Below are 56,163 nucleotides of genomic sequence, written 5' to 3' on the forward strand. Positions count from 1 at the left end.
CTGGGCCGCCACGGTGCCCGTTTCCGGCTCGGCATTCTGGAAGGCGACGCCGCTGCCGTCGCGGCGCTGGCTGGTCGACAGCGTGACGTCGGTGCCCCGGCTCAGAGCCCGGCTCAGCCCGGCGGCGTCGACCCGGTTCGTGTCGACGGCGGTGGCGCCTGCGACATAGGCGGTGGTGCCCGAGGCGACCAGCAGCCGCGGGTCGTTCACGGCCAGCGTGAGGCGGCCGTTGGCCCCGCCGCTTGCGCCGCCGCCGGCGTCGATGCCGGCCAGGCTGGCGGTCATGGCGTTGGCCGTGGCGCTGATGCTGCCGCCCGCGCCGCTGCCCGCGCCGCGCGCATTGAAGGTGCCGGCCAGCTGGACGCTGCTGCGGACGGTGGTGCCGGGCGGCGCGGTTTCGCCCGCCATCGTCACCGCGGCGCCATCGTTGAAGGCCAGGCTGCCGCCGTTGCCGGCACCGGTGGCACTGGCATCGAGCGTGGCCGAGGGCGCCACGTTGATGACCGGGCCGGCCACCACGACGGTGCCGCCACCCGCGACGCCGCGCACGTCGATCAGCGTGGCCGGCGCCGCCGCCACCGAGGGCACGGCCGGGGCAGGCGCATCAGCCAGCTCCACCTGGCCGCCAGAGAGCGTCACGCTGCCGCCGCTGCGGCCGGCCGTCGTGCCGCTCGCATCGACGGTGCCGCCGGCCACCTGCAGCGTGTTGCTGCGGCCGGCGCCCAGCACGATCTGGCCGTTGCGCGCCTCCACGCTGCGCGCCTGCACGACGCCGGTGTTGTTGACCACCAGCTGGCCGGCGCGGCTGGAGGCGCCGAGCATCAGCGCCCGACCGCCGTCGGCCTGCACCAGGCCCGCGTTGGCGGCCGAGGCCGAGGTCGCGAGCGCATCGGCATTGATGACCACGTTGGTCAGGCCGTCGCCCGCGAAGTCCAGCGACACCTTGCGGCCCGACACCAGGCCCGCCGTGCCGCCGGGCGCATTGATCGTGCCGCCGGCCTCGTTGCCCACGCCCGCGCCGATCAGCAGCACGGTGCCGCCCGCAGTCGCGACGATGCGTCCGCGGTTGACCACCGTGGCGGCATTGCCGTCGCCCCGCTCGAAGACCAGCACCTCGCCCGGGCCCAGCGGCGTGTTCTCGCGCCCGCTCGGCATGAAGCTGGCGTCGGGGATGTCCAGCGTGGTGGCCACCAGGCCGCCCACGTTGACCTGCGCGGTGCCCGAGAACAGCACGCCCGAGGGGTTGACCAGGAACACGCGGCCGTTGGCGCTGAGCTGGCCGGCGATCTCCGACGGATTGCCGCCGGTCACGCGGTTGAGCAGCACCGACGCGGCCGAAGGCTGCACGATGTTGACGGCCGCGCCCGAGCCGATGGAAAAGCTCGTCCACTGCGCGATGGCGCGCGCCTGGCTCTGCGTCAGCGTCATCGTGCCGGCGGCGGGGTTCTGCGCCGTGATGGCGACGCCGCGCAGCGCGCCCGCGCCCGGGGCGATCACCGGCAGCGTCAGCGGCGCCAGCTGGGCGATGGCCGAGCCGGCGCCCATGCACAAGAGCGACAGCGCCAGGGGCCGCAGGCGCCAGTGGCGGGCCGCGGCGGCGGAGGAGGAAGGGGGTCGGGTGCTCATCGCGAGGCCTCGTGAGAGAAAGCGCCGGGTGCCGCGGCCGGTCAGAAGGATTTCTGCAGCTGCACGTACAGCCGCGGATTGCGACCGCCGCCATCGGTGACGCCCGCCGGCGTGCCGGCACGCCAGGCCAGCGAGGCATTGATCGAGAAGTTGCCGGCGCGCACCCACTGCAGGCCGATGCCGGCGCCGCGCAGGCTGCGGCTTTCGGGCGTGGTGTCGAACAGGCCGGGGTTCTTCTGCGGCCGTCCGCGCGCGGCGTCGTAGAAGACGAAGGGCGTCAGCTCCGAGGTGGCCGACCAGCGCCATTCGACGGTGCCGATCAGACCCTGGTCCACCAGCACCTCGCCCGAGGCATAGGCCCGCACGGCGCGCGCGCCGCCCAGGCTGAGCTTCTCGGAGGCATCGAGGTTCTTGCTGGCCCACTGGCCACCCAGCGCCAGGTAGAGCGAGTGCTCCGGCAGCACCGACTGCAGGCGCGAGGCCTGGAAGGTGAGTTTGGAGAAGCTGCCCTCGGTGCGTGGCCCGCCCAACGCCTGGTCGGCCGCCAACAGGCCCGCCTCGCGGATCGACAGGCTGCCCCGGTAGGCCGTGCCCGAGCTGGCCCAGTAGCCGCCGCCCAGCCAGTCGTCGCGCAGCTCCCAGGTCCAGCCCAGGCCGGTGCCGCGCACGCGCTTGCGGCCTTCGAAGGCCACGGTGGTGTATTCGTCGGTGAGGCGCTTGGTGTCCACCGACAGGCGCAGGAAGAGGTTCTGCCGCCGCTGGCGGATGACCGGGTAGAAGAGCGAGAGGTCGGCCACGTCGGCCTTGCCCTGCGCGCCCAGCACGGCGAACTGGCCGCCCAGCTGGTAGTCGATGCGCGCGAGCCCGGCGCCCAGGCGCAGGCCGCTGGTGCCCAGCGGCACTTCGTAGGCGATGCGGCCCAGCTGCAGCGCATCGTTGTTCGACACCATGGCCCGCAGGTCCAGGTTGTCGCCGATGCCCAGCGGGCTGTTCCAGCGCAGCGAGCCGCCCACGCGGTAGCGGCCCGATTCCTTGGTGCCGTGGTTGTCGGCGTCGGCGCTGAAGGACAGGCGCGAGCCGGGGTTGACCTCGACCGTCAGGTCGGTGGTGCCGGGCTGGCTGCCTTCCTGCAGGCCGGAGCCGACGGCGATGCCGGGCTGGTCGGACAGCAGCAGCATGGCGCGCTCGTAGGCCGGCGCGCTCACCGCCGCGCCGGGCTGCAGCGCCGCCAGGAAGCCGCGCACCCGCGCCTCGCTCGTGGGCGCCTCGGGCGCCACCTGCACGTCGACCTTGCCGATGCGGCCTTCGGCCACGCTGATCTCGACCACGCCGTTCTGCACCGTCTGCACCGGCACCACGGCCTGGGCCAGGAAGTAGCCGCGCGCGTGGTAGCGGTCGGTGATGGCCTGGGCCAGCTTCTCCAGGTCGGCCAGCGTGACGTCGCGGCCGACGTAAGGGCCGGTGGTCTCGCGCAGCTCCTCGGCCGTCAACGCATCGGCGCCGGTGAGGCGCAGGTCGTTGAGGCGGAAGGACACGGCCGGCGTGGCCGGGGCCGCGGGCAGGGCCTGGGCGCCGGGTGCGGCGCAGCTGGTGCACGGCGGCTGCACGGGCACCAGCTGCTGCTGGGCCAGCGCGGGCACCATGGCCGTCAACGCAGCGGCCAGTGCCGTTGCACGGATCGCGAAGGATGTGGGCACGTTGGGCTTCATGGCGGGCTTCATTGGACGGTCAGGCGCCAGTTGCCGATCAGGTTGAACGGGGCCCAGAAGAAGGGGTGCGCCATCTTGGGATCGCGCAGCACCGCCAGCTGGCCGGCCTGCATGGCCTGCTGCAGGTCGCGGCCCTTGGCGAGCTCGCCGTAGAGCGTGCTCATGAGCACCGCGGTGGCGTCGTCCGATACCGGCCACAGCGAGGCGATCAGGCTGCTGCTGCCGGCCGACAGGAAGGAGCGAGTGAAGCCCAGCACCTCGTCGCCCGAGGCGATGCGGCCCAGGCCCGATTCGCAGGCCGAGAGCGTGACCAGCGCGGTGCCCTGCATGGGCAGCTCCAGGATCTCGTGCGCCTCCAGGAAGTTCTGGCGCCCGTTCTCGTTGGCCAGGAGGATGCGCGAATAGAGCGGGTCGACCTGGTCGGCCTCGGCATGGGCGGCCACGTGCACCAGCGGCGAGCCGCCTGCCGCCTGGCGGAACTGCGTCTTGGTGGCCTGCGCGCCCATGTAGACGGTGTGGCGCGGAAAGAGCTGCTCCAGCCGCTGGACCTCGGCCACCGAGCCCGGCAGGTCGTACTTGTCCTCGATGCGCGGATTGCCGAAGGCCGTCAGGCGGCCGTCCACGCGCGGCGTGCGGCGCGCCAGCTGCACCGCGATGCTCATGGAGGGCGCGACCGACACCGGGTTGGTCTCGATCAGGTAGCGGCCGTTGGTGCGCAGCGCCTGGAAGGGCAAATAGTGCAGCGGGCCGTGCGGCACCACCACGATGCGCTGGCCGGGCTGCAGGCCCAGCGGACCGATGAGCGCCGCGCCCATCTTGTCGGCATTGCCGATGGCGGTGCGCCGGCCGCGCACCACAGAGTTGCGGAAGGTGTCGACCAGCTCCACCAGCTCGTCGCGGCGGATCGGCAGGCTCTGGCTGCGCACCTCGGTGCTGCTCACCACCCACACCTGCAGCCGGTCCGGCAGTGCGTGGTACTGCACCAGGCGCTCGTCGGGCGCCAGCGTGGCCTGCAGGCTGGGGAGGTCGACCACGGTGGTGGCCTGCGTGGCCAGCTGGGCACGGCCGCGCACGGCGTCGAGCAGCGCGCGCGAGCGGCTGTGCTCGCTCACCTCGAAGGCCCGGCGCGGCTCACCCATGTCGGCATACAGGCCTACGGCGCGCTCGAAGAGCTGCTGCAGGTCGGAGAACACGCCCATCTTGAATTCGTCGCTGCGAAAGCGCGCGCGCACGCCGTCCACGCCCGAGAGGGCCCGGTCCAGCGCCTGTGCGGCCTCGGCCTTGCGGCCCAGCGCCAGTTCGCTGCGGGCCACGCCGTCCCAGGCCCAGAGCTGGAAGTAGCCGGCGTCGGTGCCGGCGCGGCGCGTGGTGAGCTGCTGGAACAGCGCGCGCGCCTCGGCCGGCTTGCCTTCGGCCAGCAGCAGGTTGGCGCGGGTGCGGTCCACCTGCGCCGTCAGCGAGGCGTCGCGCTGCGGCGGCAGGCTGTCGAGCAGCTGGCGCGCGCGGGTCAGGTCCTCGGGCTTGCCGCTGTCGATGAGGGCATTGGCCAGCGAGGCCTGCACCAGCGGCGCATAACGCGGCGAGCTGGCGGCCAGCGCCTGGTCGTAGTTGCGGATGGCGCCGGCCAGGTCGCCGCGGCGCGCGTCCACGTCGCCCAGCACCTTGAGCGCGGGCCCGCGGATGAGCTGCGGCTCGCGCGTGGGCAACTGCAGGGCCTCGCGGGCGAACTGCTCGGCCTTCTCCAGCTGGCCGGCATAGCTGTAGACGATGGCCAGGTCGCGCTTGGCGGCGGCCAGCAGGGCCGGGTCCTGCGTGGCGCCAGCCAGGTGCAGCGCCTTGCTGGCGGCGCGCACGCTCTGGCGGAAGTCGCCCGCCTCGGCCAGCGACACGGCTTGGCTGCAGTACTGGTAGGCGCTGAGCTTGACCTTGTCCTGCGAGTACAGGATGGCGCCCTCCTGCGTGAGGGCCAGCAGTGTGTCCGAGTCGGCCAGCCGGGCCTGCTCCTGCTGGCTGGCGGCGGCCTCGGCATCGGGCGCGGCGGCCTGCGCCCAGGCGCCCGTGGCCGGCCAGGCACAGGCCAGGGCCACGGCCCAGGCGCCCCATGCGGTGCGGCGGCGGCCGGCGCCCCCGGCCGGCTTCTGCATCTTGCGTTCCATTCGACCCCCAGGCGTCCGGCCGTGGGGCACGCCAGGGCGGCGGGCCCCGCAGGCGCAGGATGCGGCCTGTCCGTCGGACGTCGTCGGGGCAGTCTAGGAACGGGCCCGCGCGGGGCCTATTTGCAGGAAGGTCTAGGGCGAACGGCGTAGGGGCGGGCCGCGCCTGGGCCGCTCAGGCCGCCACGCGGTGGCGCACCGGGCCGGCGCGCTGCTCGACCGCCTGGCGCAGCGGCTGGCACAGGCCGAGCATGAAGGCCGCCTCGGCCACCACGAACAGAGGCCCGATCAACAGGCCTACCAGGTCGTCCACGAAGGCGGGCTTGCGGCCCTCGTACCAATGGCCGACGAACTGGATGGCCCAGCCGACCACGAAGCCGCCGATCCCGACGGCCATCCATTGCGCCGTGGGCAGCGCCGCGGCCCAGTCGCCAAACCACAGCGCCAGGGCGAGCAACGCGGCCATGACGGCGCCGAAGCGCAGGTCCAGCCGCAGGTAGTACGCCATCGCCAGCAGGCTGGCGATGACCGCGGGCGTGAGCGACAGTCCGGCCAGCATGAAGCCGGGCCGCGACAGCAGCACGACGACCGCCAGGACGATCAGGGGAACGCCGACGAAATGCGTGGCGATGTTGCGCGGGTCCCTGTGGTAGCCCGCATAGGTGGCCAGTTGCTCGGTCAGTGTCTTCATCGTTGTCTCCGTGGCGCAATGCAGCGATGCTAGGGCGAGCCTCCCGCGCGCCACTGTCGGCTGCCGGACACAAGGCGCCCGACGCCCTCCCGATCCATGAACGACGACACCTGGCACCGCATCGCCGCCAGCGGCGGCTGGTTCAAGGCCGCCCCCGCGCCCCTGCAGCAGGCGCTGCTGGGCCTGGCCGTGGCGCGTCGCCATGCGGACGGTGCCTGCCTGTTCCGGCGCGGCGACCCGCCCGACGGCCTGTACGGCGTCGCCGAGGGCGCGGTGCGCATCACCGGCCTGGCGGCCGACGGCCGGGAAGCCCTGCTGGCCATCGCCGAGCCGTCGCAGTGGATCGGCGAGATCGGCCTGCTCGACGGCCTGCCGCGCACGCACGACGCCCATGCGCAGGGCGCGGCCGTCACGCTGCATGTGCCGCAGGCGGCGCTGCTGGCCGTGCTGCAGGCGCAGCCCGCGCTGTGGCAGTGGATCGGCCTGCTGGCCACCGGCAAGCTGCGCGCGGCCTTCCAGGCGCTGGAGGACATGGCGCTGCTGCCGGCCGAGAACCGCATCGCCGCGCGCCTGCTGGCCATGTCGCAGGGCTACGGCGAGTGGACGCACCAGACGCGCCGCGTGGTCCGGCTGTCGCAGGAGCAGCTGGCCTCGATGCTGGCCCTGTCGCGCCAAACGGTGAACCAGGTGCTGCAGGGCCTGGCGCATCAGGGCATCGTACGGCCGGGGCGCGGCACGGTGGAGATCCTGGATGCGGCGCGGCTGCGCGCCCGGGCCGGCCGCGTCGGCTGATCTGCACGCCGGCACCGCGCGTACAGCAGGCGCTGGCAGCGCCATGCAGACCGGCGGCGTTGCTGCTTTGTTATTTGACATGAGGCATGTAACATAGAAAACGACACGTCACGCCCCCATGCCCACCGACCCGACCGACACCGACGCACGCACCATCGAGGCCCTGGCTTCGGGCTCGGGCGTGACGGTGCGCAACATCCGCGCCTACACCACGGCCGGCCTGCTGCCGCCGCCACGGCTGCGCGGGCGGCTGGGGCTCTATGGCGAGGAGCATGCGCAGCGGCTCGAGCTGATCCGCGCGCTGCGCGAGCAGGGCTTCGGCATCGAGGCCATCCGCCGCGTGTTCGAGCAGGCGCCGGCCAGCTCCTGGCGCAGCCTGGCGGCGGTGGCGCAGTCCATCTCGGACAACCTCTTCGCGGCCGAGGCGCCGCTGGTGGTGCCGGCCGAACAGGTCAAGGCGAAGTGGCAGGGCCGCATGACGCCCGCCCTGCTCGACCGCGCCCTGCGCGCCGGCCTCGCGCGCCGACTGCCCGACGGCAGCGTGCAGCACCTGAGTCCGGCCCTGGCCCGCATCGCCGAGCAGCTGGCCGCGCTGGGCCTCGCCCCCGAGCAGGCCATCGACATGCAGGAGGCGCTGGTGCGCACCCTGCGCAGCGTGGCGCGGCGCTGGCTGCGCACGCTGGTCGATGCGGTGCTGGCCCAGCCCGAGCGCGCATCCGCGCTGCTGCAGCAGGCCGGCCCGCTGGCCACGGGGGCGGTGCAGGCAGCCTTTCCGCTCATCCTCCAGCAGGAGCTGGATGCTTTCGTCGCCCGCCAGAAATGACCTTCACGCCATGACCCACCTGCGACGCCTCTTCCCGCTTGCGGCCTTCGCGCTGGCCGCGGGCCTGGCCGCTTCGGCGGCGCATGCACAGGCGCAACAACCCGACGGCCTGGCGCTGAGCTTCGAGGCCGCGCGCCTGCGCATGCTGGAGCGCTCGGACAAGCTGGCCGCCGCGCGTGCCGGTGTCGAGTCCAAGTCGCTGCGCGCCGAGGCGCTGCGCCACCTGGGCGGTCCGGTGGTCAGCGTGACGGGCGTGGGCTATGCCTACGACGCGCGGCTGAAGGTCGACCTGTCTTCCTTCGATTCGGGCCTCACGCAGATCGGCCAGTTGCTGCCCGCCAGCCTGCAGAGCAGCCTGGCCCGCCTGCCGGTGCGGCTGCCCGACAGCTACACGCTGCAGCGCGACGGCCATGGCTTCACGTCGTCGGTGTCGGCCATCTGGCCGCTCTACACCGGCGGCGCCACCGACGCGGTGCGCGGCTTTGCCGGTGCCCAGACGCGCGAGGCCCGCGCCGACGCCGACCAGACCGGCGGCGAGGTGGACCAGACGCTGGTCGAGCGCTACTTCGGCGCGCAGCTCGCGCAGCGCGCCGCCACGCTGCGCGCCCAGGCCGAGCGCACCATCGCCGGCCACGACGAAGCGGCGCAGAAGATGCTGGCAGCCGGCGTCATCTCGCGCGTGGAGCGGCTGCAGGCCCGCAGCGCCTACGAGGAGGCGCGCCGCAATGCCGAGAAGGCGAAGGACGATGCCGAGCTGGCCGCCGTCGCGCTCGCCCGCACCGTGCGTGCCGACCAGCCGGTGCTGCCGCGCACGCCGCTCTTCGTCCTCAGCCAGCCGGTGGAGCCGCTGGGCTATTTCCTCGATGCGGCGCAGCTGCACCACCCGGGCCTGGCCAAGGTCGCGGCCAAGAAGCTGCAGGCCGAGGAGCTGCATGCCGGCGAGGAAGCGTTGCGCCGCCCGCAGGTGCTGGCCTTCGGCACGCGCGACATCAAGCGCCGCGACGAGGCGAGCTGGGTGGCCGGCGTGGGCGTGTACTGGACGCTCTACGACAGCGTCGACCGCGACCAGCTGGCCGCCGCCAGCCTGAAGCAGGTGGAGCAGGCCGAGCGCACCGATGCGCAGGCGCGCAGCGACATCTCGCTGCTGGTGGAGCGCAACTGGCGCGCGCTGGAGAACGCGCGCCGGCAGTTCGCGTCGATGCAGGCCGGCATCGACCTGGCGCAGGAGGTGGTGCGCCTGCGCAGCGCCGGCCTGCGCGAAGGCACCAGCACCACGCAGGACCTGATCGACGCCGAGACCAACCTGGCCAAGGTGCAGACCGAACGCGCCCAGGCCGCCAACGACTATGTGCAGGCCCTGGCCCGCCTGCTGCAGAGCGCCGGCATCTCCGAGCGCTTCAACGACTACATCGCCCGCGCCGATGTGAGGATCGAATGACCATGACCCAACGTCGCAAGACCCTGCCCCTGCTGGCCATCGTGGCCGGCCTCGTCGTCGTCGGCCTGATCGGCTGGGGGTTCTGGCGCGCCAGCCGGCCGGCACCCGAGGTGTTCCAGGGCCAGATGGAGGCGAAGGAGACCGACATCGCCGCCAAGATCCCCGGCCGCATCGCCGAGGTCATGGTGCGCGAGGGCGAAAGCATCGAGGCCGGCGCGCCGATCCTGCGCATGGCCTCGCCCGAGGTCGATGCCAAGCTGGCCCAGGCCACGGCCGCCCAGCAAGCGGCGGAGGCGGTGGCGAAGAAGGCCGAGAACGGCGCCCGCCCGCAGGAGATCGAGATGGCCCGCATGCAGTGGCAGCGCGCCGAGACGGGCGCCGAGCTGGCCCGCAAGTCCTTCGACCGCGTGGACGGCCTCGCGCGCGACGGCCTGGTGCCGGCGCAAAAGCGCGACGAGGCCGAGGCCAACTGGAAGGCCTCGCGCGATGCCGCCATTGCCGCCCGCGCGCAGTACGACCTGGCCCGCCAGGGTGCCCGCGGCGAGGACAAGGCCGCCGCCGAGGCCCAGGCCCGGCAGGTGGCCGGCGTGGTGGCCGAGGCCCAGGCCGCCAAGGCCGAGACCGAGCTGCGCAGCCCGGTCGCCGGCGAGGTGGCCAAGGTGCTGGCCCGTGCCGGCGAGCTGGTGCCGCAGGGCGTGGCCGCCGTCACCGTAGTCGACCTGGCCGACCAGTGGGTGGTGCTGAACGTGCGCGAGGACCGGCTGTCGCGCTTTGCCGTGGGCCAGGAGTTCGACGCCCGCCTGCCCGCGCTGGGCCCGCAGGCGGCCACGGCCCGCTTCAAGGTGACGTACAGCGCGCCGCTGCCCGACTTCGCGACCTGGCGTGCCACGCGCGCCGGTGCGGGCTTCGACGTGCGCACCTTCGAGGTCCGCGCCAGGCCGCTGCAGCCCATTGCCGGCGCGCGGCCGGGCATGAGCGTGCTGGTCGACTGAGACGTGGCCGCCATGCGTCTGCGCCGCCTGCCCGATGTTGCCGCGTCCGCGCACGGTGCCTGAGCCGATGAACCCCTTCGCCCGCAGCCTGCGCCGCGAGGCCCGGCGCCTGGTGGGCCAGCCCTGGGAGCTGGCCATGGTGAGCTGGGTGCCGGCGCTGGCCGCCGCGCTGATGTGGTGGATCTTCTCGGCCGGGCTTCCGAACCGGCTGTCCATCGGCGTGCTGGACGAGGACCATTCGGCCATCTCGCGCCAGATCGAGCGCTTCCTGGAAGCCTCGCCGGGCCTGCAGGTGGCCGAGCGCTATGCCGATGCCGCCGAGATGGACCGCGCCCTGGTGGCCGGCCGCGTGCATGCGGCGGTGTGGCTGCCGCGCGAACTCTCGCGCGACCTCAAGCAGGGCCGCGCCGGCCAGGTGGTGCTGCTGCACAACGCGCAGCGTGGCACCCATTCGAGCCTGATCCAGCGCGACGTGCGCACGGCCGTGGGCACGGTGTCGGCCGGCATCGAGCTGACGGCGCGCGCCAAGCGCGGCGAGTCGGCCCCGGCGGCGCGGGCGCACCTGGACCCGGTGCGGGCCAACACGGTGGCGCTGTTCAATACGTCGAGCAACTACGAGCAGTTCCTGGGCGCGGCGCTGATCCCGGCGCTGCTGCACATCTTTGCCATGACCGCCGGCGCCTGGACCCTGGGCCGCGAGCTGCGCGACCGCAGCCTGGGCGAATGGCTGGCGCCGGGTGTGGGTGCGAATGCGGGCACGGCGGCCGGCGCGAACTGGGGCGAAGCGGCCGCGGCGCTGGCCGGCAAGCTGCTGCTGCCGTGGCTGTCGCTGTCGACGGTCGGGCTGCTGGCGCTGCTGGGCCTCACGCTCGGGCGGGGCTGGCACCCGGCCGGCTCGCTGGTGTGGGTGGGCGTGGCGCTGGTGCTCTTCCTGGGGCTGTCGGTGGCGATGGGGGCCTTCCTGGCCGCGCTCACACGCTCGCTGCGCACGGCGCTCTCGGGCACGGGCTTCATCACCGCGCCGGCCTTCGCCTTCGGTGGCGTAGGCTTTCCCTTGGTGGCCATGCCCGCCGCGGCCCGCGCGTGGGCGCTGGCGCTGCCGTACACGCATTACGCCCGCGTGCAGATCGAGCAGCTGCAGATGGGCGCGCCGCTGGCCTATTCGATGGCCACGCCGCTGTGGATGGCGGTGGCCGCGCTGGCCCTGCTGGCCGCCAGCGCCGGCCTGGTCGGCCGCGCGGCGACGGCGCCTGAGAGCTGGGGCAAGCGCTGATGACGAACGAGAACGCACCCGTCGCCGACCGCACCCGGCAGCGCTTTGCCGACGCGTGGCGCGCCACGGCCCTGGCCGTGCTGCGCGACCCCGGCGTGCTGCTGATCCTGCTGCTCGCGCCGGTGATCTACGGCTTCTTCTATCCCTGGCCCTACGGCACCGAGGCCGTCACGCGCGTGCCCGTCGCGGTGGTGGACCAGGACGGCAGCAACCTCTCGCGCCAGATCGTCCGCTTTGCGCAGGCCAGCCCGCGCATCGACGTGCGGCTGGTGACCGGCGACGAGCAGGCCGCGCGGCAGGCGCTGTGGCGTGGCGAGATCGAGGGCTACGCCCTGCTGCCGCGCGACCTCAAGCGCGACGTGGTGCGCGGCGCGGCGGCGGGCGTGACCATCGAGGGCAACGGCGCCTATGCGCTGCTCAACAAGTCGGTGCTCTATGGCTTCTCGGAAGCGGTGGGCACGGTATCGGCCGGCGTCGAGATCCGCCGCCTGCAGGCCGCCGGCCAGAGCGCGCCGCAGGCCCGGGCCAGCCGCAGTCCGCTCAACACGCAGCTGGTGCCGCTCTTCAACCCGACCGAGGGCTACGGCAGCTATGTGGTGCCGGCGGTGGCGCTGCTGATCCTGCACCAGACGCTGCTGATGGGCTGCGCCATGCTGGCCGGCACCTGGGCCGAGGCCGACCAGCTGCGCGCCCGGCCCGCGGCCTGGCTGGGGCGACTGGCGGCGCTGTCGGGCTTCGGGCTCATGACGGGACTGTTCTTCTTCGGCTGGATCTTCGTGCTGCAGGACTATCCGCGCGGCGGCAACCCGCCGGCGGCCGCACTGCTGCTGGCCTTCTACGTGCCAACGGTCTGCGCGCTGGGCCTGCTGCTGGGCTGCTGGCTGCGCGACCGCGAGCGCGCGCTGCAGGTGATCCTGTTCACCTCGCTGCCGCTGGCCTTCCTCTCGGGCTTCTCTTGGCCCAGCGAGGCATTGCCGGTGCCGCTGCAATGGCTGGGCGGCTGGCTGCCGAGCACGGCGGGCATCCAGGCGTCGCTGCGGCTCAACCAGATGGGCGCGCCACTGGCGGACGTGCTGCCCTGGCTGGGCAGGCTGGCCGGGGTGTTCGGCGTGGCGCTGGCCGGTCTGCTGTGGGCAGGAAGGCTGCGAGCCGCCGCCGGGCCAAACCCACGCCAGTGAGAATTTTTCTCATCGCGGGGATACTGCCGGACTTTCCTTCCACCCCTCCGACACTCGCGCCATGAGCACCACCACCCGCATCGAGAAAGACACCTTCGGTCCCATCGAGGTCCCTGCCGACCACCTGTGGGGCGCACAGACGCAGCGCTCGCTGCAGAACTTCGACATCTCGGGCGAGCGCCAGCCGCTGGAGATCATCCAGGCGCTGGCCCTGGTGAAGCGGGCCTCGGCCGTGGTCAACCAGCAGCTGGGCCTGCAGGACGCGAAGAAGACCGATGCCATCGTCGCCGCCGCCGACGAGGTGCTGGCCGGCAAGCATCCCAACGAATTCCCGCTCGTCGTGTGGCAGACCGGCTCGGGCACGCAGACCAACATGAACGTCAACGAGGTGCTGGCCAACCGCGCGAGCGAGCTGCTCGGCGGCCAGCGTGGCGAAGGCCGCCTGGTGCACCCCAACGACGACGTCAACCGCAGCCAGTCGAGCAACGACGTCTTTCCCACCGCCATGCACGTGGCGGCCGTGCAGGCGCTCACGCACAAGCTGCTGCCGGCCATCGCCAAGCTGCGCGCCACGCTGGCGAAGAAGTCCGAGGACTTCATGGACATCGTGAAGATCGGCCGCACCCACCTGCAGGACGCCACGCCCCTGACGCTGGGCCAGGAGGTCTCGGGCTGGGTCGCGCAGCTGGACCAGAACGAGCGCCACGTGCGCGCCGCCCTGCCCCACCTGTGCGAGCTGGCCCTGGGCGGCACCGCGGTGGGCACCGGCCTGAACGCGCCCAAGGGCTATGCCGAAGGCGTCGCCGCCGAACTGGCCCGCCTGACCGGCCTGCCCTTCGTCACCGCGCCGAGCAAGTTCGAGGTGATGGCCGCCTGCGACGCCTTCGTGCATGCGCACGGCGCGCTCAAGACCCTGGCCGCCAGCATGAACAAGATCGCCAATGACGTGCGCTGGCTGGCGAGCGGCCCGCGCAGCGGCATCGGCGAGCTGAGCATTCCCGAGAACGAGCCCGGCTCGTCGATCATGCCCGGCAAGGTCAACCCGACCCAGAGCGAGGCCGTGACCATGCTGGCCGCGCAGGTGATGGGCAACGACGTGGCCATCAACATCGGCGGCATGTCGGGCAACTTCGAGCTGAACGTGTTCCGCCCCATGGTGGCCCACAACTTCCTGCAGAGCGTGCGCCTGCTGGCCGACGGCATCGTGAGCTTCAACGACCACTGCGCCGTGGGCATCGAGCCCAACCGCGACCGCATCGCCGAACTGGTGAGCCGCTCGCTGATGCTGGTGACCGCGCTGAACACGCACATCGGCTACGACAAGGCGGCCTACATCGCCAAGAAGGCGCACAAGGAAGGCACCAGCCTGCGCGAGGCGGCCATCGCCTCGGGGCACCTGACGGGCGAGCAGTTCGATCAGTGGGTGATTCCCGAGCACATGACCGGCAAAGTGTGAAGCCTGCACTGCGCCGCCCCAAGGCCTGGCCGCTGCTGGCCCTGGCCGCCATCGCCACCGGCTTCGTGGTGCTGGGCCACGACGGGCGCCGCGTGGCGCAGATGCTGGTGCTGCTGCTGCCCGCGCTGGCCTGGATGGCCTGGCCGGTGCGCAGCGTGGCGGTGCACCGCGCCCGGCGCGTGGCGGTATTGGCGGCGGTGATGGCCTTCGCGGCCGACGGCGTGGTGCGAGCCTATCTGCTAGACACCTACCAGTCCGCGCCCGACGGCGCCGTGGTGCTGGGGGCGCTGGCCAACACCAATGCGCGGGAGAGCGGCGAGTACCTGCAGATGCACTGGCGCACCGCCGCGCTGTGGTGCGCGGTGCTGGGAGCGGCCGGCTATGCGGTGTGGCGGCTGACGGCCCATGGACTGCGCCGCAGGAGCGCCGCAGCCGCCGGAGCGGCAAACGACGCCGCAGATGGCGGCGCAGCAGCCACGCGGGTCGAGGTCGCGCCCCGCCGCGCCTGGCTGGCGCTGCTGGTGGTGGCCTTCGCCTTCGGCGCGCTGGCCCATGCCAGCAAGCCCTGGCGGCGGCTGCATCCGGTGGTCTTCTGGACGCAGTGGGTCGACGATGCGGGCGACCTGCGCACCGCCTGGGCCGACCAGCAGCGCATGCGCGACGCCGCCCTGCAGCATGCCCATGCCGCGGCGCCCCAGGTGACGCGCGCAGGGCCGTCGACGGTGGTGCTGGTCATCACCGACAGCATCAACCGCGACAACCTGGGCCTGTACGGCTACGGCCGCAACACCACGCCGCGCCTGGCGGCCGCCCAGCGGCGCGAACCGCAGCAGATGACGGTGCTGCGCCATGCCTGGTCGGTGGACGCGAGCACGCTGCCGGCCATGGCCAACATGATGCGATTCGGCCAGCCCACGGCCGCCGACGCGCAGCACCTGCTGCCGCTGGCGCGCGCGGCCGGCTACAAGGTCTGGTGGATGAGCAACCACGACGACGTGGCCATCGAGCAGCAGCATGCGCGCCTTGCCGACGAGGTCGAGATCGTCAACCGCGTGCCGGGCCGCGCCAGTGCCTCGCTCGATGGCGAACTGCTCGACTGCGTGCAGGAGGCGCTGGAAGACCCGGCCGAGCGCAAGCTCATCGTGGTGCACCTGCTGGGCGCCCATCCGCACTACCGGTTGCGCTTTCCCGGCACGCAGGAGAACCCCTTCGACGACGCGGTGGACGCCGTGGAGTCGGAGCTGATCGCCAAGGCCCGGCCCGCGTGGGTACGGCGCTTCCGACAGGACTACGACAACGCCCTGCTGTACCACGACTTCGTGGTGGCCGAGACGCTGCAGCTCACGCGCACCGTGGGCCGCCTGGCCGAGTACCGGGCCTGGGTCTACGTCTCGGACCACGGCCAGGAGGTGGGGCATGGCAGTGACCATGTGGGCCACAGCCCCAGCACGGCCTCCGGGTACCGCATCCCGGCCATCGTGTGGCGCAACCAGGTGCCGGCCGATGCACCATCGGTGGCCGAACGCCCCTTCCGCGCGGACTGGCTCGGCTGGACAGTCTCGGACCTGCTGGCGCTGCAATGGAAGGGCCAGGTAGCGGGGCGCGACGTGCTGGCAGACGACTACCGGTGGGAGGCGCCGGTGCTGCCGGTGAAGGTGCGGTCGTATCTGGATTGAGGCGACGGCTGGGCTTCCAGCTTGTCTCGCGCTGCCGGTGCTGCTGTTTGTTGGGGGCGGGTGCGGGCGAGAAGTCCGGGGTACGCGCGCCGGGGCCGGGGCCTGGGGGCCGCGGGCTCATACTTTTTCAGAAATCGCCCGCGGCCCCCAGGCCCCGGCCCCGACGCGCGGGACACGGTGGTGGTTCACTGGGGAGGCCAGTGCTGGATTGAACGCACCGACGAAGCAATGGTCTCGAGCGTCGGCGCAGCACCCATGCCGGCCGATCAACCCTCCCGCAGGCCCTGGTGCCGGTGAGGGCGTGGCGGCGCGCCTGTGGGGCGCCGAGGAGCGCAGGGCGGACGGGCTGCGGGCCTGCCGAAGGACAGGCCCGCTTCGTAAACTGACTCGCGGCAGTTGTTTGAGCGCAGCGCGAAGCGCGTAGCGAGTTCTGCCGCGGCCCGTCCGTCCGAGCACCGGAGGGAAGTCGGCGCGCAGCGCCGACCGCCCCACTAGAAGCGCCGACACGCCCTCACCGGCGCCAGGGCCGGACCACAGACCACAGGCCAAGAACCACCAACCACCACCCGACGCAAAAGCAAAAAGAGCCGACACGGCATCACCGCGTCGGCTCTTTTCAGCGAAAGACCAGAGAGGACCAGGCTCAGGCCGGCACCGCCTCGACCCCTGCCCGATCCCAGTGCCGGTGCTTGGCGATCGCGGCCACGAAGGTCTGTGCGATGCCTTGCGCCTCTTCGTTCTCGCCCAGCTGCTGGGCCGGCGTCGCGGCCACCACCACGCCGGCAGGCGCGTCGGTCTTGCCTTCTTCCACGCCGACCGAGGCCAGCAGCTGCGCCCCCTCGCCCACCACGCAGATGGACTTGAGGTGCTTGAAGGCTTCCAGCACGAAGTGCTGCGCCTCGCCGTTGGCCATCAGCGTCTTGGCGTTCTCGGCACCCGCCGGCACCAGCACCGCGTCGAACATCACCGACGGCATGTTGGTGAAGGTGGCATCCACCTCGACCTGACGCTTCGATGCGCTCGTCACGCTGCCCAGACGCGGACCCACGACCTTGCACATCGCACCGGCCGACTCCAGGGCTTCGCGGATCGGCTTGAGCGACGCCGAATCGACGCCATCGCTCACCAGGATCGCGATCTTGCGCGTCTTGATGCTGCCGTCGCCGGTGCCGATCATGCTCAGCGCGGGCGACTCCTCGATGGGCAGGTTGATGCGCGCCTCGCGGTAGCCCGCCTGGCCTGCGGCGGCCTTGGCGTCGGGCGACTCGATGCCCAGCGGCTCGGCCACGCGGCGGGCGAGCTTCTCGTCCACATGCGCCAGGTTGTCCACCATGCGTTGGCGCACCGCAGGCACCTCGACCTTCGACAGCTCGAAGCGGAAGGCCGCAATGATGTGCTCCTTCTCCACGGCCGTCTGGCTGTTGAAGAACAGGCGCGCCTGCGTGAAGTGATCGTCGAAGCTCTCGCTGCGGCGGCGCACCTTGGGCGACTCAACCGTCTCGGGATAGGTCTGGAAGCCCTCGCTGTCGCCGTCGACGCGGAACTCCGAGCCGTTGCCCAGCGAGTTGGGCTCGTACGCCACCTGACCGCGCGAGATGGTCTGGCGATGCATGCCGTCGCGCTGGAAGTTGTGGAAGGGGCACACGCCGCGGTTGATCGGCAGCTCGTGGAAGTTGGGCCCGCCCAGGCGCGACAGCTGCGTGTCCGTGTAGCTGAACAACCGGCCCTGCAGCAGCGGGTCGTTGCTGAAGTCGATGCCCGGCACCACATGGCCCGGGTGGAACGCGACCTGCTCGGTCTCGGCAAAGAAGTTGTCGGGATTGCGGTTGAGCACCAGCTTGCCCACGGGCGTGACCGGCACCATCTCTTCGGGGATCAGCTTGGTGGGGTCCAGCAGGTCGAAGCCGAGCGAATGCTCCTTGTCCTGCGGAATCAGCTGCATGCCGAGCTCCCACTCCGGGAAGTCGCCGTTCTCGATCGATTCCCACAGGTCGCGGCGGTGGAAGTCCGGGTCCTTGCCGGCGATCTTTTGCGCCTCGTCCCAGACCAGCGCATGGCTGCCCAGCTTGGGCTTCCAGTGGAACTTGACGAAGTGCGCATCGCCCCGGCTGTTGACCAGGCGGAAGGTGTGCACGCCGAAGCCCTGCATCATGCGCAGGCTGCGCGGGATGGCGCGGTCGCTCATGGCCCACATCAGCATGTGAGTCGTCTCGGGCATCAGCGAAGCGAAGTCCCAGAAGGTGTCGTGCGCACTGGCCGCCTGCGGCATGCCGTGGTGCGGCTCCTGCTTGACGGCATGGACCAGGTCCGGGAACTTCATCGCGTCCTGGATGAAGAACACCGGGATGTTGTTGCCCACCAGGTCCCAGATGCCTTCCTGCGTGTAGAACTTGACCGAGAAGCCGCGCACGTCGCGCACCGTGTCGGCCGAACTGGAGCCGCCCGCCACGGTGGAGAAGCGCACGAACACCGGCGTCTTCAGCGACGGGTCGTTCAGCAGGCCGGCGCGCGTGAACTGCGACATCGACTTGTAGACCTGGAAGTAGCCGTGCGCCGCACTGCCGCGCGCATGCACCACGCGCTCGGGAATGCGCTCGTGGTCGAAGTGCGTGATCTTCTCGCGCAGGATGAAGTCTTCGAGCAGCGTCGGGCCGCGCACGCCCGCCTTCAGCGAATTGTGGTTGTCCGCGATCCGCGTGCCCTGGTTGGTGCTCAGGTGCGGCAGCGGCAGCTCAGCCGTGGAGGCGGCCAATTGCTCGATCTTGGCGCTGGGGGTCTCGGCACTGCGGCCGCGACGCGGCGCGGGGGACTTGCTCTTGGTGGGCATTGGATGGGTGTGAAAGGAATGAGCCCGTTCAGCCGGGTTCGTTGTCGAGGAAGACGTCGACGGCGTTGACCAGGGCGACCAGGGCGATGACGGCCGTCATGCCGGCGACGCCCCAGACCAGGAATTCGTCCAGCCAGGCACTGTTGAGGGCGCTGACGAGGGCAGAGGTCATTTCCATGGGAAACCTGCTTCGGAAGGAAAGAGGGATGGGTCAGCGGCGGGCCGTCGATCGATGTAAGGACCATGACGGGAGCGCTGCGAATGTGACAAAGCGTAGGTGCAGGCTGTGGCGGCAGGCGTAGTGACCGCACGACGGGCACTGTGGGAGTGCCGAGCCCGCCCAGGTAGGACATGGCCGACGCGCGGCGCACGCCTACACGGCCCGTCGGGAAGGCCTGTGGCACGAAGGGTGCATGCCGCCCTACGCTCGCGCACCCGCTCCGCGACAGTCCACTCCGGACGAAGGCCCGGCTTCTTTCTCATGCTCATCCGCATCGGCTACGACATCGAACTGGCCCTGACCGGCCCCACGGCCGTGGTCTACCTGCTCCAGGTGCATCCCGATCGTGCCCACGACCTGCTCGCGCCCGAGCATCCCGTGGCGGATCCGCCCTTCTGGACCGACCACTACACCGACGGCTTCGGCAACCGGTGCGCGCGCGTGCGGGTGCCGGCCGGCCCCCAGCGCCTGCGCCTGCACGGCCAGGCCACCATCCACGACAGCGGGCTGCCCGACCCGCAGGACTGGTACGCCATCCAGCACCCGGTGGAGGAACTGCCCACCGATGCCCTGACCTTCCTGCTGCCCAGTCGCTACTGCGAGGTCGACAGCGAACTGCTGGCCTTCGCCTGGCGCCAGTTCGGCAACGCGCCCCTGGGCTGGGGACGGGTGCAGGCCATCTGCGACTGGGTGCACGGGCACATCCGCTTCGATTACGGCTGCGCCAATGCCGGCCGCACCGCCCTGGGCGGCTACCGCGAAGGCGTGGGCGTGTGCCGCGACTATGCGCACCTGGCCGTGGCGCTGTGCCGGTGCATGAACATCCCGGCGCGCTATGTCACCGGCTACCTGGGCGACATCGGCGTGCCGATCGCACCCTACCCCATGGATTTCAGCGCCTGGTTCGAGGTCTACCTGGGCGGACGCTGGCACACCTTCGACGCCCGCCACAACGTGCCGCGCATCGGCCGCGTGGTGATCGCCCGCGGCCGCGACGCGGCCGATGTGCCGATCACCATGGTGTTCGGCCAGCACCAGCTGAACCGCTTCGATGTGATCACCGAAGAAGTCAGGGGCTGAAGCCCAGCACCTGCATCGCGCGTGCCAAGCCCTGGCTGGGCACGCCGGCCTCGTCCCACGGGGTGTTGCCGGTCGCCAGCCGCTCGCCGATGCTGGCGAGCGTCCAGTGCGCGCCGCTGGTGAGGTTGGGCAACTCGTCCCACGCCACCGGCACGGACACGCCCAACCCAGGCCGCGACCGCACCGACCAAGCACTCACCGTGGTGGCGCCAAAGCCGTTGCGCAGGTAGTCGACAAAGATCCGGCCCACGCGGTTCTTCGGCCCGCTCTTGGCCACGAAGCGCTCGGGCAGCGTGCGGGCCAGGTGCTGCACGACGGCGCGCGAGAAGTCCTTGACCGTGTCCCAGCCGTGCTGGCGGCGGATCGGCACCACCACGTGCAGGCCCTTGCCGCCGCTGGTCTTGAGCAGCGCCTGCAGGCCCAACTCATCGAGCAGCGTGCGCATGAGCAGCGCCCCTTCCTGCACATGGGCCCAGGCCACGCCTTCACCCGGGTCCAGGTCGAAGGTCATGCGGTCGGGCTTGTCCAGCCCGCGCGAATGGCCGTTCCAGGTGTGGAATTCGAGCGTGTTCATCTGCGCCGCCGAGAGCAGGCCCTTGGCACTGTCGATCTGCAGCAGCGGCTCGTGGCCGGGGTCCAGCGCGGGGTCGAGCAGGCGCACGCCGGGCAGCGGCGCGTTCTGCACGTGCTTCTGGAAGAACAGCTCGCCGCCCACGCCGTCGGGCGCGCGCACCAGCGAGACGGGCCGTCCGCGCAGGTGCGGCAGCATCAGCGGCGCGACCTGGGCGTAATAGGCGATGACCTCGCCCTTGGTGGCGCCGCTGGCGCGGTCGATCACGCGGTCGGCATGGGTCACGCGCAGATCGCCAGGCAGCGCGTCGTCGTGGGACTCCTTCGATGGGGTGGCGGGCTTGCGGCCGCGCTGCCTGCCTGCAGCATGGGCGGCGGTCGATGAATCCATGGCGTGCTCCCGAACGATCTGCCGCGCGGGCTTGTCGCTGCGCAGGCCCTGGAATACGGCCTGCCGCACCTTGCCCTCTCGCGTCCACTGGCCAAAGGCCACTTCCGCGACCAGCTCGGGCCGCACCCATTGCGCCTTCTCGCCCGCCGGCCGCGGCGTGAAGGGGCAATCGTCCTGCTCGAGCGCCTGCAGCTGGGCATGCATCTCGGCCAGGCGCCGCTGGTCGAAGCCGGTGCCGACATTGCCGGCGTGCTTCAACTCGCCTTGCTCGTCGTACACGCCCAGCAGCAACGCGCCGAAGCCGCTGCGGCTGCCGCGCGGCGCGGTGTAGCCGCCGATGACGAACTCCTGCCGCAACTGGTGCTTGAGCTTGATCCATGCCGGCGAGCGGCCGCTGAGATAGGGGCTGTCCAGCCGCTTGCCGACGACGCCCTCGAAGCCCAGCCCGGCTGCGGAGGCCAGAAGGTCGCGCGGCGCGGCGTCGAAGGCCTCGCTGAAGCGCAGCGACGGCGGCAGCTCGCCGGCGTCGAAGATGGCGCGCAGGGCCTCGCGCCGCAACGAGAGTGGCTCGTCCCGCAGGTCGCGGCCACCCACGAAGGGCGCGTCGAACAGCCAGTAGACGATGGGCGCCGTGGCCTGCAGGTCGAAGGCGTTCTGCAGGGCCTGGAAGTCCGGCGCGTCGTTGGCACCCAGCACCCCGATCTCGCCGTCGAGCCAAGCATTGCGCACGGGCAGTTTCGCCAGGGCTCGCGCCAGCTCGGGCAGGCGATCGGTCCAGTCGTGGCCGTTGCGGGTGAAGCAGCGCACGCGCCCGCGGCCGTCGATTCGGGTGAGCAGGCGGTAGCCGTCGAACTTGAGCTCCCAGGCCCATTGCGCAGGCTCGGGCGGCGGGCCGTCGGCCAGCACGGCGAGCTGGGGGGCAAGGGTGTCGGGCAGCGCGGCGGCCACGCCCGGGAGGGAAGCGTTTTCGGCGCCCTTCGGCTTTCCCTTCCGGGCTGCGCCGTCGGGGCGTTGGGTCGCGGCTTTGCTCCGGCCGCGGACTGCAGGCTCGCTGGCGGCCGGGGGATCGGGTTCTGCCGGCGCGTCGGCGGTGTCGGCCTCGGGCTGGCCGATGTGACGCACGCTGTCCGGCTCGGCCTCGGTCACGTCGTAATCGGCCAGTGGCCGGGCGGCGGCGTCCTCGTCCTTGATGATCAGCCAGCTGGGCTTCTTCTCGTCCCTGCCGTGCATGCGCACCAGCGTCCAGCGGCCCTGCAGCTTGTGGCCCTGCAGCGTGAAGCTGAGCTTGCCGGCGCGCAGGCCGGCGCGTGCGTCGCCCTCGGGCACCCAGGTGCCGCGGTCCCACACGATCACCGTGCCGGCGCCGTACTGACCCTCGGGGATGCGGCCCTCGAAGTCGCCGTAGGCGATGGGGTGGTCCTCCACCTCCACCGCCATGCGCTTGACGGCGGGATCGAGGCAGGGGCCCTTGGGCACGGCCCAGCTCTTGAGCGTGCCGTCCAGCTCCAGGCGGAAGTCGTAGTGCAGCCGGGTGGCGTCGTGCTTCTGCACCACGAAGGCGAGCGCTTCGACGCCTGGCGCGCCGCCATGGCGCGGCTCGGGCGTGCGCTGGAAGTCGCGCTTGCGGTGGTAGTCGGCCAGGGCCTGGGCGGCATCGGTGCCCGCAGACGGCGCATCGCCAGCCCTGGGGGCAGAAGTCCTGCGGGTCGGGGTCCGCGTCGCCTTGCTGGACGCCTTGCGGGCCGTCTTGCGGGCGACGGTCATGCCGCCTTCCGGCGCGGTGCCGCCTTGCGGGCCGACGCGGATTTGGCGGCGGCCTTCTTGGCTGGCGCCTTGGCTGCGGGGCGCTTGCCGGCACCGCCCTTGGTTCGCGCCGGGCCGTCGTCCTCGCCCTCGTCCGCCTCTTCGTCTTCATCGTCCTTGGCGGCCGCTCGGCCCTTGCCGCCTCGCAGGCTGCGCTGCAGCAGTTCGGTCAGGTCCAGGATCTTGGCGCCGGAGCTTGCCTGCTCCTGAGGCTCCAGCTTGGCGACGTCCTGCGCCTGGCCGGCCTCGGCCTTGCGCTCGACCAGCGCCATGATGCGGTCGCGGAAGCGGTCCTCGTACTCGTCGGCCTTCCATTCGCCCGACATGTCCTCGATCAGCTGCTCGGCCATCTTCAGCTCGCGGTCGTTGACGCCGGCCTTGCGCGCATCGGCATCGGGCAGCGGCAGGCCTTCCCAGGAGCGGATGTCCGCGCCCCAGCGCAGCAGGTTGAGCACCAGGCCCGGCCCGGCGGGCACCAGCGCCGCGAGGTGCTCCTTGGTCTGGATCACCACGCGCGCCACGCCGATGCGCCCGCTGCGCACCAACGCCTCGCGCAGCAGGGCGTAGACCTTGGCGCCGCGCTGGATGGGCGCCGTGTAGTAGGGCCGGTCGAGGTGGATGAAGGGAATGCCATCGGCCGGCACGAAGCGCTCGATCTCGATGGTCTGCAGCGTGCGCGGGTAGGCGTCGGCGATCTCCTTGTCGGTCAGCACCACGTACTGGCCGTCCTCCCATTGGACGCCGCGCACGATGTTCTCGCGCGCGATCTCCTTGCCCGTCTTCTTGTTGATGCGCTTGTAGCCCACGTGGTCCATGGAGCGCTTGTCCAGCCAGTCGAAGTCGATGCTGCCGTCCTGCGTGGCCGAGTAAAGCGCCACCGGGATATGGACGAGGCCGAAGCTGATCGCGCCCTTCCACAGGACGCGCGGGCTGGATGCGGGCATGGGGGCTTCTCCGTGATCTTGGCGAATGGGTCGCCAATCTAGGCCGCCGCACGATGCACGGCCTGTAGGAGGAAGAAGCCGGCGTCCGCCGTGCGGGGCCTACACCACGATGGGCGTGGCCGCGCCATCCATCGCCAGCACCGCGCCCGTCACATAGCTGGCCCGCGCCGAAGCTAGAAAGAGCACCGCGTCCGCCACCTCGCGCGCCTCAGCGATGCGGCCCAGCGGCAGTTTGGCACTGGACTGGGCCAGCGCCTCCTCGGGCGTGATGCCCTGCTGGGCCGCCTGGGCCTTCAGGCCTTCCTGCAGGCGTTCTGTGGCCGTGAGGCCGGGGTTCACCACGTTCACCCGCACGCCCTTGCCGGCATAGGCATTGGCCAGGCCCACGCTGGCGAGCATGAGCGCCGCGTTGGCCGAGCCGCCCGGCAGGTGGATGGGGCTGGCCACCTTGCCGCCCGCGCCCACCACGTTGACGATGGCCCCGCCGCCGCGCGCGGCCATGCGCTTGATGAGCGGGTCCATCATGTGGATGTAGGTGAAGTACTTGGCCTGCATGGCTGCCTGCCAGTGGGCGGCCTCCAGCTGGTCGGCGGGCGTGCGGCGCGCCGCGCCCGCCGAGTTGACCAGTACGTCGACCGGGCCGTGCGATTGCTCGATGCGGTCCAGTACCGCGATGGCGGCCTGCGGGTCGCTCAGGTCGGCCGCGAAGGTGGCGACCATGCGCGCCGCGTCGGCCCGGGCGTCGGCCAGCGCCAGCGCCGCGTCGACCAGCCCCGCCTCGTGGCGGGCCACCAGGCTGACGCGCGCGCCCTCCTGCAGAAAGCCCCGGGCGCAGGCCAGGCCGATGCCCTTGCTGCCCCCGGTGATCAAGACATGTTTGCCGGCAAGTTCGAGGTCCATGCCCGCATCCTGCGCATCGCGGGCTGGCTGTCAAACGACGGCCGTCAATGTCCCTGCCGGTTGCTGCGGTGTCACTTCACTGTCGTTGCACTTGCCGTTCACAGCCGGCGTCCGCGGAGCAGGCCATGCGCGGGCACCCGCGGAACCGGCTTCGCCGGGCCGCCGGGTGCGCCCCCTTGAGGGGGGAGGCGGCTACACGAAGTGAGCAAGCAACGGGGGTGGACTCAACCACCGTGGCACTTCTTGTACTTCTTGCCGCTGCCGCAGGGGCAGGGGTCGTTGCGGCCGGGCTCGTCGGCGCGGCGCACGGCCTGCACGCGCGGGCCCAGGCTGCGCCACAGCTGGCGCAGGTCGTACACCGCCCAGATGGCCTCGCCGAAATCGTCCAGCCGCTGCTGGCTGACGGTGGGCGGGCCGTCCTCGGCGTACATCGACAGCGCGGGCGGCTGGGTGTCGTCCTGGGCCAGGGTCTCGATGCAGTCCAGGCCATCGGCCAGCATCTCGGCCACCTCCTTGTCGCGCGGCGCGGCCCAGTCCTCGGACCAGTGCTCCACCGCGGCCAGGAAGCCCAGGGCCCAGACCTGGGCGAAGGACGGCAGTTCGCCTTCCGGCGCCTCGCCGCGCTCCTCGGGCGGCAGGGCGGCGATGGCGCCGCGCAAGTCCAGGCACTCGGGCTGGAAGCAGCGATCGTCGTCCAGCGACTGCACATCGGCCGCGTCGAGGGCGGTCTGCATCTCGTGCCAGCGGCGCTTCCAGCGCCAGACGAATTCCATGTGCTGGGCCGGGGAGAAGTCGGGGCCGAAGAGCGCGGGCCAGTATTCGCTGGGCTCGATGACGCGGCGGGTGCACACCAGTGCGGCCATGAAGCCGTCGCAGAACTCCCACTGGGGGATGTCCTCGTCGTGCTCGCGCATCGCGTCGAGCGCGTCGTCCAGGGCGTCGAAGTCTTCGGGCGTGAGGGGTGCGAGGGCGGCAGCGGTGCCGACTTCGGCCGGCTGGGGAGTGTCGGAAGTCATGAGAAAGGGTCTCGGGGAATGCCCCCTATGATGCAGCACACCGGGCCGCCCGCCGGTGCGCGCCTTCTGGCGGCCCTGCGGCCGGCCCGGCCGATCCCCGTTTTCATGGCAGCGCTCCGCCCTTCTTTCCGACGTTCCTCGTCCTCCTCCCCCCGCCGCGACGACGCCGCCGGCGGCGAGGCCCCGCCCCGGCGCGACCCCCACGACTTCCTGCGCGAGACGCTGCCGCGCCAGACACGCAGCGTGGGCGACCACCGGCTTGACGACCGGCGCGTCTGGCTCAAGAAGGCCGGCCCGCGCCATGGCCCGCTGCGCTACCGGCTGCTGTCGCTCATCGCCCGCACGCTGCGGCTGGAGGTGCTGACGCCCGTGCCCAACCCCGGCGGCACGGCCGCCATCGCCATCGAGGCGGCGCGCCTGCGCAGCCTGGCCGCGAGCGGCCTGCGCGTGCCGCAGGTGCTGGCCGAGCAGCCCGAGGGCCTGCTGATCAGCGACCTGGCCGGCACCGGCCGCAGCGCCGCCATGCTGATGGAGCGCCTGGAGCAGGCCGCCACCCAGGGCCCGGCCGTGCTGCTGGCCGCCTGGGCCCAGGGCCTGGAGGCCATCGCCCGGGTGCATGCCCGCGGCCAGTACCTGAGCCAAGCCTTCGCCCGCAACATGGTGCTGTGCCCCGATGGCGAGATCGGCTTCATCGACTTCGAGGACGACCCCGGCGCCACGCTGCCCACCGACCAGTGCCAGGCACGCGACTGGCTGAGCTACCTGCACTCCACCGGCGCATTGATCCTCGCCGCCAGCCCGCAGGCTGCTGCGACGCACTGGCAGGCGGCGATGGATGCGGCCGAGCCCGGCGTGCGCGAGCGCGTGGCCGAGGCGGCCCGCCGCATGCGCTGGCTGCGGCACCTGCCCCAAGGCCGCCGCTGGGGCCGCGATACGCAGCGGGTGCGCGCCGCGGCGGTGCTGCTGGGGCGCTGGCATGCGGCCTGACGAGGCGCCTGCGCGAGAATCTTTCCCCGCCTGCCACACGTGCCCTGCAGGGCCCGGGTCACCGTGACCGAGAAGACAACTGCCTCCGCCCCCAAGAAGACCCCGCGCAGCCGCCGCGCCACGCCGGCCGCGGACGCAGTCCCGCCGCCCGCCGCGGGCGGCCCCACACGGCGCGTGAGCGCCCGGGTGCCCGAGGAACAGATCGAGCACCGCATCCTGGCCGCCGCCGTCGCCGAGTTCGCCGAGCACGGTTTTGCCGGTGCGCGCATCGAGCGCATCAGCAAGCAGGCCGGCACGGTGGACCGGATGCTGTACTACTACTACGGCAACAAGGAGCGGCTCTACCAGGCGGTGCTGGAGAAGCTCTATGCCGAGATGATCGGCGCGCAGCGCGACTTCGTGCTGCCGCCCGACCCGGTGGCCGGCATGCGCCAGCTGATCGAGCATGCCTGGGACCACTACGCGGCCAACCCCGACCTGGTGCGGGTGATCATGAACGAGAACCTGCTGCGCGGCCGGCACATCCGCCAGTCGCAGCAGGTGGGGCGCACGTCCTTCCCGCTGGTGGAGACGGTGGCCGAGATCCTCTCGGCCGGCCAGGCCCAGGGCGTGTTCCGCCGCGACGTGAAGGCCGAGCATGTGCTCATGAGCATCATGTCGCTCGGCTTCTTCTACATCTCCAACCAGTACACCTGCTCGGCCTGGATGGGCGTGGACCTGATGAGCCGCCCGCGCCGCAGCGCCTGGCGCGCGCACATCTGCGAGGTAGTGCTGCGCAGCATTGAGGCGTGAACACCCCCCATGCCGCTTCGCGGCTCCCCCCTCTCTGTCGCCTTCGGCTCGGGAGGGGGGCGCACCCCGAGGCCTGGCAAAGCCAGTTCCTCGGGCGCCCGCGCATGGCCTGCTCCGCGGCCATTTGATCGTTACTGCTGCGCCGGTTTCAAGGCGCGCCTCAGTTCCGTAATTTACGGATCACTTCATCCGGCGGCGCCAGCTTGCTGCCGTCGATGTAGGTGCCCGCGGGCATCACGCCCTTGCCGTCCTTGACCGCCGTGCGGCCCACGTAGATGCCCATCGTGGACTGGTTGTCCTGCGGGCGGAAGGTGGCCGGGCCGAAGGGCGTGGAGAAGTTCAGGCCCTTGAAGGCGGCGATCAGCTTCTCGGTGTCGGTGCCGCCGGCCTTCTGGATGCCGGCCGCCAGGGCCTTCACGGTGGCATAGCCCACCACAGCGTTCAGGCGCGGGTAGTCGCCGTACTTCTTCTGGTAGGCCGCATAGAAGGCGCGGTGCTCGGGCGTGTCGATGGCGGTGTAGGGATAGCCGGTGACGATCCAGCCCTCGGGCGCGTCGTCCTTGAGCGGGTCCAGGTACTCGGGCTCGCCGGTCAGCAGGCTCACCACCTCGCGGCCCTGGAACAGCCCGCGCGTCTTGCCCTCGCGCGCCAGCTTGGTGAGGTCGCTGCCGAACATCACGTTGAAGATGGCATCAGGCTTGGCGTCGGCGATGGCCTGCACCACCGCGCCGGCGTCGATCTTGCCCAGCGGCGGCGCCTGCTCGGCCACGAACTCCACGTCGGGCTGCAGCTTCTTGAGCTGCTCCTTGAAGGCAGCCGTCGCGGCCTGGCCGTACTCGTAGTTGGGATAGATGAGCGCCCAGCGCTTCTTGCCCAGCTTGGCGGCCTCGGCCACCACCGACGTGGCGAGGGCATAGGTCCCGGAGCGCAGACGATAGGTATAGCGGTTGCCGTTCTCCCACACCACCTTGTCGCTCAAGGGGCCGGAGGCGAGGAAGAACACCTTCTTCTGCCGCGCGAAGTCGGCCAGCGCCACGCCCACGTGCGACAGCGTGACGCCGGAGAGGAGGTCGATCTTCTCGCGGGCGATCAGCTCCTCGGCCATGCGCACGGCATCGCCGGGGTTGGCGTTGTCGTCGCGAAAAAGCGTCTCCAGCTTGCGCCCGCCGAGCACGCCGCCGGCCGCGTTGATCTCTTCCTGCGCCAGCAGCCAACCGTTGCGGTAGGGCACCAGGTTCTGCGGCAGGGCCTTGTAGCTGTTGATCTCGCCGATGCGGATCGGCTCCTGCGCGGCGGCAGGCAGCGCGGTGGCAACGACAGCCAGCAGGCCGACGGTCAGGGCATGGCGCCAGGGCTTGGGGATCATCGCGGGTCCTCGTGGGTGGGGTGATGGGACGGAGACGGGAGACAACAAGGGAGAAGGCCGGCGCAGCACCCGTCGGCGCCGCGTGGGCGGCACCCGGTCAGGCCGATTCGGCCTCGACCATTTCCTGCACGATGCGGCGCATCTTGATGGCCGAGGCGTCCAGGCCGAGCTGCACGCGCTGCCATTCGCGCGGCTTGTCCTCGTTGCGCTGGATGGCTTCGAGCACGGCCTTGTCCTCGTTGAAGGCCACGCGCAGGCCGGCGCGCAGGCGCTCGTCGGTGGCGGCGTCGGCGGGCGAGTTCTTCAGCAGCAGCCAGTGCTGCACGCAGCTGCGCGCGTCCACCGGCGTGATGAAGTGGCAGGCGAACATCTGGATGCAGTCGCCGCGCACGCCCTCGGGTGCGCCGGTGCCGGTGGCGGCGGAGCCGAAGTCGATCACGGCGATGCTGGGCGCGTGGTAGTGGTAGTAGTGCCAGCGGTCCACGTTGCCGCCGAAGTCCTTCAGGCCCTGGAAGATGGGAATGAGCGGCCCGTCGATCACCCAGCGCCAGGTGACGACCTTGCGGCCCTCGCGCTGGTGCTGCACGCGCGTCTCTTCACGGCCGGTGCTGCCCAGCGTGGTGGGATGCACATAGACCACGTGCGTGGGGTCGCACAGGTTGTCGGCCAGGCTCAGGTAGTTGGCGGCCACGGGCAGCGCGTCGCCCTCGATCACGCTGTAGGCCGGGTCGTCGTACTCGGGCAGATGGAAGACCTGCGCCGCATCGGCCAGGGCCGCGTCGCCCATCCACACCCAGACCATGCCCATGCTCGTCGCCGTGGGATAGCTGCGCACCTGCGCATTGGCGGGCGCACGCTGCATGCCGGGCGCGAGCGTGCAGCGGCCGCTGCAGTCGAAGGCCAGGCCGTGGTAGCCGCATTCCACCGAATCGCCGCGCAGCCGGCCCAGCGACAGCGGCGCCAAGCGGTGCGGGCAGGCGTCGTCCAGCGCGGCCACCTCGCCGGTGCTGGTGCGAAAGACCACCAGGTCCTCGCCCAGCACGCGCCGCTTGGCCAGCGACTGGCCGATGTCGCGGGCCCAGCCGAGCGGGTACCAGGCGTTGCGGGGATAGGGCGTGCTGCTCATCGTGCGTCGACTCCGTGGGATGTTTGACCCACATCAGCATACGGCGTGCCAGCTCTGGAGTAAGTGTTTTCTTCACTTAATGGAGTGTTCACTCCATTTTGGACAAGGCATGGGCGGTGACGGTGCGTCGTGCGCACTGCCGCTGGGCATGACGGGGAAGTGCCGGGGCCGCGCAGGCCGCCGGCTTGCGGGCCGCCTCAGGCGTCCTTGCGCGCCTGTGCCGCCAGCAGCCGCTTGTTGACGGCGTGCACCGCACCCAGCTCGGCCTGCATGGCGCGGCTGATCTGCGACAGGGTGCGCAGGCGGCGGTTGCTCTCGCGCAGGCGCTCGGCCAGCGCGCGGGAGATCGACAGCATCAGCCGCGCGGCGACGGCCGGCTGCACCTCCACCAGGCCGCGCAGGGCGACCCGGGTGAGCACGGCCAGCTTGAGGTCGGTCAGCGCCGTGCAGGTGGCCGAGCGCGGCGAGCCGTCGATCAGCCCCATCTCGCCGAAGAGCTGGCCGGCGTCGATGACCGAGATCACCACCTCGTCGCCGTCGCCCACGCCCGTGCCCTCGGCCCGCACCTGGCCTTCGAGCACCAGCGCCATGTAGTCGACGTCGTCGGTCTGCCCCTCGGTCATGATGACTGTGCCGGCCTTGACGGCCATGGGCCGCATGGCGTCGACGATGATCCGCGCGTCGTGGATGTCCAGCTCGGCCACGATGGACGAGCGGGTGAGCATCAATGCCGCTTCCTCGCGCAGGTTCACCGAGGCCATGCGCGTTCCCCTTCCTGCTCGCGGTCGGCCGCCACGGCCGGCAGCATCCAGACCCGGCCGCCGCCCACGGCATGCAGCCGCCGCTGCGGCAGCCGCGGCAGCAGCAGGCCGCCGGTGAATTCGCCGAAGGCCGGCAGGATGGCCAGGCCCGGTTCGCTGACGAAGCAGGGCAGCCGCAGGCTGTCGCGGCCCGCGCCCTGCAGCGCACAGGCCGGATGCAGGTGGCCCGCCAGCACGAAGCGTCCGGCCTGCGTCTGTGGATGGTGGCAGCAGGCGAAGGGGCCCAGGGCGAAGGGCTCGTCGGCCAGCGCGATGCACAGCTCCGCCGGCGGATCGCCGGCGCGGTCGTCGTGGTTGCCGCGCACCAGGGTCATGGCCACCTGCGGATGGCGGGCGCGCCAGTCGGCCAGCGCCTGCATGACCTGGGGCGTGCGGGCCTGCGGCGCATGCAGGAAGTCGCCCAGGAAGACCACGGCGCGCGCGCTCTGGCGGTGGATCAGCGAGTCGAGGCGCGCCAGGTTCTCCTGCGTCGTGCCGCCCGGCACCGGCTGGCCCAGCGCGCGGAAGGTGGCCGCCTTGCCGATGTGCAGGTCGGCGATGAAGAGGGTGTGCGCCGCCGGCCACCACAGGGCGCGCTCGGGCAGCAGGTGAAGACGCTCGCCGGCCCAGAGCACTTCATGGACGGCGGGGAAATCGGAAGCAGGCAGCAAGGGCATGGGCGCGAGAACGATGACGTCAGTTTACGTTTCGCAACTGTTCAGAAAGCTGAACGGCGGCGTAAGGCCCATCCACCGGCCGGGCTTGCGGCGCCCCCCGTCACAACGGCGGCAGCGGCTTCGACGGCTTGCGCGGGCGGCGGGCACGGCGCGGCGCTGGCGCCCCGTCCTCGCTGCCCTTGACCGGCTTGTCCGGCGGCTGCTCCTGGCCGAAGGCCAGGGTGCGCCGCACGTCCTGCGCGTCGCCCACGGGAATGTCGCCGCCTGCGGCCTCTTCCAGCTGCGCCACCATGCGGGCGATGCGGTCGGCCACGCTCTCGTTGCTGAGCTTCTCGCGGAAGCGCTCGACCATCAGCGGAAAGGCGAAGGGCGTGGGCCGCTTGGGCTGCACCAGTTCGAGCCGCTGGCCGGCGATGCGCAGCAGGCTTTCGCGCAGGCGGGCGATGTCCAACTCCTGCGCCAGCAGCTCGGTCTCGGCCTGGGCCAGCAGGCGGTTGGCGGGGTCGTACTTGCGCAGGACCTCCCAGAACAATGAAGACGAGGCCTGCAGCTGCCGGCTGCTGCGCTTCTCGCCCGGGTAACCCTGGAAGATCAGGCCGGAGACCCGCGCGATCTCGCGGAAGCGCCGCTGCGCCAGCTCGCTGGCGTTGAGGCTGGCCAACACCTCGTGCAGCAGCGCGCCCTCGTCGTCGTGCGCGGCCAGGGCCTCCTGCGCGGACGCGTCGTGGCCGGCGCGCAGCACCTCGGGCAGCAGCTGCGGCCAATCGACCTCGGTGGCGCACAGCAGCTCGAAGCCGTAGTCGTTGACCGCGATGGAGAAGGTGCGCGGCGCATGCTGCGCCACCCGCCAGGCCAGCAGGCTGGCCAGCCCCAGGTGCACATGCCGGCCGGCAAAGGGATAGAGGAACAGGTGCCAGCCCTCGCGCGTGCGCAGCGCCTCGGCCACCAGCGTCTCGGGCGTGGGCAGGCGCGACCAGGCCTGCTGGATCTCCAGCAGTGGGCGCACGGCCTGCAGCTCGGGCGAGTCGTAGCGGCCCTCGGCGGCCAGCGCCAGCTGCTGCACCGTGGCATCGGCCAGCGTGGTGGACAGCGGCATGCGCCCGCCGTTCCAGCGCGGCACGGCCGGGCGCTGGCCGCTCGCGCGGCGCACCCAGGCGGTCATCTCGCGGATGCGCACCAGCTCCAGCATCCGGCCACCGAAGAGGAAGCAGTCGCCGGGCTTCATGCGGGCGACAAAGCTTTCTTCCACCGTGCCGATGCGCGCGCCGCCGACGAACTGCACGCTCATGCTGGCGTCGCTGACGATGGTGCCGATGTTGCTGCGGTGCCGCCGGGCCAGCCGCGCGTCCGGCACGCGCCACACGCCTTCGGCATCGGGCACCACGCGGTGGTAGTCGGGGTAGGCGGCGAGCGACGGGCCGCCCTGGCGCACGAAGTCGAGGCACCACTGCCAGCTGGCCGGCGACAGGTGCGCATAGGCGGCCGTGCGCCGCACCTCGTCGTAGAGGGCCTCGGGTGTGAAGCCGCCGCCCAGCGCCACCGTCACCAGGTGCTGCACCAGCACGTCCAGCGGCTCGCGCGGCGTGTGGCGCGACTCGATGTGGCCGGCCGCGATGGCGTCGCGCGCGGCGGCGCCTTCGACCAGCTCCAGGCTGTGGGTGGGCACGATGCTCACGCGCGAGGGCCGGCCCGGCGCATGGCCCGAGCGGCCGGCGCGCTGCAGCAGCCGCGCCACGCCCTTGGGCGAGCCGATCTGCAGCACGCGCTCGACCGGCAGAAAGTCCACGCCCAGGTCCAGGCTGGAGGTGCAGACCACCGCCTTGAGCTGGCCACTTTTGAGGCCCAGTTCCACCCACTCGCGCACTGCGCGGTCGAGCGAGCCGTGGTGCAGCGCGATCAGCCCCGCCCAGTCGGGCCGGGCCTCCAGCAGCGCCTGGTACCAGATCTCGGACTGCGAGCGGGTGTTGGTGAAGACCAGCGTGCTCGGGCTGGCGTCGACCTCCTGCACCACCTGCGGCAGCATCGCCAGGCCCAGGTGGCCGCCCCAGGGAAAGCGGTCGGTGCGGCCCGGCAGCAGGGTGTCGACCACCAGCGTCTTGGGCACCTGGCCCTGCACCAGGACGCCGGCCTCCCCAGGCCCCAGCAGCGCGCCCATGGCCTCGTGCAGATTGCCCAGGGTGGCGGACATGGCCCACGCCATGAGCCCCGCATTCCAGCCGCGCAGGCGGGCCAGCGCCAGCTGCACCTGCACGCCGCGCTTGTTGCCCAGCAGCTCGTGCCATTCGTCCACCACCACCAGGCGCAGGTGGCGCAGGCGCTCCTGCGCGTCGGCGCGGGCCAGCATCAGCGACAGGCTCTCGGGCGTGGTGACCAGCAAAGTGGGCAGACGCTGGTTCTGCGCGCTGCGCTCGGAAGATGACGTATCGCCGCTGCGTGCGCCGGCCGCCCAATGCGGTGCGGCGAGGGGCAGCGGCTCGGACAGGGCGCGCAGCGAATCGGCGGCCAGGGCGCGCATCGGCGTGATCCACAGCACCGTGAGCGGCGGTGGCGCGGTGCCTTTGGTTGCGGCGTCGGCCGTCGGCGGCTCGCCCGCCAGCGCCTGCAGGGCGCCCAGCCACACCGCATACGTCTTGCCCGCGCCGGTGGTCGCATGAAGCAGGCCGGAGCGGCCGGCCGCGATGGCGGCCCACACCTCGCGCTGGAAGGCGAAGGGCTGCCAGCCGCGGGCGTCGAACCAGTGCTGGACGGCGGCTTCGACGGGCCGTGCAGGCACATCGTTCGAAGGGGCGGCGGGCGATCGGGCAGGCCGGCGAGGCATGGGGCGATTACAGCAAAGGCCGCCGCGCCGGGGTGCAGGCCGAGAGGCCGTGATGGAAGCCAGAGGCAAAGCCCATGCGCCTCGGCCTGGACCCGGCGCCGTCCTGGTGCCGGGAGACGACGCCGCCCGTCTCTGCGCGGCAGTCAGTGGCTCCATAGATAGGACCAGTTGGTCCCATTGAACGCCCCCGCCCCGCTGCCTAGCATGCCCCCCAATCACAAGGAGACAGCCCGATGACATTCCCGCGCACCCGCCGCGCCGCGCTGGCCGCGCTGCTGGCCGCCACCGCCGTCCTGCCGGGCCTTGCGCTCGCGCAGGAAGGCAGACCTCTCACCATCGTCGTGGGCAGCCCGGCCGGCGGCACCACCGACACCCTGGCCCGCATCATCGGCCGCATGATGAGCGAGAGCCTGGGCCGGCCGGTGGTGGTCGAGAACCGGGCGGGCGCCGGCGGCAACATCGCCGCCGCCTATGTGGCCAAGGCGCCGCCCGACGGCAGCACGCTGCTGATGAGCTTCACCGGCCACACCATCAACGCCACGCTCTACAAGAACCTGGGCTTCGACCCGGTCAAGGACTTCACTCCCATCACCATGGTGGCGCGCGTGCCCAGCGTGCTGATCGCCCGCAAGGGCGTGCCCTTCAACGACCTGGCGGGGCTCATCGCGTTCGCGAAGAAGAACCCGGGCAAGCTCAACTTCGCCATCGGCGCGCAGGGCTCCTCGCTGCACCTGGCCAGCGAGCAGTTCAAGATGATGACGGGCACCGACATCGTCAACGTGCCCTACAAGGGCACCAACCCGGCACTGGCGGACGTGCTGGCCGGCACGGTCGACCTGATGTTCGCCAGCGCCGTCAATGTGCTGCCGCATGCCAAGGGCGGCGCCATCCAGCTGCTGGGCGTGAGCACGCGCGAGCCACTGGCGCAGTTCCCGGGCGTGCCGCCCATCGGCCGCACCGTCAAGGGCTTCGAGTCGCAGGCCTGGTTCGGCCTGTTCGGCCCGGCGCGGATGCCGCAGGACGTGACGGACAAGCTCTACGCCGCCGTCAAGGCCGCCATCGATTCGCCGGCCTACCAGGAGCGCATGCAGACCGAGGCGGCCACCGCCGTGCACATGACGCCGCCGCAGTTCGGCCAGTTCGTGGCGCAGGACGTGCAGGATTGGGCGAAGATCATCAAGGCCTCGGGCGCGACCGTCGATTGATCCGTCCGCGCTTCGGCGGCAGTCCTTGCACCGCGGACAAGGACGACCGACGCCAGGGTCCGCCTTGCCCGGCGTCAACGGCCCTCCTACATTCGGCCGCATGCCTGCCGCCGAACCCTCCCTCCTGCCGCGCTTCCAGCAGGTGCGACTGCTGCTGCGCGAGCGCCTGAAATCCGGCCACTACGAACGGGGCCTGCCGCTGCCCGGAGAGCGCCAACTGGCCCGGGAATTCGGCGTCGCCCGCGTGACCGTGCGCACGGCGCTGGCCCGCCTGCAGGAAGAAGGGCTGGTGATGCGCATGCGCGGCAAGGGCACCCTGCCCACCGGCACGGGCGAGCCGCCGCGGCACCTGCCCCTGCGCGCCGGTTTGCTCGACAGCATCGTCAGCCTGGGCGAGCGCACGCGGGTGCAGGTGCTGGACCACGGCGTGGTGGAAGCGCCTTCGCACGCGGCCGAGGCGCTGGGCCTCGCGGCCGGCGCGCCGGTGCTGCGGGTGGTGCGCATCCGCAAGTTCAAGACGCAGCCTTTTCTGTACTCCGAAGTCTTCCTGCCGGCCGACCTGGCCACGGCGGTGCAGCGGCACACGCTGCAGGACATGCCCATGCTGGTCGCGCTGGAGCAGCATGGCGTGCAGGTCGATTCGGCGGAGCAGACCATGGGCGCCGCCCTGGCCGACCTGCAGGTGGCCCAGGCCCTGCGCATGCAGGCCGGCGAGCCGCTGCTGCGCATCGCGCGCGTGGTGTGCGATGCCGCGGGCCGGCCGGTGCAGTACCTCACCGGCCTGTACCACCCCGGCCGCTACGAGTACCACATGCGACTGTCGCGCGTGGGCGGGCCGACGCGGGTGTGGATCGAGAACAACCGGCCGCAGAACGGGCCGGGCTGAATAAACGCCTTCAGTGATGGGCGCTCAGGGCCAGGGCGTTGCGCAGCAGGCTGTTCACCCGCGTCTGCCAGCCCGGCCCGCTGCGCTTGAGGGCTTCGAGCACGTCGGCATCCACGCGCATGGTGAGTGCCACCTTGGGCTGGGCCAGCCGCGGCCGGCCACGCGCGGGCCGCAAGGCCGCCAATTGCGCATCGTCCAACGGCAGGTTGTCCGGATCGTCCAGGGCCGCCGCAGTGAGGGCGTCGTCCTCGACGGCCGTCGGGGCTGTGAGTTCAGGGCGCTTCTTGTTCATAACGTCGGAATTCCCGCAGGTTGGCCTTGCGAAGGCTGATCACCCGGCGCACGTCAGCCCGGTCGGTGAACACCACCACCCAGAGCCGGCCGGCCATGGGCGCCAGTGCGACCTGACGCGGCTCGCCATAGTCGCGCCGCAGGTCGGGCGCTACCAGCGCATGGTCCCAGTCGAGGTCGCATGCCCTGGCGAGCGAGACACCGTGCTTGGCCTGGTTGAGGGCATCCTTGCCCGTGTCGAAAACCCATTCCACCCTGATTTTTTGTGTTGGCGAAAAATATCGCCTCCAGGGAGGTTATCAGACGATCATGCCGGCAACAAAGCCTGCAGCGTCTGCAAGGTATCGGCCTCCTCCACCGGCTTGTCCTGCCGCCAGCGCAGCATGCGCGGGAAGCGGGTGGCGATGCCGCTCTTGTGGCGGGGGCTGCGGGCGATGCCTTCGAAGCCGAGTTCGAAAACCAGCGTGGGCCGCACGCTGCGCACCGGCCCGAAGCTCTCGATGGTGGTCTTGCGGATGACCGCGTCGACCTTCGCCATCTCGGCGTCGGTGAGGCCCGAATAGGCCTTGGCAAAGGGCACCAGCTGGCGGCCCTCCTGCTCCGGCGGGCCGTCCCACACGGCGAAGGTGTAGTCGCTGTAGAGGCTGGCACGGCGGCCGTGGCCGCGCTGGGCGTAGATGAGCACGGCGTCGACCGTGAGCGGGTCGATCTTCCACTTCCACCACAGGCCGACGTCCTTGGTGCGGCCGACGCCGTACTGCGCGTCGCGGCGCTTGAGCATGAAGCCCTCCACGCCCAGGCTGCGGGAGGCCTCGCGCTGGCGCGCCAGATCGGCCCAGCTGTCGCCAGTGAGCACGGGGCTGGGGCGCAGCACCGGATGGTTCACCTCGGCCAGCAGGGCCTCGAGCCGCGCGCGGCGCTCGTGCTGGGGCAGGGGACGCAGGTCCTGCCCGGCTTCTTCAAGCAGGTCGTAGGCGAGCAGCACGACGGGCAGCTCCCGCAGCAGCTTGGGGCCGAGCGTCTTGCGGCCGATGCGCTTCTGCAGTTCGGCGAAGGGCTGCACGCGGCCGGCGGTGCGCACGGGCGCGGAGCCCTCCACCGGCTCGTCGCGCCAGACCACGATCTCGCCATCCAGCACCGTGCCCTCGGGCAACACGTGGCCCAGCGCGGACAGCTCGGGAAAGCGCTCGCTGACCAGCTCCTCGCCACGCGACCAGATCCAGGCCTGACCGCCGCGGCAGACGACCTGTGCGCGGATGCCGTCCCACTTCCATTCGACCTGCCAGCCCGAGGGCGGGCCCAGCAGTTCGTCGAAGCGTGCGAGCGGCTCGTTGAACGGATGGGCCAGGAAGAAGGGATAGGGCTGGCCGCCGCTGATGGGCGCCCCCTCGCCATCCGCGCCTTCGGGCGCAATCAGGGACGCATAGTCCACCTCTCCAGGACGCGCGCCGATGTGGGTGTAGCCCATCAATCGCTGCGCGACGCGCTTGGGGTCCAGTCCACCCACGGCCGCGAGCGCCTGCGTGACCTGCAGCTTGGACACGCCGACGCGGAAGGCGCCGGTGATGAGCTTGAAGTAGACGAGCCGCTCCTCCGGCGCCAGCAGTCGCCATTGCGCACGCAGCGTGTCGGGCAGGCCCTCGGCCGGCGCGCCGCGCAGGGGCAGCAGGTGCTGCTCCACCCAGTCGGCCAGGCCCAGCTCGTGGGTGCCGTCGGAAGGCGGCAGCAGCAGCGCGATGGTCTCGGCCAGATCGCCCACGGCCTCGTAGCTTTCGACGAACAGCCATTCGGGCAGGCCCGCGGCCTCCTGCGCCAGCAGGCGCAGCAGCTTCACGGGCACCAGCTGGCGCGGCTTGCCGCCCGCGAGGAAGTACACCGCCCAGGCCGCATCGCGCGGCGGCGCGGCGCGCAGGTAGCGTTGCAGGGCGGCCTGCTTGACCAGGTTGGAGGTGCTGGCGTCCAGCTCGCGGTAGAGGGCGGCGAAGGCTTTCATGACGCCTCGGGATGGGCGGTGGCCTCGGGCGCGTCGGCGATGTCCTCGTCGCCGTACTCGGTGGCGAAGCCCTGCGCGTCCAGCCCGTTCTCGCGCAGCCAGCGCACCAGCACCGCCACGCTGCCGTGCGTGACCATCACCCGCTCGGCGCCCGTGGCCGCGATGGCGTTGTGCAGGCCGGGCCAGTCGGCGTGGTCGCTCATGACGAAGCCGCGGTCCACCCCGCGGCGGCGGCGGGTGCCGCGCAGCAGCATCCAGCCGCTGGCGAAGGCATCCGAGGCATTGGCGCCGAAGCGGCGTATCCACGGCGTGCCCTGCGCTGACGGGGGCGCCACCACCAGGGCGCGGCGCAGCATCGCGGCGTCGACGCCAGGGTCGGTCACGCGCAGCGTGGGCGGCAACGCCACACCCGCGGCGCGGTAGACGGCATTGAGCGGCTCCACGGCGCCATGCACCACGATCGGCCCGATGGAGGCGTCGACGCCATGCAGCATGCGCTGCGCCTTGCCGAAGGCATAGCCCAGCAGCACGCTGGCACGGCCTTCCTCGGCGTTGCGCCGCCACCAGTCGTCGATCTGCGCGAAGAGCTCGGGCTGCGTGGGCCAGCGGTAGATGGGCAGGCCGAAGGTGGACTCGGTGATGAAGCAGTCGCAGCGCACCGGCTCGAAGGGCGTGCAGGTGCCGTCGGGCTCGGTCTTGTAGTCGCCCGAGGCCACCCAGACCTGGCCGCCGTGCTCCAGCCGCACCTGCGCCGAGCCGAGCACATGGCCGGCCGGATGCAGCGAGATGCGCACGCCGTTGTGCTCGATGGCCTGGCCATAAGGCAGGGTCTGCAGCGTGATGTCGGCACCCAGCCGCGCGCGCAGGATGCCTTCGCCCTGCTCGTGCGCCAGGTAGTGCTGATGGCCCCAACGGGCATGGTCGGAATGGCCGTGCGTGATGACGGCCCGGTCCACGGGGCGCCAGGGGTCGATGTAGAAGTCGCCGGGCGGGCAATACAGGCCCTCGGGGCGGGCGACGACCAGATCGCCGGGGCGCGACGCGGCGCGCGGTGGCGGGAGCGATTCGGTCTCGGGCGGTGTCTCCGTGGGCATGGCCCGCCGATGTTAGGCAGCAGCGCGCGCGGGCGCATGCCCCGGCGGGCGCTTCGCCCTGTGGGCGGGTGCCTACGCCTGCGCCGGGCCTGGGCGTTCCTGCGGCCGTACATGCGGCTCGGCACGCCACGCTGCGGCAGCCCCCCTGCACAATGCGCCGCCATGCTCCACCCGCCGCGCTCCTTCGTCTATCTGGATGCCGTCGCCCGCGCCGGCTCGATCCGCAAGGCGGCGGAGACCTTGCACGTGGCCTCGACGGCGCTCAACCGCAAGATCCTGGAGATCGAGGCCGAAATCGGCACGCCGCTGTTCGAGCGCCTGCCGCGCGGCGTGCGGCTGACGGCCGCGGGCGAGGTGCTGCTGACGACCGTGCGCCGCACGCTGGGCGACCTGCGTTCGGCCGCCTCGCAGATCGAGCAACTGCGCGGACTGGTGCGGGGAACGGTGCGCGTCGGTTGCGCCGAATCGGTGGCCACCGACCTCATGCCGCGCACCATCGCGCTCTACCAGCAGGCGCACCCTGGCGTGCAGTTCCAGCTGGTGTCGGGCGTGACGGCGCAGCTGCTGCAGCAGCTGATGGCCGACGACGTGGAGATGGTGCTGGTGCACGACCCGCAGCCTTCCGAATCGGTGCGGGTGATCAGCGCCATCGACCAGCCCCTGTGCGCCATGCTGCGTCCCGACCATCCCCTGGCCGGCCGCGAGAGCCTGCGCCTGGCCGACTGCCAGGAGTTCGTGGTGGCGCTGGGCGACCGCTCTTTCGGCAGCCGGCGGCTGCTCGACGCGGTGATGGCCCGCTCGCGGCTGCAGCTCAAGGTGGCGCTGGAGGCGAGCACGGTGCAGACACTCAAGGAATTCACCCGGCAGACGGGGGCCATCAGCTTCCAGTTCCAGATCGGCACGCTGCGCGAGGCCCGCACCGGCGAGCTGGTGTCGATCCCGCTCACCGACCGGTCGCTCACCAGCAGCCAGCTGGTGCTGGCCACGCGCGAGGGGCGGGTACTGCCGATCGCGGCGCTGTCCTTCCAGGAGGCGCTGGTCAACGCGCTGGCGGCGCTGCCGCCCTGAGTTCCACGGTCTTCCCGGGCCGGCGTGACCCGCCTGGCACGAAAGCCGCTTGCGGCGGAAATTGTGCACAATCAAATTCGTGAAGTGCACAATCCAGGTGCAGGCACTTCCCAAGGCGAAGCGCGGCACCCGCCCAACCTTCCGCTGGAGCCGCCATGAACCGTCCTGTTGTCTCTTCCTCTGCCGCGCGACTGCCGGCCCGATCCACCCGCCGCACCTGGGCCGCCGCCCTGCTCGGCGGGCTGCTGGCCGCGGCCGGGCTGGGCACCACCCTGTCCGCCACTGCCGCCGAACCCGCCGCCTGGCCCGAGCGGCCGGTGAAGATCGTGGTGCCCTTCCCGCCCGGTGGCGCGGCCGACGTGTACGCCCGCCTGGTGGGCCAGAAGCTCGCCGAGGTCACGGGCAACCGGCAGCCCATCGTCATCGACAACAAGCCCGGCGCGGGCGGCATCATCGGCACCGACGTGACGGCCAAGTCGCCGGCGGACGGCAGCACCTTCCTGATGGTGACCATCGGCCATGCGGTCAACCCCTTCATGTACGCCAAGCTGCCCTACGACACCCGCGCCGACTTCGTGCCGGTGGGCGTGGTGGCCGAGGTGCCCAGCGTGATCGTCACCGGCCCGGCGCTCAAGGACAAGTCGCTCAAGGACCTGCTGGCCATGGCCCGCGCCAAGCCCGATGAGCTGCAGTACGCCTCGTCCGGCGTGGGCACCACCAGCCATGTGGGCGCGGCGCTGATCGAGTCGATGACCGGCGTGCGCATGACCCACGTGCCGTACAAGGGCGCCGCCCCCGCGCTGCAGGACGTGATGGCCGACCGCGTGCCGCTGTCGGTGGACATCATCACGTCCTCGCTGCCCCTGGTGACCAGCGGCAAGCTCAGTGCCGTGGCCGTGACCGGTGCCAAGCGCGCACCCAAGCTGCCCAACGTGCCGACGGTGGCCGAGGCCGGCATCCCGGGTTACGAATTCGTCTCCTGGTACATGCTGCTGGCGCCGGCCAAGACGCCCAGGCCGGTGCTGGAGCAGGTGAATGCCGAGCTGCGCAAGGTGGCCGGCCTGCCCGACTTCCGCACCCGCATCGAGGACACCGGCGGCCAGGTCATCACGACCACGCTGCCGCAGGCCAACGACTACCTCAACGCCGAGTTCACGCGCTGGGCCAAGGTCGTCAAGGAACGCAACATCAAAGCAGACTAGAGAACCACCCCGTTGCTTGAGCACCTGGACCACCCCCGTTGCTTGCTCACTTCGTGTAGCCGCATCCCCCCTCAAGGGGGCGCGCCCCGCGGCCCGTCGAAGCCGGTTCCGCGGGCGCTTCCGCATGGCCTGCTCCGCGGCCGTAGGTTCCTGGGAAATTCACCCGCATGACACCAACATCCTTCAGCCCCTCCCGCGACTTCATCGGCTACGCCAACCGCCCGCCCGCCGTGGCCTGGCCGGGCGGGGCACGGGTGGCGGTCTCCTTCGTGCTGAACTTCGAGGAGGGCGCCGAGTTCTCGGTGGCCGATGGCGATGCGCGCAACGAGTCGGTGTACGAGGTGATCGACCCGCGCACCGGCTGGGATCCGTGCATCGACAGCCACTTCGAGTACGGCACCCGCGCCGCCTGGTGGCGCATCGCCGAGCTGTTCGACCGCCACCGCGCGCCGATGACCGTCAGCGCCTGCGGGCGGGCCGTGGCGCGCAGCCCCTGGCTGGCGCAGGACGCAGTCGCCCGCGGGCACGAGGTCGCGGCCCACGGCTGGCGCTGGGAAAGTCACGCCGGCATGGCGCCCGCGCAGGAGGCCGCGGCCATGGACGCCTGCCTGGCCGCCATCGAGGCCGCCTGCGGCCAGCGGCCGGTGGGCTGGCACACGCGCTCAGCCTGCACGCCGCATACCCGGGCGCTGCTGGCCGAACGCGGCTTCCTCTACGACAGCGACGCCTACAACGACGACATGCCCTTCTTCGTGCCGGTGGCCGGCCGGCCGCACCTGGTGCTGCCCTATGCCTTCGACACCAACGACATGCAGTTCCAGCACACGCAGCGCTTCGCCACCGCCGCGCAGTTCGCCGAGTACGTGTGCGACGCCTTCGACTGGCTGCACGACGAGGGCGCCACGCGGCCGCGCATGATGTCGGTCGGCCTGCACCTGCGCATGATCGGCCGGCCGGCGCGCATGAAGGCGCTGGCGCTGATCCTCGATCACCTGCGGCGCCGCGGCGGCGCCTGGATCGCCACGCGCGAGCAGATCGCCCGCCACTGGCTGGCCCACGCGCCGGGGCCGGACGCCGTCAGCACCGCCGCCGGATGACGGCTTGCGCCGACAGGGATCGCGCGGATGGGCGACCAGGAACGCTGCGCTAAAGTCGTCCGGATGCATCCGACGGAAGAGGCCATCCACCGCACCCTGGCGCAGACGCTGCTGGCCGGGCGTCTCGCGCCCGGCACCCAGCTGGTGGAAACGCGGCTGGCGCAGGTCTTCGGCGTCTCACGCGAGCGGGTGCGCAAGGTGCTGCACCGCCTGGGCCACGAGCGCCTGCTGGACCTGGTGCCCAACCGCGGCTGCTTCGTCAGCAACCCGACGCTGGCGCAGGCGCGCGAGATCTACGACGCCCGCCGGATCATCGAAGGCGGCATCGTCGGCAGCCTGGCCGGCACGCTCGCACCCGCGCAACTGGAGGCGCTGGCCGAACACGAGCGGCGCGAGCATGCCGCCCTGCATGCCGGCGACCGCGCGGCCTCGATCCGCCTGTCGGGCGAATACCACCTGCTGCTGGCCGAATTCACCGGCAGCCCCTTTGTGGTGCGGCAGTTGCAGGAGCTGGTCAGCCGCACCGCCATGCTGGTGGCCTTCTTCGAGCCGGCCAGCGCCTCGGGCTGCGGCTGCGAGGAACACGAGGCCATCAGCCTCGCCCTGCGCCGCGGCGACGCGGCAGGTGCGCTCAAGGCCATGCAGGTGCACCTCTCGCTGATCGAGACACGCCTCAAGCCTCGGGCCGCGCCCGAGGCCGAGATCGACGCCGAACAGGCCATCGCCGAGGCCTGGGCTGACAGCCAGGGTGCGCTGGCCCCGTCGGCCGCCTGACCCGCGGGCACGGGCGCTGCTTTCACCGACCGGCACCGCCGCCACATCACGGGCCTCGCCATGACCCAGACCGCTCCCGCCCTGCCGCCGCGCCCCCGGCTTCTGGTGCTCAACCCCAACCGCACCGCCGCCATGACCGACGCGGTGCTGCACGAGCTGCGGCGGCTCACGGCCAGCCAGGTGGAGCTGCGTGGCTTCACCTGTGAGGACGGGCCGCCGGTGATCGCCACGCGCGAGAGCTTTGCCGCCGGCGCCGCCGCCGCCGCCCGGGCCTGGCCCGCCGTGGACGACGGCTGGGCCGATGCCGTGCTGCTGTCCTGCTACGGCGACCCCGGCCTGGCGGCGCTGCGCGCGGCCAGCCGCGTCCCGGTGCTGGGCATGGCCGAAGCGAGCATGCTGCAGGCGCTGGCCCGCGGGCGGCCCTTCCACATCGTCACGGCGGGCAAGGCCTGGGGACCGATGCTGCATGAGCTCGCCGCGCGCCACACCCGCGCCTGGCCACTGCTGCAAGGCATCACCACGCTGGACACCACCGGTCTGGCCGGCAGCCAGAACCCGGCGGCCTTCTCGGCGCTGGTGCAGCGGGCCCTGGACGACCTGGCTGGCGCGCATCCGGGCGGCGCCGCGCCCGACTGCATGCTGGGCGGGGCCGGCTTCGCGGGCATGCGGCCGACGCTGCGCTATGGCGGGCTGCTGGAGGACGGATTGCAGGCCGCGCTGGCGCAGTGGCGCGCGCTGCCGATCACGCCGAGCGCCTGATCAGCGGCCCTTGCGGCTGCCGGCGGCCAAATCGACCGCACACAATTTGCGCTCACTCCGAGCGAAACAATGCGCTGGAAGTTGGCGCAGCCGCTGCCCATACTGCGGCCATCTTGTGCAGCGCATCATGACTTCCGCCCCCCTTTCCAGCTCCGCCGACCTGCGCCCGCAACTGGCCGTGCACCGCCTGGGCATGGCCCATCCCGGCGACCTGTCGGCGCTGGCTGCGCTGTTCGACGCCGGCACCGTGGCCGCAGACGAGGTGGTCGCGGTCATCGGCAAGACCGAGGGCAATGGCGGCGTGAACGACTTCACCCGCGGCTACTTCACCCAGTCGCTGATGCATCTGCTGGCCGAGCGCACCGGCCGCCCGGCCGAGGCGATCTGGCGGGAGCTGCCCTGCGTGCTCTCCGGCGGCACCGAAGGCGTGCTGAGCCCGCACTACGTGGTCTTCTCGCGCCGGACGGCGCCGGTCGATGCGGGAAGCAGCGCCGGCAGCCACGTTGTCGAGCCCGGGGCGCCCATCGGCCCCGGCACGGCCGCCGACACCCATGCCCAGGCTCGCCGCGAAGCGGCAGCCCCCGGCGCCCTCGCCATCGGCACCGCTTTCAGCCCGCCGACGCCCGCGCAGGACATTGGCCGCTGGACCCACGTCCGCTCGGTCGCCCAGGCCGTGCGCGCCGCCATGGACCAGGCCGGCATCGACCGGCCCGAGGACGTGGCCTTCGTCCAGCTGAAGTGCCCGTGCGTGACCTCGGCCCGGGCCCAGGCGGCCGCCGCGGCCGGCCACACCGTGCTGACGGCCGACCCGGGCCGCTCCATGGCCTTCGCCCGTGCGGCAGGCGCCTTCGGTGCGGCCATCGCGCTGGGCGAAATGCCGGACGACCCGGCGCTGGAAGGCGCGCTGCTGCGCGACTTCGACCGCTTCTCGGCCCGCGCCAGCGTCTCCTCGGGCGTCGAGGTCAGCGCCAACGAGGTGATCGTGCTGGGCCACAGCACCCGCTGGCAGGGCCCGCTGCGCATGGGCTACGCCCCGATGCGCGACGCGCTGGACATCACGGCCGTCGGCGAGGCGCTGCGCCCGCTGGGCCTCACGGCCGCGCCGCAGTTGCCCGCCGAGCAGGCGGCGCGCGTGGCCGCCGTCTTCGTCAAGTGCGAGCCCGACCGCCGCGGCCAGGTGCGCGGCGCCCGCCACACCATGCTGGACGACACCGACATCAATGCCCAGCGCCACATCCGTGGCGCCGTGGGTGGGCTGGTGGCGGGCGTGCTGGGCGACGGGCGCCTCTTCGTCTCGGGCGGCGCGGAACATCAGGGCCCCGACGGCGGCGGCCTGGTGGCGGTGATCGCCGAGGTGGGCTGACACGCCATGAGCCCCACCCTCCCCTGGCAGATGAGCGCCGAGGCCCTGTCGCAGGCCTATGCGCAGCGCACGCTGTCGCCGGTGGAGGCGCTGCTGTCCGTGCTCAGCCGGGCCGACGCGGTCCACCCCCTCCTCAACGCCCTGGTGGTGCGCGATGACGCCGCCGCCATGGCTGCCGCCCAGGCCAGCGAAGCGCGCTGGCTGCGCGGCACGCCGCTGTCGCCGCTCGATGGCGTGCCGCTGACCGTCAAGGACAACATCCCCGTGGCCGGCCTGCCCTGCCGCTGGGGCAGCCGGCTCTTTGCCCATCACCGGCCGGCACGCGACGAAAGCCCGGTCGCGCGTCTGCGCGCGGGCGGCGCCGTGATCCTGGGCAAGACCAACGTGCCCGAGTTCACGCTGCAGGGCTACACGGACAACCCGCTCTTCGGCCCCACCGGGAATCCGTGGGCGCCGGCGCTCACGCCTGGTGGCAGCAGCGGCGGTGCGGTGGCGGCGGTGGCGGCCGGCATCGGCCCGCTCGCGCTGGGCACCGACGGCGGCGGCTCGATCCGCCGGCCCTGCGGCTTCACCGGGCTCCATGGCTTCAAGCCGGGGCGCGGCGTGGCGCCGCGCGCCGACGGGCTGCCGGTGCTGCTGCCAGGGCTGGAAGAAGCCGGCCCCATCGCCCGCAGCATGGCCGACCTGCTGCTGGCCCTGCGCCTGCTCGCGCCCACGCTGACACCGTTGGCCGAAGTGCCGGGGCCGCTGCGCATCGCCTACTGGCGTGCCATCGGCGACAGCCCGGTCGACGCGGCCATCCTGGCGCGCTGCGACGCGGCCGCCGAGCGGCTGCGGGCGCTGGGCCATACGGTGGCCGTGCAGTCCTCGCTGCCCGAAGTCGAGGCCTTCAACCGCCGCGCCTGGCCGGTCATCGCGAGCACCGGCCTGGCGGCCGTGCTGCACGAGCGCATCGACGGCCATGAAGAAGACGCGCTCACGCCCGCCATGGCGTCGCTGCTCGCGCAGGGCCGCAGCCAAAGCGCGGTCGACCTGTTCCAGGCCCAGGCGCTGCAGCGCGCGCTGGCGCGGGCCTTGCAGGGCCTGTTCGCTCAGCACGACCTGCTGCTCACCCCGGCCAGCGCGGCCCTGCCCTGGCCGGCCGACCAGTCCCATCCCACCACCATCGCCGGCCTGCCGGTGGACGGCCGCGGCCATGCCGTGTTCACCGCCTTCGCCAACGGTGCCGGCCTGCCCGCGCTGGCCGTGCCCGCCGGCCCGACGGAAGACGGCCTGCCGGTGGGCCTGCAGCTGGTGGCGCCCCGCGGCGGCGATGCGTTGCTGTGCGCCGTCGGCGCGATGTGGGAACGCGAGGCCGCACCCGCCTGGTGCTGGCCGCCCGCCCTCGACAAGGAAGAACTGCCCTCATGAAGATCGTGATCGTGGGCGCCGGCGTGGCCGGTGCCATCCTCGCCCGCCGCCTGGCCCGCCTGCCCGGCGTCGAACTGCACTGCCTCGAACGCGTGGGCCCCGACGACCATGCCGAAGCCGGCACCGGCCTGAACGTGGGCCCCAACGCCATCAAGGCGCTGCGCCGGCTCGATGCCGCACTCGCTGCCGAGGTGGAAGCCGCCAGCCTGCCCTGGACCCGCTGGGACATCGCCCTGACCGATGGCACGCCGCTGATGGCGCTGCCGCTCGCGCAGGTGGCGGACAACCCCGGCATCCGCATCCGCTGGTCGGAGCTGTACCGCGTGCTGCGCCAGGGCGCAGGCCCGGCCATCCGCTACGGCTGCACGCTCGAATCGGTGGGCGCCAGCGCCACGGCGCCGGGCAAGACCCGCGTGCGCTTCACGCAGGACGGCGCCACGAACGAGATCGACGGCATCGACCTGCTGGTGGGCACGGACGGCCGCTACTCCCGCGTGCGCGAGACCTTCTCCGGCGCGCCCGAGCCGCGGCACACCGGCGTCGCCATCCTGCGCGTGCTGGTGCCCGACACCAGCGCCGGGCTGGTGGACGACTACGGCCAGTGGTTCAGCGGCTGCCACCGGCTGCTGGCCTTCCGCGTGCCACCGGACCATGTCTACATCGCCGCCACCTACCCGGTGGCACCTGGCGCCCCGGTGCAGGACGCCTGGAAGACAGAGGCCGTGATGCGCGCCACCTACCAACCCGCGCAGGGCGAGGCCAGCCCCGCCGTACGCTGGCTGCTGGACGCCATGTGCGCCCAGCTGCACGACGCCCACTGGGCCCGCATGCAGGAGGCCGACGTGCGCTTCGCCGAGACCGCGGTGGACGTGCTCTACCTGGGCGACAGCGCCCACGGCATGGCGCCCACGCTGGGCCAGGGCGCGACGCAGGCCATGGAAGACGCCTGCGCCGCCGCGCTGATCGTGGAGGACGCCTGGGCCCGCGGCCAGCGCACGCCGCGCGTCTGGCTCGACCGCATCGTGGCCGCGCGCACCGAGCGCCTGCGCTTCGTCATGGACCTGTCGGTGCGCGCCACCGACACCATGCTCGAAGGCGCCGACCCGGTGGCCGGCACGCGCTGGAAGACCGAGGCGCCCTTCCAGGCCGAGCTGGCGGCGCTGTTCCGCGACGTGGCGCTGGGCGTGCCGGAGGAAGCCTCGACCAAGGCCCAAGGGCAGTCCGTGAATCCAAGTCCGTTCGGGCTGAGCTTGTCGAAGCCTGGCGCAAGCCCTTCAGAGCGAACAGGTGATCCGACGGCCATTTGGCCAAGGCCCACGGCCTGATTCCTGCTCGGCCTTCCCCAGCACCGCCCCATGGACAACGCCCTCACCCACGGCCTCTTCCACCTGGCCATCAAGACCGCCGACCTGGCCGCCACGCGCGCCTTCTGGATCGGCACGATCGGCCTGCGCGAAGTGCCCCGGCCCGACTTCGGCTACCCCGGTGCCTGGCTCGCCTGCGGCCAGCCGGGCGGTCAGGCCATCGTCCACATCTATGCCGGCGGTCCGGCGCTCGGTGGCCAGGCCCGCGTGCCGCAGGGCACGGCTGCCATCGACCACATCTCACTGGCCTGCAGCGGCTACCACGCCTACATCGCGCGCTTCCGCGCCGCGGGGCTCGCCTGGCGCGAGTTCCTGGTGCCCGGCACCACGCTGTGGCAGCTCTTCGTGTACGACCCCAGCGGCGTACAGCTGGAACTGACCTTCGAGGGCGCGGTGGAAGCCGGCACCCCGCCCGACATGTCGCCCGGCCGCGTCTACCGCGCGGGCGAGTCCTTCTTCGACACCGCTTCGTACCCCACCCTTTCCCTGAACACCCCTCCCGGAGAACCCGCCCATGCTTCGCACTGACTTCCTGCGGCTTGCCGCACGCGCCACCGCCGCATTGGCACTGGCCCTGCCCCTCGCGGGCGTCGCCCACGCGGCCGACAAGATCAAGTTCGGCGTCTTTCCGTCCAGCGCCGCGCTGCCCTTCTACATCGCCCAGAACCGCGGCTGGTTCAAGGAGGCCGGTCTGGAGGTCGAGGAAGTGCCGATGACCAGCCACCCGCTCACGGTGCAGGCCCTGGTCTCGGCCAGCATCGACGGCGCCGCCAACCTGGTGACGCTGGAAGGCGCCAACATGGAATCGCGCCGGCCCGGCACGCTCAAGTACATCTCGCTCAACGGCCAGAACAGCCAGCACGTGATCGAGCAGTTCGTGGTCAAGGCATCGAGCCCGGCCAAGTCGCTCAAGGACTTCAAGAACGGCTTCAAGCTCTTCTCGGCGCCCGGCCCGGCCAACATCGGCGCGGCGCGCGCAGTGCTCAAGAAGGTGGGCCTGGTCGAAGGCAAGGACTTCTCCATCCAGGAGCAGCAGATCGGCGTGCACGTGGGCGCGCTGCAGTCGGGCAACTTCGACGGCGGCTACACGCTGGAGCCCTCGGCCACCATCATGGTGGCGCAGGGCGTGGGCCGGCGGGTGGAGACTGGCGTGATCGCCACCTACCTGCTGGGCCGCAAGGAAGCCTCGGCCTTCGCTGCCGGCGCCGTGCTGTCCGACAAGTTCATCGCCGAGCGGCCCGACGTCGCCAAGCGCTTCGCCGCGGTCTGGGCGCGCGGCGTGAAGGCCGCGCAGACCGACACCAGCACCCGCGGTTACCTGATCCAGGGCATGAAGGTGCCGCCGGAGCTGGCCGCCACCGTGCCGCTGCCGCGCATCGTGATGACGGGCGACCTGTCGCCGGCCGACGTGACCGACTTCCAGAAATTCCTGGACATCGGCACCGAGCTGGGCGTGATCAAGGACAAGATCGACGGCAAGGCCGTGGTCAAGGCGCTGTGATGCGGGCCATGGACGTCTCTCCGCCGCGCACCGCGCCTGCCCATGCCACTGCCGCCGAGGCGGCCGCGGGCCACCGCTGGTACGCACCCGGCACGCACATCACCATCCGCGGCCTGACCAAGCGCTTCGGCGACGCGGCGGTGTACGAGAACTTCGACCTCGACATCCCGCACGGCAAGATCACCTCGGTCTTCGGCCCCAACGGCTGCGGCAAGAGCACGCTGATCAACATGATCGCGGGCATCCTGCCGCACGACGGCGGCCAGATCCTGTTCGAGGGCAAGACGGCGCGCGAGACGCGCATCGGCTACGTCTTCCAGAACTACCGCGAGGCGGTGTTCCCGTGGATGCGCGCCATCGACAACATCCGCTACCCGCTGCAGTACCTGGGCCTGTCCAAAGGCGAGCGAGAGGCGCGCATGGACCGGCTGATGGCCGAGTTCGACGTCAAGCTCGACCTGTCGCGCTACCCGTACCAGATGTCCGGCGGCCAGCAGCAGCTGGTGTCGATCATGCGGGCGCTGGTGGTGGAGCCGGAGGTGCTGTTCCTGGACGAGCCCTTCTCGGCGCTGGACTACGAGATGGTGATGTTCCTGCGCGAGCGGCTGCAGAAGGTGCTGGTGGGACGCAAGGTGACGACGCTGCTCGTCTCGCACGACCTGGACGAGGCCGTGCTGCTGGCCGACCATGTGCTGCTGCTGACCAAGCGGCCCACGCAGGTGGCCGACAACCTGCCCTTCGACGTCCCGCGCCCGCGCACGGCGGCCACCACCGTCTCGCCCGAATTCATCGATGTGAAGACGCGGGCGCTGGAGATCTTCCAACGCGAGGTGCGCAAATGAAGACCACGCTCTCGGCCCGCCTGCGGCCGCTGTGGGGCATGGCCCTGATCGTCGCGCTGTGGGCCTTCGCCCACGCCACCAAGGCGGTGGACCCGGTGCTGCTGCCCTCGCCCGGCGAGGCGCTGCAGGCCTTCTGGAAAGGGCTCTCCGGCGGCACGCTGTGGGGCGACTTCGAGAAGACCATCGTGCGCACGCTGGTCTCCTTCGTCATCGCGCTGGCGGTGGCCGTGCCGCTGGGCGTGATCCTGGGGGCCAACGAGAAGATCTACGAGGGCATCGAGTTCGCCATCGACTTCTTCCGCTCCACGCCGGCCTCGGCCATGTTCCCGCTCTTCCTGGTGCTGTTCGGCGTGGGCGAGAAGACCAAGATCGCGGTGGCCGCCTTCGGCGCGGCGCTGGCCATCCTGTTCAACGTGGCCTACGGCGTGATGAGCGCGCGCAAGCAGCGTCAGCTGGCGGCCCGCGTGATGGGCGCGCCGCGCTGGCGCGTGCTGACCGACGTGACCCTGCTCGAATCCATGCCGCAGGTCTTCGTGGGCATGCGCTCGGGCGTATCGATCGCGCTGGTGATCGTGATCGTGGCCGAGATGTTCATCGGCTCCACCGACGGCCTGGGCCAGCGCATCATGAATGCCCAGACCATCTTCGACATGCCCGACATGTACGCTTCGATCTTCGCGGCGGGCCTGCTGGGCTACGTGATGAACCTCATCTTCCTGGTGGCGGAGCGGCGCTTCGTGCACTGGGGCGGAAAGTAAGAGACGACCCCATGACTGTGTCCATGAACGAGATCAACCTGCCGGACGTGCTGGACGAGGTGAACGCGGTGTTCGACGAGTACGAGCGCGCCCTGACGACCAACGACGTGCCGGTGCTGGACCGGCTGTTCTGGGAGTCCGAGCACACGCTGCGCTACGGCGCCACCGAGAACCTGTACGGCTATGCGGCGATCCAGGCCTTCCGCCAGGGCCGGCCCGCCAACAACCTGGAGCGCGAGATCACTGCCCGCTCGGTCACCACCTTCGGCCGCGACTTCGCCGTGGCCAACGTGGAGTTCCGCCGCACCGGCAGCACCCGCATCGGCCGCCAGAGCCAGACCTGGGTGCGCCTGCCCGAGGGCTGGAAGGTGGTGGCGGCCCATGTGAGCCTGATGGGCTGAGCTACTTGCCGGCGCCGGCCGGCATCGCCTTCTGCATCTCGGCGGCCATGCGGCGCATGTCCTCGGGCGACATGGACTGCTGCATCTGGCCCATCATGCGCTGGATCTCGGCCTGGCTCGGCGCCCGGCCCGCGGCCGCGGCGGCGCCCATCGGCGCGGCCATGCGCTGCATCTCCACCACGTTCATCTTCATGCCGCCGGGCAGCACCATGTCGCCGGGCCGCATGCCGGCGGGGCAGGCGCCCTTCCATTGCGCCTCCATCGTCATGTCGCCTTCCTCCTGCTTCGGGCGCGGCGGTGCGTAGGTGGTGTGCGAGCTGACGCGGTAGCTGCTGTTCATGTCGCCGGTGACCACCGTGAGGCGCGTCATCGTGGTGTCGGGCAGCTTGCAGACCTCCTTGTGCGTCAGCACGCGGCCCACCTCGCTGCGCATGTCCTCCTGGCAGTTGGTGGGCTTGCGCGCCTCGGCCTGCCGGCTGGCGCCCTGCTCCTGCAGCAGGCGGTCGGTGGCGGCATCGGCGCATTGCTGCAGGGTCATCGGCTGGCCCTTGGCCGAGGTCTCGACGCGCATCTCCCACAGGCCGTCCTTGCGGCGCGGGAAGGCCGGGCCGGCGAACACGGCGGCGGTCTCGGCGAGCAGCGCAAGGGCGAGGGTGATGCGGGCGGTGCGGAAGGGACGGAATGCGGACATGGCGGCTCCTCGGCGGATGAGGGCGTCCGCCTGCCGCGGTTGTAGTGGCCCGCGCCGCCGCTGCGAATATCGCACGCGTACTAGGTCGAAGGTCGAGCCAGCCCGCCGAGTGACACGGCAAAGCAGCTCAGAACGGCGTCCACTTCTGCGCACTGGCCGCGCTTTCCACCGCCTTCTCGATGAAGCGCACACCGCGTGCGCCATCGGCCAGCGTCGGGTAGTCCGCCCGCAGCGGATCGGGCGCCTCGCCCTGCTGCAGCGCGCGGATGTGCGCGATCACGCCCAGGTAGACATTGGCGAAGGCCTCGATGAAGCCTTCCGGATGGCCGGCCGGCAGTCGCGTGGCCTGGCGCGCAGAGGCGCCCAGCCAGGGCGAGCCGCGCGTCAGCAGCCGGCGCGGACCGTCCAGCGGCGCATGCACCAGCAGTTCGGGCTGCTCCTGTCGCCAGTCCAGCGTGCCCGTGGTGCCGAAGACGCGCAGGCGCAGGTCGTTCTCGCAGCCCACGGCGATCTGCGAGGCTACGAGCACGCCACGCGCCCCGCCCTTGAAGCGCAGCAGCAGGCTGGCGTCGTCGTCGAGCCGACGACCGGGCACCAGCGCCGACAGGTCGGCGCACAGGCTCTCCAGCGCGAGGCCGGTGACGGTGGCCACCAGGTTCTCGGCATGCGAGCCGATGTCGCCCAGCGCGCCGGCCGCGCCGCTGCGCGCGGGGTCGGTGCGCCAGCCGGCCTGCTTGTTGTCGCCGCCTTCCAGGCGCGTGGCCAGCCAGCCCTGGTGGTAGTCGACCACCACCTTGCGCACCTCGCCGATGGCGCCGGCCGCCACCATGTCGCGGGCCTCGCGCACCATGGGGTAGCCGCTGTAGTTGTAGGTCACGCCGAAGACGCTGCCGCTGCGCGCCACGGTGTTCACCAGGTCCTGTGCCTGCTCGCTGGTGTGGACCAGCGGCTTGTCGCACACCACATGGATGCCGGCCTCGGCGAAGGCGCGTGCGACCTCGTGGTGCAGGTGGTTGGGCGTGACGATGGTGACGAAGTCGATGCGCTCGTCGGCGCTGCGGCGCAGTTCGTCATCGAGCAGCGACTGCCAGTCGGCATGGTTGCGCGCATCGGCCAGACCAAGCTCGCGGCCCGAGGCGCGCGCGCGCTCGGGCGTGGAGGACAGGGCGCCGGCCACCAGCTCGGCCTGGCCGTCCAGCGCCAGGGCCTGGCGGTGCACGGCGCCGATGAAGGCGCCCTGCCCGCCGCCGACCATGGCGTAGCGCAGCTTGGGGGTGGCCTGGGGCGCGTCCGCGCCGTCCATGCCCATGGGCCGTGCTTGGGTGGGCTCGCTCATGTGCCCGCCATGCCGCCCTGGGCGGCCTTGTCGAAGGCGGCATCGAAGGCACCGGCCGCGGGCGGGAAGTCCAGCCGGCGGCAGAAGGCGGCGCTTTCGGTGGCGCCATGCACCCGGTCCATGCGGCTGTCCTCCCACTCCACCGAGAGCGGTCCGGCATAGCCGATGTCGTTGAGCGCCACGATGATGGATTCGAAGTCCACCATGCCCCGGCCCACGCTGCGGAAGTCCCAGAAGCGGCGCGCGTCGCCGAAGCTCGTGTGGCCGCCGAAGACGCCCACGGTGCCGTCGCCCTTGCCCCACCACACGTCCTTCATGTGGGCGTTGTAGATGCGGTCGGCAAAGCCGCGGATGAAGCGCACGTAGTCCACGCCCTGGTAGGCCAGGTGGCTGGGGTCGTAGTTGAAGCCGAAACGCCGGTGGCCGCCCACGGCCGCGATGGCCCGCTCGGCCGAGGCGATGTCGAAGGCGATCTCGGTGGGATGCACCTCGAGCGCGAAGTTCACGTCCTGCCGCTCGAAGGTGTCCAGGATGGGCCCGAAGCGCCGGCCGAAGTCCGCGAAGCCCGCGTCCCAGTAGGCCTGCGTCGTGGGCGGGAAGGCATAGGTGGCATGCCAGATCGACGAGCCGGTGAAGCCGGTGACGGTCTTCACGCCGAACCTGGCCGCGGCGCGCGCCGTGTCGGCCAGCTCACGGGCGGCGCGCTGGCGCACGCCTTCCGGCTCGCCGTCGCCCCACACATGGGCCGGCAGGATGGCGCGGTGCCGCTCGTCGATGAGGTCGCACACCGCCTGGCCCACCAGGTGGTTGCCGATGGCCAGGCAGGTCAGGCCATGCTCGCGCAGCAGCGCCCACTTGTCGCGCACATAGGTGTCGGAGGCCAGAGCCTGCTGCACGTCGAAGTGGTCGCCCCAGCAGGCCAGTTCCAGGCCGTCATAGCCCATGCGCCGCGCCAGCGGCGCCAGCTCGGCCAGGGGCAGGTCGGCCCACTGGCCGGTGAAGAGGGTGATGGGGCGCGGCATGGACCGTCCTTCCTCAGAACGGGGAGTCGGGGTGGTAGAAGTCCTTGGCGTTGTCCTTGGTGATCAGCACCGACGGAATGATCGTGGTCGCCGGCAGCTTCTCGCCCTTCAGGCGCGCCTCGGCCGTGAGCTTGATCGCGTCGTAGATGAACTTGGGCGAATAGCTCACGTCGGCCTGGATGCGCGGGTCCTTGTTGTCGAGGATGGTCTTGACCATGCCCTTGGCCCCGGCGCCCCCGAAGACGATCTTGATGTCGGTGCGCTTGGCCTGCTCGATGGCCTTGAGCACGCCCACGGCCATGTCGTCGTCGGCGGCCCAGATGGCGTCGATCTCCTTGAAGCGCGTCAGGTAGTCCTGCGTCACCTTGAAGGCGTCGTCGCGGTTCCAGTTGGCGTACTTGGCGTCCAGCAGCTTGATGTCCGGGTAGTTCTTGAGCACGGCGCTGAAGGCGTCCATGCGCTCGTTGTCCAGCGTGGTCGCGATGCCGCGCAGCGCCACCACGTTGCCCTTGCCGTTCAGCTTCTTGGCGATGTACTCGGCAGGGATCTTGCCGAAGGCGGTGTTGTCGCCGGCGACGTAGGCGTCCTGCGCACTGGTGTCCGTCAGGCCACGATCCACCACCGTGACGTAGGCGCCCTTGGCCTTGACCTGGGCCACCGGCTTGGTCAGCGCGGCCGATTCGAAGGGGAAGACGACCAGCGCGTTGATCTTGGTGACGGTGGACAAGTCCTGCAGCTGGTTGGCCTGCTCGGGCGCGTTGGCAGCCGTCTTGATGGTGATCTTCAGGTCCTTGTACTGCTTCTCCAGGTCCTTCTTGGCCTGGTTGGCCCAGTAGTTGATGCCGCCCATGAAACTGTGGGTGGCGGCCGGGATGGACACGCCGAGGTTCACTTTCTCGGCGGCCAGCGCGGGCACGCTGGCGAAGGCGGCAGCGGCCACGGCGGTGAGCGCGAGGCGGCGGGTGACGAAGGTCATGGGGTT

General features: G+C 71.6%; 49 protein-coding genes (1 of these 49 cut by a window edge). 26 read left to right on the plus strand and 23 right to left on the minus strand.

Features of this window, described 5'->3' with window-relative positions:
- The 4 genes from BXA03_RS21085 to BXA03_RS21100 form a co-directional block, all read right to left on the minus strand.
- On the minus strand, positions 1-1,626 hold the 5' end (the start) of the coding sequence (locus BXA03_RS21085; protein WP_076511161.1) for a two-partner secretion domain-containing protein. It extends 3,999 nt beyond the left edge of the window; only the first 1,626 of its 5,625 coding nucleotides appear in the window; its start codon is at positions 1,624-1,626; its stop codon lies off the left edge, out of view.
- Between the two features lie 41 nt (positions 1,627-1,667).
- Complete coding sequence (locus tag BXA03_RS21090) at positions 1,668-3,335, minus strand: ShlB/FhaC/HecB family hemolysin secretion/activation protein (protein ID WP_234983786.1); 1,668 nt, start codon at positions 3,333-3,335, stop codon at positions 1,668-1,670.
- An 8-nt stretch (positions 3,336-3,343) separates the two neighbouring features.
- Positions 3,344-5,479: a CHAT domain-containing protein gene (locus tag BXA03_RS21095; protein WP_200803413.1), complete on the minus strand. Its 2,136-nt coding sequence runs from the start codon at positions 5,477-5,479 to the stop codon at positions 3,344-3,346.
- A gap of 184 nt (positions 5,480-5,663) precedes the next feature.
- Positions 5,664-6,179 carry an Mpo1 family 2-hydroxy fatty acid dioxygenase gene (locus BXA03_RS21100; RefSeq protein ID WP_076511164.1) on the minus strand — a complete coding sequence of 172 codons (516 nt, stop codon included), beginning with the start codon at positions 6,177-6,179 and terminating at the stop codon, positions 5,664-5,666.
- Between the two features lie 96 nt (positions 6,180-6,275).
- Between BXA03_RS21100 and BXA03_RS21105 the strand changes: the two genes are divergently transcribed.
- The 8 genes from BXA03_RS21105 (at position 6,276) to BXA03_RS21140 (ending at position 15,807) form a co-directional block, all read left to right on the plus strand.
- Entirely contained in the window at positions 6,276-6,971 is a 696-nt protein-coding gene (locus tag BXA03_RS21105; protein WP_076511165.1) for a Crp/Fnr family transcriptional regulator, read from the plus strand.
- Between the two features lie 118 nt (positions 6,972-7,089).
- Positions 7,090-7,794: a MerR family transcriptional regulator gene (locus tag BXA03_RS21110; protein WP_076511166.1), complete on the plus strand. Its 705-nt coding sequence runs from the start codon at positions 7,090-7,092 to the stop codon at positions 7,792-7,794.
- Between the two features lie 10 nt (positions 7,795-7,804).
- Positions 7,805-9,232 (plus strand): TolC family protein, encoded by a 1,428-nt coding sequence (locus BXA03_RS21115; RefSeq protein WP_076511167.1) that lies wholly within the window; start codon positions 7,805-7,807, stop codon positions 9,230-9,232.
- Positions 9,233-9,234: 2 nt separating this feature from the next.
- The gene (locus tag BXA03_RS21120) at positions 9,235-10,224 is read left to right on the plus strand and encodes an HlyD family secretion protein (protein WP_076511168.1); all 990 of its coding nucleotides are present in this window, start codon (positions 9,235-9,237) and stop codon (positions 10,222-10,224) included.
- A 67-nt stretch (positions 10,225-10,291) separates the two neighbouring features.
- The gene (locus BXA03_RS21125; RefSeq protein WP_076511249.1) at positions 10,292-11,497 is read left to right on the plus strand and encodes an ABC transporter permease; all 1,206 of its coding nucleotides are present in this window, start codon (positions 10,292-10,294) and stop codon (positions 11,495-11,497) included.
- A complete protein-coding gene (locus BXA03_RS21130) occupies positions 11,497-12,675 on the plus strand; it encodes an ABC transporter permease (protein ID WP_076511169.1) in 1,179 nt (392 codons plus the stop codon). The genes BXA03_RS21125 and BXA03_RS21130 overlap by 1 nt, the downstream gene beginning before the upstream one ends.
- Positions 12,676-12,736: 61 nt before the next feature.
- Complete coding sequence (fumC, locus tag BXA03_RS21135) at positions 12,737-14,131, plus strand: class II fumarate hydratase (RefSeq protein WP_076511170.1); 1,395 nt, start codon at positions 12,737-12,739, stop codon at positions 14,129-14,131.
- On the plus strand, positions 14,128-15,807 hold the full coding sequence (locus BXA03_RS21140) for a sulfatase-like hydrolase/transferase (protein ID WP_369822459.1): 1,680 nt from the start codon (positions 14,128-14,130) through the stop codon (positions 15,805-15,807). The genes fumC and BXA03_RS21140 overlap by 4 nt, the downstream gene beginning before the upstream one ends.
- 643 nt (positions 15,808-16,450) lie before the next feature.
- On the opposite strand, the gene katE is transcribed toward BXA03_RS21140, so the two are convergent.
- Positions 16,451-18,634 carry a catalase HPII gene (gene katE, locus BXA03_RS21145; protein ID WP_076511171.1) on the minus strand — a complete coding sequence of 728 codons (2,184 nt, stop codon included), beginning with the start codon at positions 18,632-18,634 and terminating at the stop codon, positions 16,451-16,453.
- Positions 18,635-18,662: 28 nt separating this feature from the next.
- Entirely contained in the window at positions 18,663-18,812 is a 150-nt protein-coding gene (locus BXA03_RS27065; protein ID WP_200803415.1) for a hypothetical protein, read from the minus strand.
- Positions 18,813-19,115: 303 nt separating this feature from the next.
- Between BXA03_RS27065 and BXA03_RS21150 the strand changes: the two genes are divergently transcribed.
- Positions 19,116-19,934, plus strand: coding sequence for a transglutaminase-like domain-containing protein (locus BXA03_RS21150; protein ID WP_076511172.1), 819 nt, complete (start codon positions 19,116-19,118; stop codon positions 19,932-19,934).
- Here the strand turns inward: BXA03_RS21150 and ligD are convergent.
- The 4 genes from ligD to BXA03_RS21170 form a co-directional block, all read right to left on the minus strand.
- Entirely contained in the window at positions 19,924-22,659 is a 2,736-nt protein-coding gene (ligD, locus tag BXA03_RS21155) for a DNA ligase D (RefSeq protein ID WP_083716226.1), read from the minus strand. The genes BXA03_RS21150 and ligD overlap by 11 nt on opposite strands.
- A complete protein-coding gene (locus BXA03_RS21160; RefSeq protein WP_076511173.1) occupies positions 22,656-23,642 on the minus strand; it encodes a non-homologous end joining protein Ku in 987 nt (328 codons plus the stop codon). The genes ligD and BXA03_RS21160 overlap by 4 nt, the downstream gene beginning before the upstream one ends.
- A 99-nt stretch (positions 23,643-23,741) precedes the next feature.
- Positions 23,742-24,542: an SDR family oxidoreductase gene (locus BXA03_RS21165; protein WP_076511174.1), complete on the minus strand. Its 801-nt coding sequence runs from the start codon at positions 24,540-24,542 to the stop codon at positions 23,742-23,744.
- Between the two features lie 224 nt (positions 24,543-24,766).
- Positions 24,767-25,558 (minus strand): YecA/YgfB family protein, encoded by a 792-nt coding sequence (locus BXA03_RS21170; RefSeq protein ID WP_076511175.1) that lies wholly within the window; start codon positions 25,556-25,558, stop codon positions 24,767-24,769.
- A 105-nt stretch (positions 25,559-25,663) separates the two neighbouring features.
- Here BXA03_RS21170 and BXA03_RS21175 point away from each other — a divergent pair, with 105 nt between their 5' ends.
- Both BXA03_RS21175 and BXA03_RS21180 read left to right on the plus strand, forming a co-directional pair.
- Entirely contained in the window at positions 25,664-26,545 is an 882-nt protein-coding gene (locus BXA03_RS21175) for a BUD32 family EKC/KEOPS complex subunit (RefSeq protein ID WP_200803416.1), read from the plus strand.
- A gap of 63 nt (positions 26,546-26,608) precedes the next feature.
- Positions 26,609-27,337 carry a TetR/AcrR family transcriptional regulator gene (locus tag BXA03_RS21180; protein ID WP_143476405.1) on the plus strand — a complete coding sequence of 243 codons (729 nt, stop codon included), beginning with the start codon at positions 26,609-26,611 and terminating at the stop codon, positions 27,335-27,337.
- A 160-nt stretch (positions 27,338-27,497) separates the two neighbouring features.
- Here BXA03_RS21180 and BXA03_RS21185 read toward each other — a convergent pair whose 3' ends face one another.
- From BXA03_RS21185 to BXA03_RS21205, 5 genes are all read right to left on the minus strand, one after another.
- Positions 27,498-28,703 (minus strand): ABC transporter substrate-binding protein, encoded by a 1,206-nt coding sequence (locus BXA03_RS21185; protein ID WP_076511177.1) that lies wholly within the window; start codon positions 28,701-28,703, stop codon positions 27,498-27,500.
- A gap of 97 nt (positions 28,704-28,800) precedes the next feature.
- On the minus strand, positions 28,801-29,829 hold the full coding sequence (locus BXA03_RS21190) for an aromatic ring-hydroxylating dioxygenase subunit alpha (RefSeq protein ID WP_076511178.1): 1,029 nt from the start codon (positions 29,827-29,829) through the stop codon (positions 28,801-28,803).
- A gap of 197 nt (positions 29,830-30,026) precedes the next feature.
- The gene (locus BXA03_RS21195; protein ID WP_076511179.1) at positions 30,027-30,590 is read right to left on the minus strand and encodes a Crp/Fnr family transcriptional regulator; all 564 of its coding nucleotides are present in this window, start codon (positions 30,588-30,590) and stop codon (positions 30,027-30,029) included.
- Positions 30,578-31,306 (minus strand): ligase-associated DNA damage response endonuclease PdeM, encoded by a 729-nt coding sequence (gene pdeM / locus BXA03_RS21200; RefSeq protein WP_143476406.1) that lies wholly within the window; start codon positions 31,304-31,306, stop codon positions 30,578-30,580. The genes BXA03_RS21195 and pdeM overlap by 13 nt, the downstream gene beginning before the upstream one ends.
- Before the next feature lie 100 nt (positions 31,307-31,406).
- Positions 31,407-34,124 (minus strand): ligase-associated DNA damage response DEXH box helicase, encoded by a 2,718-nt coding sequence (locus BXA03_RS21205; RefSeq protein ID WP_083716228.1) that lies wholly within the window; start codon positions 34,122-34,124, stop codon positions 31,407-31,409.
- A gap of 233 nt (positions 34,125-34,357) precedes the next feature.
- On the opposite strand from BXA03_RS21205, the gene BXA03_RS21210 reads away from it, so the two are divergent.
- Positions 34,358-35,329, plus strand: coding sequence for a Bug family tripartite tricarboxylate transporter substrate binding protein (locus BXA03_RS21210; protein ID WP_076511181.1), 972 nt, complete (start codon positions 34,358-34,360; stop codon positions 35,327-35,329).
- 100 nt (positions 35,330-35,429) lie between these two features.
- A complete protein-coding gene (locus tag BXA03_RS21215; protein ID WP_076511182.1) occupies positions 35,430-36,215 on the plus strand; it encodes a GntR family transcriptional regulator in 786 nt (261 codons plus the stop codon).
- Between the two features lie 10 nt (positions 36,216-36,225).
- Here the strand turns inward: BXA03_RS21215 and BXA03_RS21220 are convergent, their stop codons facing one another.
- Genes BXA03_RS21220 through BXA03_RS21235 form a run of 4 tightly spaced genes read right to left on the minus strand, consistent with a single transcriptional unit; the run spans position 36,226 to position 39,593 of the window.
- A complete protein-coding gene (locus BXA03_RS21220) occupies positions 36,226-36,507 on the minus strand; it encodes a BrnA antitoxin family protein (RefSeq protein ID WP_076511183.1) in 282 nt (93 codons plus the stop codon).
- Positions 36,488-36,760 carry a BrnT family toxin gene (locus tag BXA03_RS21225; protein WP_076511184.1) on the minus strand — a complete coding sequence of 91 codons (273 nt, stop codon included), beginning with the start codon at positions 36,758-36,760 and terminating at the stop codon, positions 36,488-36,490. Before BXA03_RS21225 ends, BXA03_RS21220 begins: the two co-directional genes overlap by 20 nt.
- Positions 36,761-36,813: 53 nt before the next feature.
- Entirely contained in the window at positions 36,814-38,499 is a 1,686-nt protein-coding gene (locus BXA03_RS21230) for an ATP-dependent DNA ligase (protein ID WP_076511185.1), read from the minus strand.
- Positions 38,496-39,593: a ligase-associated DNA damage response exonuclease gene (locus tag BXA03_RS21235; protein ID WP_076511186.1), complete on the minus strand. Its 1,098-nt coding sequence runs from the start codon at positions 39,591-39,593 to the stop codon at positions 38,496-38,498. Before BXA03_RS21235 ends, BXA03_RS21230 begins: the two co-directional genes overlap by 4 nt.
- Positions 39,594-39,755: 162 nt before the next feature.
- Here BXA03_RS21235 and BXA03_RS21240 point away from each other — a divergent pair, with 162 nt between their 5' ends.
- The 13 genes from BXA03_RS21240 (at position 39,756) to hpxZ (ending at position 52,132) form a co-directional block, all read left to right on the plus strand.
- Complete coding sequence (locus BXA03_RS21240; RefSeq protein WP_076511187.1) at positions 39,756-40,661, plus strand: LysR family transcriptional regulator; 906 nt, start codon at positions 39,756-39,758, stop codon at positions 40,659-40,661.
- 155 nt (positions 40,662-40,816) lie between these two features.
- Positions 40,817-41,863 carry a tripartite tricarboxylate transporter substrate binding protein gene (locus tag BXA03_RS21245; RefSeq protein ID WP_076511188.1) on the plus strand — a complete coding sequence of 349 codons (1,047 nt, stop codon included), beginning with the start codon at positions 40,817-40,819 and terminating at the stop codon, positions 41,861-41,863.
- Between the two features lie 167 nt (positions 41,864-42,030).
- Complete coding sequence (locus tag BXA03_RS21250) at positions 42,031-42,960, plus strand: polysaccharide deacetylase family protein (RefSeq protein WP_076511189.1); 930 nt, start codon at positions 42,031-42,033, stop codon at positions 42,958-42,960.
- Between the two features lie 63 nt (positions 42,961-43,023).
- Positions 43,024-43,734 (plus strand): GntR family transcriptional regulator, encoded by a 711-nt coding sequence (locus BXA03_RS21255; RefSeq protein ID WP_159444737.1) that lies wholly within the window; start codon positions 43,024-43,026, stop codon positions 43,732-43,734.
- 60 nt (positions 43,735-43,794) lie between these two features.
- Positions 43,795-44,493, plus strand: a complete 699-nt coding sequence (locus tag BXA03_RS21260) for an aspartate/glutamate racemase family protein (RefSeq protein ID WP_076511191.1) — start codon at positions 43,795-43,797, stop codon at positions 44,491-44,493.
- Positions 44,494-44,620: 127 nt separating this feature from the next.
- Positions 44,621-45,856, plus strand: coding sequence for a ring-opening amidohydrolase (locus BXA03_RS21265; protein WP_076511254.1), 1,236 nt, complete (start codon positions 44,621-44,623; stop codon positions 45,854-45,856).
- A gap of 6 nt (positions 45,857-45,862) precedes the next feature.
- A complete protein-coding gene (locus BXA03_RS21270) occupies positions 45,863-47,266 on the plus strand; it encodes an amidase (RefSeq protein ID WP_076511192.1) in 1,404 nt (467 codons plus the stop codon).
- Entirely contained in the window at positions 47,263-48,591 is a 1,329-nt protein-coding gene (locus BXA03_RS21275) for an FAD-dependent monooxygenase (protein WP_083716229.1), read from the plus strand. The genes BXA03_RS21270 and BXA03_RS21275 overlap by 4 nt, the downstream gene beginning before the upstream one ends.
- A gap of 30 nt (positions 48,592-48,621) precedes the next feature.
- Positions 48,622-49,158: a VOC family protein gene (locus tag BXA03_RS21280; RefSeq protein WP_076511193.1), complete on the plus strand. Its 537-nt coding sequence runs from the start codon at positions 48,622-48,624 to the stop codon at positions 49,156-49,158.
- Positions 49,145-50,131, plus strand: a complete 987-nt coding sequence (locus BXA03_RS21285; RefSeq protein ID WP_076511194.1) for an ABC transporter substrate-binding protein — start codon at positions 49,145-49,147, stop codon at positions 50,129-50,131. Before BXA03_RS21280 ends, BXA03_RS21285 begins: the two co-directional genes overlap by 14 nt.
- A gap of 8 nt (positions 50,132-50,139) precedes the next feature.
- Positions 50,140-50,973 (plus strand): ABC transporter ATP-binding protein, encoded by an 834-nt coding sequence (locus tag BXA03_RS21290; RefSeq protein ID WP_076511255.1) that lies wholly within the window; start codon positions 50,140-50,142, stop codon positions 50,971-50,973.
- The gene (locus BXA03_RS21295; RefSeq protein ID WP_076511195.1) at positions 50,970-51,731 is read left to right on the plus strand and encodes an ABC transporter permease; all 762 of its coding nucleotides are present in this window, start codon (positions 50,970-50,972) and stop codon (positions 51,729-51,731) included. Before BXA03_RS21290 ends, BXA03_RS21295 begins: the two co-directional genes overlap by 4 nt.
- 11 nt (positions 51,732-51,742) lie before the next feature.
- Positions 51,743-52,132 (plus strand): oxalurate catabolism protein HpxZ, encoded by a 390-nt coding sequence (hpxZ, locus tag BXA03_RS21300; protein WP_234983787.1) that lies wholly within the window; start codon positions 51,743-51,745, stop codon positions 52,130-52,132.
- Position 52,133: 1 nt separating this feature from the next.
- Here hpxZ and BXA03_RS21305 read toward each other — a convergent pair whose 3' ends face one another.
- The 4 genes from BXA03_RS21305 to BXA03_RS21320 form a co-directional block, all read right to left on the minus strand.
- On the minus strand, positions 52,134-52,823 hold the full coding sequence (locus BXA03_RS21305) for a DUF3617 domain-containing protein (RefSeq protein ID WP_076511197.1): 690 nt from the start codon (positions 52,821-52,823) through the stop codon (positions 52,134-52,136).
- 127 nt (positions 52,824-52,950) lie between these two features.
- Positions 52,951-54,078, minus strand: coding sequence for a Gfo/Idh/MocA family protein (locus tag BXA03_RS21310; RefSeq protein ID WP_083716237.1), 1,128 nt, complete (start codon positions 54,076-54,078; stop codon positions 52,951-52,953).
- Between the two features lie 77 nt (positions 54,079-54,155).
- Entirely contained in the window at positions 54,156-55,181 is a 1,026-nt protein-coding gene (locus BXA03_RS21315) for a sugar phosphate isomerase/epimerase family protein (RefSeq protein WP_076511198.1), read from the minus strand.
- Positions 55,182-55,194: 13 nt separating this feature from the next.
- The gene (locus BXA03_RS21320) at positions 55,195-56,157 is read right to left on the minus strand and encodes a substrate-binding domain-containing protein (protein WP_076511199.1); all 963 of its coding nucleotides are present in this window, start codon (positions 56,155-56,157) and stop codon (positions 55,195-55,197) included.
- Positions 56,158-56,163 lie beyond the last annotated feature (6 nt).

This window comes from Pseudacidovorax sp. RU35E, from assembly GCF_900156165.1.
In the GTDB taxonomy this organism is placed as follows: Bacteria; Pseudomonadota; Gammaproteobacteria; order Burkholderiales; family Burkholderiaceae_C; genus Xenophilus.

What these genes read in the sequence shown, in the direction of transcription:
- BXA03_RS21185 (WP_076511177.1), bottom strand. Translation starts at nt 28,703, where the DNA reads ATGATCCCCAAGCCCTGGCGCCATGCCCTGACCGTCGGCCTGCTGGCT.
- BXA03_RS21240 (WP_076511187.1), top strand. Translation starts at nt 39,756, where the DNA reads ATGCTCCACCCGCCGCGCTCCTTCGTCTATCTGGATGCCGTCGCCCGC.
- BXA03_RS21275 (WP_083716229.1), top strand. Translation starts at nt 47,263, where the DNA reads ATGAAGATCGTGATCGTGGGCGCCGGCGTGGCCGGTGCCATCCTCGCC.
- BXA03_RS21095 (WP_200803413.1), bottom strand. Translation starts at nt 5,479, where the DNA reads ATGCAGAAGCCGGCCGGGGGCGCCGGCCGCCGCCGCACCGCATGGGGC.
- BXA03_RS21115 (WP_076511167.1), top strand. Translation starts at nt 7,805, where the DNA reads ATGACCCACCTGCGACGCCTCTTCCCGCTTGCGGCCTTCGCGCTGGCC.
- BXA03_RS21110 (WP_076511166.1), top strand. Translation starts at nt 7,090, where the DNA reads ATGCCCACCGACCCGACCGACACCGACGCACGCACCATCGAGGCCCTG.
- hpxZ (WP_234983787.1), top strand. Translation starts at nt 51,743, where the DNA reads ATGACTGTGTCCATGAACGAGATCAACCTGCCGGACGTGCTGGACGAG.
- BXA03_RS21120 (WP_076511168.1), top strand. Translation starts at nt 9,235, where the DNA reads ATGACCCAACGTCGCAAGACCCTGCCCCTGCTGGCCATCGTGGCCGGC.
- BXA03_RS21310 (WP_083716237.1), bottom strand. Translation starts at nt 54,078, where the DNA reads ATGGTCGGCGGCGGGCAGGGCGCCTTCATCGGCGCCGTGCACCGCCAG.
- BXA03_RS21235 (WP_076511186.1), bottom strand. Translation starts at nt 39,593, where the DNA reads ATGCCCACGGAGACACCGCCCGAGACCGAATCGCTCCCGCCACCGCGC.
- BXA03_RS21210 (WP_076511181.1), top strand. Translation starts at nt 34,358, where the DNA reads ATGACATTCCCGCGCACCCGCCGCGCCGCGCTGGCCGCGCTGCTGGCC.
- BXA03_RS21170 (WP_076511175.1), bottom strand. Translation starts at nt 25,558, where the DNA reads ATGACTTCCGACACTCCCCAGCCGGCCGAAGTCGGCACCGCTGCCGCC.
- BXA03_RS21125 (WP_076511249.1), top strand. Translation starts at nt 10,292, where the DNA reads ATGAACCCCTTCGCCCGCAGCCTGCGCCGCGAGGCCCGGCGCCTGGTG.
- BXA03_RS21160 (WP_076511173.1), bottom strand. Translation starts at nt 23,642, where the DNA reads ATGCCCGCATCCAGCCCGCGCGTCCTGTGGAAGGGCGCGATCAGCTTC.
- BXA03_RS21315 (WP_076511198.1), bottom strand. Translation starts at nt 55,181, where the DNA reads ATGCCGCGCCCCATCACCCTCTTCACCGGCCAGTGGGCCGACCTGCCC.
- pdeM (WP_143476406.1), bottom strand. Translation starts at nt 31,306, where the DNA reads ATGCCCTTGCTGCCTGCTTCCGATTTCCCCGCCGTCCATGAAGTGCTC.
- BXA03_RS21195 (WP_076511179.1), bottom strand. Translation starts at nt 30,590, where the DNA reads ATGGCCTCGGTGAACCTGCGCGAGGAAGCGGCATTGATGCTCACCCGC.
- BXA03_RS21150 (WP_076511172.1), top strand. Translation starts at nt 19,116, where the DNA reads ATGCTCATCCGCATCGGCTACGACATCGAACTGGCCCTGACCGGCCCC.
- BXA03_RS21280 (WP_076511193.1), top strand. Translation starts at nt 48,622, where the DNA reads ATGGACAACGCCCTCACCCACGGCCTCTTCCACCTGGCCATCAAGACC.
- BXA03_RS21255 (WP_159444737.1), top strand. Translation starts at nt 43,024, where the DNA reads ATGCATCCGACGGAAGAGGCCATCCACCGCACCCTGGCGCAGACGCTG.
- BXA03_RS21270 (WP_076511192.1), top strand. Translation starts at nt 45,863, where the DNA reads ATGAGCCCCACCCTCCCCTGGCAGATGAGCGCCGAGGCCCTGTCGCAG.
- BXA03_RS21175 (WP_200803416.1), top strand. Translation starts at nt 25,664, where the DNA reads ATGGCAGCGCTCCGCCCTTCTTTCCGACGTTCCTCGTCCTCCTCCCCC.
- BXA03_RS21100 (WP_076511164.1), bottom strand. Translation starts at nt 6,179, where the DNA reads ATGAAGACACTGACCGAGCAACTGGCCACCTATGCGGGCTACCACAGG.
- ligD (WP_083716226.1), bottom strand. Translation starts at nt 22,659, where the DNA reads ATGACCGTCGCCCGCAAGACGGCCCGCAAGGCGTCCAGCAAGGCGACG.
- BXA03_RS21260 (WP_076511191.1), top strand. Translation starts at nt 43,795, where the DNA reads ATGACCCAGACCGCTCCCGCCCTGCCGCCGCGCCCCCGGCTTCTGGTG.
- BXA03_RS21265 (WP_076511254.1), top strand. Translation starts at nt 44,621, where the DNA reads ATGACTTCCGCCCCCCTTTCCAGCTCCGCCGACCTGCGCCCGCAACTG.
- BXA03_RS21245 (WP_076511188.1), top strand. Translation starts at nt 40,817, where the DNA reads ATGAACCGTCCTGTTGTCTCTTCCTCTGCCGCGCGACTGCCGGCCCGA.
- BXA03_RS21090 (WP_234983786.1), bottom strand. Translation starts at nt 3,335, where the DNA reads ATGAAGCCCAACGTGCCCACATCCTTCGCGATCCGTGCAACGGCACTG.
- katE (WP_076511171.1), bottom strand. Translation starts at nt 18,634, where the DNA reads ATGCCCACCAAGAGCAAGTCCCCCGCGCCGCGTCGCGGCCGCAGTGCC.
- BXA03_RS21220 (WP_076511183.1), bottom strand. Translation starts at nt 36,507, where the DNA reads ATGAACAAGAAGCGCCCTGAACTCACAGCCCCGACGGCCGTCGAGGAC.
- BXA03_RS21290 (WP_076511255.1), top strand. Translation starts at nt 50,140, where the DNA reads ATGGACGTCTCTCCGCCGCGCACCGCGCCTGCCCATGCCACTGCCGCC.
- BXA03_RS21320 (WP_076511199.1), bottom strand. Translation starts at nt 56,157, where the DNA reads ATGACCTTCGTCACCCGCCGCCTCGCGCTCACCGCCGTGGCCGCTGCC.
- fumC (WP_076511170.1), top strand. Translation starts at nt 12,737, where the DNA reads ATGAGCACCACCACCCGCATCGAGAAAGACACCTTCGGTCCCATCGAG.
- BXA03_RS21230 (WP_076511185.1), bottom strand. Translation starts at nt 38,499, where the DNA reads ATGAAAGCCTTCGCCGCCCTCTACCGCGAGCTGGACGCCAGCACCTCC.
- BXA03_RS21165 (WP_076511174.1), bottom strand. Translation starts at nt 24,542, where the DNA reads ATGGACCTCGAACTTGCCGGCAAACATGTCTTGATCACCGGGGGCAGC.
- BXA03_RS21190 (WP_076511178.1), bottom strand. Translation starts at nt 29,829, where the DNA reads ATGAGCAGCACGCCCTATCCCCGCAACGCCTGGTACCCGCTCGGCTGG.
- BXA03_RS21105 (WP_076511165.1), top strand. Translation starts at nt 6,276, where the DNA reads ATGAACGACGACACCTGGCACCGCATCGCCGCCAGCGGCGGCTGGTTC.
- BXA03_RS21305 (WP_076511197.1), bottom strand. Translation starts at nt 52,823, where the DNA reads ATGTCCGCATTCCGTCCCTTCCGCACCGCCCGCATCACCCTCGCCCTT.
- BXA03_RS21285 (WP_076511194.1), top strand. Translation starts at nt 49,145, where the DNA reads ATGCTTCGCACTGACTTCCTGCGGCTTGCCGCACGCGCCACCGCCGCA.
- BXA03_RS21250 (WP_076511189.1), top strand. Translation starts at nt 42,031, where the DNA reads ATGACACCAACATCCTTCAGCCCCTCCCGCGACTTCATCGGCTACGCC.
- BXA03_RS21130 (WP_076511169.1), top strand. Translation starts at nt 11,497, where the DNA reads ATGACGAACGAGAACGCACCCGTCGCCGACCGCACCCGGCAGCGCTTT.
- BXA03_RS27065 (WP_200803415.1), bottom strand. Translation starts at nt 18,812, where the DNA reads ATGGAAATGACCTCTGCCCTCGTCAGCGCCCTCAACAGTGCCTGGCTG.
- BXA03_RS21215 (WP_076511182.1), top strand. Translation starts at nt 35,430, where the DNA reads ATGCCTGCCGCCGAACCCTCCCTCCTGCCGCGCTTCCAGCAGGTGCGA.
- BXA03_RS21205 (WP_083716228.1), bottom strand. Translation starts at nt 34,124, where the DNA reads ATGCCTCGCCGGCCTGCCCGATCGCCCGCCGCCCCTTCGAACGATGTG.
- BXA03_RS21295 (WP_076511195.1), top strand. Translation starts at nt 50,970, where the DNA reads ATGAAGACCACGCTCTCGGCCCGCCTGCGGCCGCTGTGGGGCATGGCC.